Consider the following 56,815-nt stretch of genomic DNA (forward strand, 5'->3'; position numbering starts at 1 on the left):
CGCGGCGGCCACGACGGCACTCGCCGCCCCGAGCACCAGGGCCTGGGCGAGTACCTTGCGGCGCAGCTGGCGCGTCTCGGCGCCGTTGCTGGCGGCGAGGGCCAGGGTGCGCCGCTGGCGCGAGGCACTGACCGCGAAGGCCGGCGCCACGAGCAGTGTCGTGACGATGAAGAGCATGATCGCGCCGACCGCCACGAGCACCCGCAGCTGCTGCTGCTGGTAGTCGTTGAGGGACCCCAGCTCGGGCGGCAGCTCGGCGGCGGTCGGGGGGTGGCGCAGCACCTCGGCGCTGGCGACGCGCAGCCCGTAGGTGTTGAGGTGCTTGACCTCCGTGTAGGTGACGGGGGTGTCGCGCAGGACGAGCCACTGCCAGGAGTAGATGCTGTCCTGGGCGACGGGCTGCGTGGTCACCAGGTCGGGCATGCCGCCCCAGCCGTTGAAGGCCATCGCGGTGCCGACGACGGTGACGGGGTACTCCTTGCCCGCGCTGGTCAGGGTCGCGGACCCGGACGACGGCAGGCCGCGGCTGAGGCCGTACGGCGTGACCACGACCTCCCGGGCGGAGGTCGCCCAGCGCCCGCTGAGCAGGTGGGCCTTGTCGCCCCAGGCCTTCGACGTGTCGAGCACCATGAGGTCGGCGCTGACCGAACGGTCACCGATGCGGTGGCGCAGCGAGGTGGTCCCCACCCGGGTCACCTCGCCCCCGGTGAGCCGCTGGACGGCGGCGACGTTCTGCGCCGAGCCGAAGCTCGCGTCCCGGTCGAAGCCGGGGATCGCGGTGGCCTCGCGCGCACCCGTGGACATGGCCTGGTCGGGGTCCTCGGCCTGTGCGACCGTTTGGTTCTCGAGGCCGGACACCATGGCCTGGGCGGGGCCGAGGGTAAACGGAATCCGGTCGGCGCCGGTGACGCTCTCGGAGGACGCGAAGGTGGCGATGCCGACGAGCAGGCCGGTCGGGATGGCGACCATGACGAACACGAGGACGCTGCGGCCCCGGTGGCGCCGCGCGTCGCGCCAGGCCATCCGCAGAGCGACGCGCCACGAGGCGCGCCAGCGGGCGAACCGTGACCCGGTGGGCTCACCGGTGCGGAGGTGGTCGGGGGAGGTGTGCTGGCGGGGCGGGGTCAGGGTGGTCATGTCCGCGCCTCAGAGGGCCGGGTCGAGCAGGGCCTCGGCGGTCTGCGCCGAGCCGGTGCTGTCGACGACGACCCCGTCCCGCAGGAAGACCACCCGGTCGGCCCACGCCGCGTGCCGGGCCTCGTGGGTCACGAGCAGTCCCGCGGCGCCGTCGTCGCAGCGCTCGCGCAGCACCCGCAGGACCCCCTCCCCGGTGTGGGAGTCCAGGGCCCCGGTCGGCTCGTCGGCGAGCACGAGGCGTCGGTCGCCGACGAGCGCGCGGGAGATCGCGACGCGCTGCTGCTGGCCGCCGGACATCTTGTCGGGGTAGCGGTCGGCGAGCTCGGCGACGCCCACCAGGGTGAGCGCCTCCATGGCCTGCTTGCGGGCGCGACCCACCCGCTGCCCGTCGAGCTCGAGCGGGAGCGCGACGTTCTCGACCGCGGTGAGCGAGGGGATGAGGTTGAAGTCCTGGAAGACGAACCCGACCCGCCGGCGCCGCAGCTTCGCGAGCGCGTCGCCCTTGAGGGTGCCGAGCGCCTGCCCTTCGATGAGGACCTGCCCGCTGGTCGCGGAGTCGAGACCGCCGGCGAGGTTGAGCAGGGTCGACTTGCCCGACCCGCTGGGCCCCATGACCGCGACGAGCTCGCCGGCGTGGACGTCGAGGCTGACCCCGGCGAGCGCGCGGACGGCGGTGGTGTCGGTGCCGTGCACCCGGACCACGTTGTCCAGGCGCAGGATCGGGTCGGTGGTGCTGGGTGTCGTGCCGTTGGTCTTCACTGGGCCCCCCTGGGCGTCGTCGCGATGGTGTGGTGCGGTGCCGACGGACCCCCGACGGTGCCGGGCCCCTCGTCGTCGGTCGTGGGTACGGTGCGTGCCTGCCTGCGCGGGCGGCTGGCCTCGCGGACGAGGCGGGCCTCGACGTGGTCCAGCCAGCGGACCTCCGCCTCGGCGGAGTAGATGAGGTTCTCCAGGACGAGGAGCCAGGCCAGGTCGACGTTGCCGTCGCCGCCGTCGCCCGACTCGTGGTGGGTGGTGGCGCGCTGCTTGAGGCGGGTGAGGTCCTGCAGGTGGCGCAGCGTCGCCGTGCGCTGGGTCTGCACGACGCGGTGGACGTCGACCCCCTCGACCGTCACCGCGAGGGCGAGCTTGATGACGAGCTCGTCGCGGGGCGTCGTCTCGCGGTCGACCGGCGAGAGCCACCACTGGGCAACCTCGGCCCGGCCGGTGCGGGTGAGCCGGTAGGAGATGCGGCCCTCGTCGTCGGCGCCGACCTCCTCGACGAGGCCGTCGCGCTCGAGGCGGGCCAGCGTCGTGTAGACCTGCCCGACGTTGAGCGGCCACGTGCCACCGGTGCGTGCCTCGAACTCCGACCGCAGCTGCGCGCCGTACATCGGCTGCTGCGCGAGCAGCGCGAGCAGTCCCTGCCGTACCGACATGCCCCGTCCCCCTCTGCCTGACCCGGGAGGTGGCGGCCCGGCTGGTGCCGGGCCGCCAGGTCCCCCTGCGGTGTCCCCTATACCGGGTATTGCGACCCGGTGAGGGAAGGTATACCGAGTATCAGGAGGCGGCGTCAAGCATCAGACGGGCGCCGGCACGTCCACCGGCTGCGAGACCGCGGCGCGCTCCGTGGTCCGGCCGCGGCGCAGCAGCGGCTGGGCGGCGACGGACAGCAGCAGGGCCCCGGCGGCCGCCCCGACGGTGACGGCGAAGGCCGCGGTGTGGCCGTGCCCGTCGGCGAGCCGGCCGGCGAGCGCCGACCCCACGGCGTACCCGAGACCGGTGGCCGCGGCCAGCAGGGTCATCGCCGTGCCCACCTTGGCCGGCGGGGCGCTGCGCTCGCCCATGGTGAAGTTGCTGATCATGTAGGGCGCCACGACGAAGCCGAGGACGAGCACGACGAGGACCAGCGACCCGAGGGAGCCGACCGCCAGCAGCGGGAGGGAGAGCACGAGCAGGCCTGCCGCGGCGACCAGCATCCGCAGGGGGAAGCCGAAGCGCTCGGGGACGCCCGCGATGGCGAGGCCGGCGGCGACGCTGCCCACCCCGAGCACCGCGTGCACCAGCCCGGCGATGCCGGCGTGGCCCTCGGCGGTGGCCAGGACGCTCGTGCCCGTCTGCACCGAGCCGAAGAAGGCGCCGATGAGGCCCTGGGCGACCATGAGCACGCCGAGGGTCGGCGTCATGACCCGCACACGGGGCTGGCCCTCGCGGCGGGGGGTGTGGGCGAGGCGAGCGGTCGGGTGGAGCGCGAACGCGCCACCGAAGCAGACGAGCAGGACGGCCGCCACCACCAGTCCCGCGCCGGGGTCGGCGAGCAGGAGCAGCAGCCCGAGCAGGGCCGGACCGAGGACGAACGTCGCCTCGTCGGCCGCCCCCTCGTAGGAGAAGGCCGCTTCGACGAGCCGGTGCTGGCGGGCCCCCGCCCCGCGCGTGATGGGGCGCCAGCGGACCCGGGCGAGGGGACCGACCTGGGGCAGGAAGGCCCCGGTGGCGCCGGCCGCAGCGGCGAGCACCCCTCCCGAGGCGTCGCGCGCGGCCAGCCAGACCAGGGCCAGCAGCCCGATGCCGCCGAGGACCGACTGGGCCAGCACCACGGGGCGCTGCCCGACCCGGTCGGCGAGGGCGGCCGCGACCGGCGAGCAGATGGCGTTGGCCACGGCCAGCGAGCCGGCGGCCAGGCCGCCCGCGGCATACGAGCCGGTCGTGCCGGACACGAGCAGGAGCGCACCCATCTGGCTCATGGCGAGGGGCAGCCGCCCGACGAAGGCGATGACGACGTAGACGGGGCCGGCCAGGCGCAGCAGCTGGCGGTAGGAGGCGATCGGTGACACGGGGCTCAGGTCCTCGGGACGGTGCCGGGGTACGGCAGACGGGCGTGCGCCGAACCCGCCTCCGAGGCGCACAGGAACCCTGAGCATTCCGGGCGAGGGCCTCAGCTCAGGCTGCGGTCACGCGCACCGGACGACTCCATCCTACCGGCGTCCTGGAGGTGCGCCGGTCACCCCGCGAGCAGGACCGCCGCGAGTGCCACGGCGCCCGGTAGCGCCTGGACGAGCAGGATCCGGCGGCTGGCCGTGGCGGCGCCGTACAGGCCGGCCACCACCACGCAGGCCAGGAAGAACACCCGGAACGCGAACCGGTGGTCGGCCGGGCCCACGAGCCCCCACAGGAGCCCGGCGGCGAGGAACCCGTTGTACAGCCCCTGGTTGGCGGCGAGCGCCTTGGTGGACTCGGCGAACTCCTGCGTCAGCCCGAACGCCGCCCGGCCGCGTGGGGTCGCCCAGAGCACCATCTCGAGCGCGACGATGTAGACGTGGATGGCCGCCACGAGGGCGACGAGGACGACGGCGAGGGTGCTCACCCCGGAAGCGTGGCAGGCCCCGTCGGCGCTGTCAGGGAGTGAGCAGGATCTTGCCGATGTGGCCGCTCTCCTCGAGCTCGCGGTGCGCCGCGGGGGCGTCGGCGAGTGGGTGCCGGGAGTGGACGACCGGACGGACCCGACCCTCCTCCACCAGGGGCCACACGTGCTCGCGCACGGCCGCGACGATCGCGGCCTTCTCGTCCGCCGGTCGGGCCCGCAGCGAGGTCGCGATGACGGCGCCGCGCTTGCGGAGCAGGAGACCGAGGTTGAGCTCGGCCTTCGCGCCGCCCTGCAGGCCGATCACGACGAGCCGGCCGCCGGGAGCGAGGGCCTCGACGTTGCGGGCGAGGTACTTCGCGCCCATGTTGTCGAGGATGACGTCGGCACCGGCGCCGCCGGTGGCAGCCCGCACCTCCTCGACGAAGTCCTGCTCGCGGTAGTTGACCAGGATCTCGGCGCCGAGCTGCCGGCAGGCCTCGAGCTTGGCCGCCGACCCCGCCGTGACGACGACGCGGGCCCCGACCTCGCGGGCCAGCTGGATCGCCATGGTGCCGATGCCGGACGACCCGCCGTGGACGAGGACCGTTTGGCCGGGCAGCAGGTTGGCGGTCATGAAGACGTTGCTCCACACGGTGCTGACCACCTCGGGCAGCGCGGCGGCGTCCTCGAGGCTGGTGCCGTGGGGCACGGGGAGCAGCTGTCCGGCCGGCACGCACACCAGCTCGGCGTAGCCGCCACCGGACAGCAGCGCGCAGACCTGGTCGCCGACGGCCCAGCCGTGGACGCCCTCGCCCAGCGCCTCGACCGTGCCGCTGACCTCGAGGCCGGGGTACTCCGGCGCTCCGGGCGGCGGCGGGTAGTGCCCCATCCGCTGCATCACGTCGGCGCGGTTGACCCCCGCGGCGGCGACCCGGACCCGCACCTCGCCCGGGGCGGGCTCGGGGTCGGGGACGTCCGCGAGGACGAGGGCGTCGGCGTCGCCGGGCTGGGGGATCGTGATGGCCTTCATGGGTCGAGCCTATGGCGGGCGTCCTCGAGGTCCGCGGGGGTGTCGACGTCGAGGGTGCCCGGTGCCTCCAGCGGGACGACGGCCGAGCGCATCCGGTCGAGCACCCGCATGAGCGGGGTGCCCCCGGGCGGGTCGGGGACGGCTGCGCGGAGGGCCTCGAGGCGGTAGGCGGCGAGGAGCGGCTGGAGGCGTCCACCGGCGTCCCGCCCGACGACCGCGTCGAGGTCCTGCTCTGCGGCCAGGCGTGCCACGAGGGAAGGCGCCGGCGCCGCGGCGTACGGCATGTCGCCCCCGAGGGCGACGACCACCGGGTCGGTCACGTGGGGCAGGGCGGCGGCCAGGGCGGCGACGGGGCCGCCCCCGGGCGGTTCCTCGCGGCACCAGCGGACGGGCCGGGAGAGCTCCCGCGGCTCGCCGACGCAGACGACGGTCCAGGTGGGTGGCAGTGCGCGCACCAGGTGGTCGAGCACGGTCGTCGAGCCGAGCACGGCCCGGGTCTTGTCCCCACCGAAGCGGGTGCCCGCGCCGCCGCAGAGCACGACGGCGGTCACGGTGGTCACGCCGCCATTGTGGTCGCCTCAGCCGGCGGCGTCCGGCTTCCTCGCCGGGCAGGTGGTGGAGGCGACGTACTCGAAGTGCCACCACTCGTTGTCGTAGGTGCGGCAGAGGCCGTACCTCGAGCCGTGGACCTCCAGCCAGGAGGCGACCGCGGCCGGGTGCACGTCCACGGCGTACCCCTTGACGTGGGCGGAGCGCAGCGGTGTGAGGACCCACCGTCCTGCCTCCGCCCGGGAGCCGTAGCTGGTGACGGCGCGGTCGAACAGCACCTGCTGGTACTCACGGCTGCGCCAGGCCGAACGGACCTCCGGCGACAGGCCGGCTGCCCGAGCGGCGGCGAAGGCCTGCTCGAACGCCCGGGCGGCAGGGCGCTGCATGTTGGTCAGGCCGGGTACGGGGGCGCTCAGGGCGATGCTCGTCGTCGGCTCCGGGATGCGGTCGGTCACCACCGGCGCGAGGCTCGTCGCGGGTGAGGAGCCGTGGGGTCGCGCGCTCGCGCGCGGGCGGGCCGCCCCGGCGGTGGAGCGCGGTGCCGAGGCGGAGGACGGTGCGCCGGCCACGGGCTCCCGCCTTGGCGCCTGCGCCGCGCTGCCGTCGTCGGCGCGGTCGTCACCGTGCCACGCGGCGTACCCCGCTCCGCCGCCGACGAGGAGCAGCGCGACGGCGACGGTGAGGGTCCGGCGCGCCCGTTGGCGTCGCCGACGCCCCGCCGAGACGTGTGTCGTCGTCATGGTTCCCCCCTTTCCGACCACGGCATTGTGGCAGGACCGGGTGCCGGATCAGCGGACCCCGCCGATGCGTGCCGTGAGTGTGGAGGCCGCCCGCCCGACCGCTGCCACGAGCCGCTTCCTCTCGGCGTCGTCCACGCCGTCGCGCGGGAAGGTGAGGGCGACCCCCGCGACGGGGTGCCCGGTGTGGTCGAGCACCGCCCGCGCCACCGACGACAGCCCTGCGCTCACCGAGTCGTCCTCGACGGCGTAGCCGCGGGCGCGGACGGCCGTGAGCTCGCGGCGCAGTTCGCTCACGGTCGTGGGCCCGTGGCCGTCGCGCTGGACGAGGGAGTCCTTGTGGGGGAACAGCGCCCGCACCTGGGCCGGTGGCAGCTCGGCCAGCATGGCGAGCCCGCTCGCGGTCAGCGAGGCGGGCAGCCGCACACCCACGTCGGTGACGAGCAGGGGGCGGCCCGGCGCCCGCTCCTCGATGACGTAGAGGACGTCACGGCCGTGCAGCACCGCGAGGTGGGCGTTGTGCGTCGTGGAGTCGACCAGCCGTCCCAGCAGGGGCCTTGCGATGCGCTGCAACGGGGCCTGCCGCTGGTACGCCGAGCCCAGCTCGAACGCCGCGACCCCCAGGCCATAGCGGCGCTCCTCCTCGAGGTGGGTGACGAAGCCGTGGTCCCGCAGCACCGCGAGCAGGTGGTAGGTCGTCGAGCGCGGCAGCCCGAGCTCGCGGGCGATGGCGCCCGCCGGCAGGGGCTCGGTGTGGCGCGCCAGCAGGGTGAGCAGGTCGAGGGTGTGCCGCGCGGCCGGGGCGTTGGCCACGCGTCAGGCCCCCCACCGGTAGCGGCGCTCGGGGCGCCCGGCCGAGCCGTAGCGCAGCGTCACCTCGGCTTGGCCGATGCTGCAGAAGTACTCCAGGTAGCGCCGCGCGCTGACCCGGCTGAGGCCCACCTGCTCGGCCGCCTCGGACGCGGACAGGTTGCCGTCCGCTGCCCGCAGCGCCGACTCCACGAGCCGGGCCGTCTGCGGGCTCATCCCCTTCGGCAGGGCGGCGGCGGGGGCGCTCCCGCCCCGGGACAGCACGCGGTCGATGTCCTCCTGCCCGCGCACCTGCGCGGCGGCGAGCGCGTCTCGCTGCGCGGCGTACCGCTCGAGGCGTTCGCGCAGGTCCTCGAAGCCGAACGGCTTGAGCACGTAGTCGACGACGCCCTGGCGCAGGGCGCCGCGGACCGCGTCGGCCTCCTTGGCGGCGGTGATCACCATGACGTCGCAGTCGTGGCCGGCCCGGCGCAGCTCGCTGAGGACGTCGAGGCCGAACTGGTCGGGGAGATAGAGGTCGAGCAGGACGAGGTCGGGGACGAGCTCACCGGCAGCGGTGACCGCGTCCGCGCCGCTGTGGCAGGTGCCGACGACCTCGAACCCGTCGACGCGCGAGACGAACCCGGTGTGCACGCGCGCCACCATGAAGTCGTCGTCGACGACCAGGACACGGATCACCTCGAGGCCCCCGCCGTGGTCGCCACCGGGGTGATGCCGAGCTGCGCCACGAACACCGCGCCGCCCTCCGGCGACCTTGCGAGCTGGACCTCGCCACCCCGGCGCTGGCACACCAGGCGGGTGAGCGCGAGGCCGATCCCGCGGTCGCCGGCCGTGGCCGCCTTGGTCGTGAAGCCGTGGGCGAAGACCTCCTGCGCCACCTCCGGCGGCACCCCCGGGCCCGAGTCGGACACGCGGACCTCGACGCTGGAGGCGTCCTGGCGGATCGTCACCTCGACCCACTGGCCGGTGGCGGCGCCCCCCGGGCCGCTGCTCACCGCGTCGATGGCGTTGTCGACGAGGTTGCCCACGACGGTCGCGACGTCGGCCGAGTCCTCGGGGTCGAGGCGGTCGAGGGAGGTCTCGTCCGACACCCGCAGGTCGGCCCGACGCTCCGAGGCGAGCGACGCCTTGGCCATGAGCAGGGCGGCGACGGCGGGGTCGCGCACCCGGCTGTTGACGAGCAGGTCGAGGGACTGGCGGCGTTCGGTGACCGCGTCGACGTAGCGCACCACCTCGTCGTACTCGCCGAGCTGGATGAGGCCGCTGATGGTGTGCAGCTGGTTGGCGAACTCGTGGGTCTGGGCGCGCAGCAGCGACGTGGTGCTGCGGAAGGACCCGAGCTCGCGCTCGAGGTTGGCCAGGTCGGTGCGGTCGCGCAGGGTGGTGACCGTGCCCAGGTGGCGGCCGTCGCGGGTGACGCGCATGCGGTTCATGACCAGTACCCGGCCGCGGCGGATGACGACCTCGTCGCGGGGCCCGCCCTCGTCGTGGACGTCCTCGCTGCCGGGGTCGTTGCCGTGGTCAGTGCCCGGGTCACCGCCGTCCGGGCCGGTGCCGGTGAGGACGTCGAGCAGCCGTCCCTCCACGCGCAGGTCCCGCAGGCTCATGCCCGCGGCGTGTTCCGGGAGGTCGAGCAGGCGGCGGGCGACGTCGTTGACGAGGGTGATCCGCTGGTGCGGGTCGAGGGCGACGACCCCCTCGGCGATGCCGTAGAGCAGGGCCTCGCGGTGCTCGGCGAGGCCGGTGATCTCGTGCGGCTCCAGCCCCAGGGTCTGGCGCTTGATGCGCCGCGCGAGCAGCCACGAGCCGGCGACCCCCAGGGCCAGCGCGATACCGAGGTAGGTGAGCAGGTAGGAGGAGGCGCCGCGCAGGCGCTCCCAGATGGAGGGGAAGTCCTCGGTGATCATCACGGTCCCGAGGTGCTCGCCGACGTGGCCCTTGGCGAGGCTGAGGACCGGCACCTGGCTGGCCAGCACCCGGTCGCCGTCGAGCTCCATGACCCCCGACCAGCTCGCGCCGACGCCGACCGACCTCGCACCGAGCGGCAGCGGCCGGGTCTCCATCGAGGGGTCGGTGGAGACGCGGACGCTCTCGTCCTCGTCGGCGATGGTGACGGCGGTGACGCGCGACTGGGTCACCGTCTGCAGCGCGAGGGTCGCGAGGCCGGTGCGCTGCTCCGGCAGGTCGAGGTTGTAGAGGACGAGCGGGTTGGCGGCGAGCTGCTCGGCGAGCGCGGAGACCCTGCGCCCCTCGACGCGGTTGAACGTGGCCTGGGACTGGGCCAGCGAGACGGCGCCCACGCTCACGAGGACGACCGTGATGATGCCCAGCTGGAGGAAGAGCAGCTGCCCGGCCAGCGTCCGCCGGCGCAGTGCGCGCATGACCACTATGAACTCAACCTTCTCTGGTGACACAAGGGCGACGAATCGCCCGCCGGGCGAGCACGATCATCCCGCTCGACCCACTCCACGCGAAAGAGGCCTCAACGATGAGAGCTCGATTCACCGGTCTGGCTGCTGCGGCAGCCGTGGCCTCCACCTTCCTCGTCGCAGCCTGCGGCGCCACCGCCGACAAGGGCTCCGCCGGCTCGGCCGGCAACGACGGCAAGCCCGCCAGCGGCCTGCAGCTCATGGTCCCGAACTCTCCCGGCGGCGGCTACGACACCACCGCGCGGACCGCGGCCAAGGTGCTCGAGTCCTCGAAGATCACCAGCTCGGTGCAGGTCTTCAACCTCCCCGGCGCCGGTGGCACCGTCGGCCTGCAGCGCGTCGTCAACGAGAAGGGCAACGGCAAGCTGGCCATGCAGATGGGCCTCGGCGTCGTCGGCGCGGCCTACACGCAGAAGTCCAAGGCCACCCTCAACGACACCACCCCGATCGCCAAGCTGATCGAGGAGGCCGGGGCGATCGTGGTCCCGAAGGACTCGCCGTACAAGACCATCGACCAGCTCATCGCCGCGTGGAAGGCCAACCCCAAGAAGGTCGCCGTCGGCGGCGGCTCCTCCCCGGGTGGTCCCGACCACCTGCTGCCGATGCAGCTGGCCCAGGCCGTGGGCATCGACCCCAAGCAGGTCAGCTACGTGTCGTACGACGGTGGCGGCGAGCTCCTCCCCGCGCTGCTCGGCAACAAGATCGCCTTCGGTGCCAGCGGTTTCGGCGAGTTCCTCGACCAGGTCGAGGCCGGCGACGTGCGCGTCCTCGCGGTGACCAGCGAGAAGCCGATCCCTGCGCTCAAGGACGTCAAGACGCTCAAGGACCAGGGCATCGACCTGGTGTTCACCAACTGGCGCGGCATCGTCGCCCCTCCCGGCATCTCCGCCGCCGACAAGAAGGTCTGGATCGACGCCCTGACGAAGATGCACGACTCGAAGGCGTGGAAGGACGAGGAGGCCACGCGTGGCTGGACCGACGCCTTCGCGACCGGTGACGAGTTCGGGACCTTCCTCAAGGAGCAGGACACCCAGGTCGCCGAGATCCTCAAGCAGCTCGGCCTCGCATGAGCCAGCAGCACCCCGAGACCATGGAGACCGGCACGTCCGACCCGGTGGCTGCGCCCGGTGCGACCACGGGGGCGACCACCGGGGCGACCACCGGGGCGACCACCACGGCGGGCGCGACCGGCGGCACCAGGGACCGCGCGCAGTACGGCCTGTGTGCCGGGCTCGCCGCACTCGGCGCGTACGTGCTCTTCGACGCGAGCCGCCTCGGCGCCGTGTCGAGCAGCAACGACCCGCTGGGCCCCAAGCCCATGCCGATCCTGCTCGGGGTGCTGCTGCTCGTCGTCTCCGCCTTCTACGCGGTCGACATCGCCCGCGGTGGGCACGGTGAGGCCGAGGAGGGCGAGGACGTCGACCTGTCGACCAGCGTCGACTGGCGCACCATCGGCATGCTCATCGCCGCCTTCGCCGTGAACGCGCTGCTCATCGAGCCCCTCGGCTGGGTGATCAGCGGGGCCCTGCTCTTCTGGGGCTCGGCCTTCGCCCTCGGCAACCGGCACCACGTCCGCGGCCTCGCTGCCGGCGTCGCGCTGTCCCTCATCACGTTCTACGTCTTCGCCATCGGCCTCGGCGTCAACCTGCCTGCGGGCATCCTCCAGGGAATCCTCTGATGGACAACATCACCAGCCTCATCGGCGGGTTCGGCGACGTGCTGTCGCCCATGAACCTGCTCATCGCCCTGCTCGGCGTGACCGTCGGCACGGCCGTCGGCGTGCTGCCGGGCATCGGACCGGCCATGACGGTCGCCCTGCTCCTGCCGATCACCTACGGCATGGAGCCCGTCCAGGGCCTGATCCTGTTCGCCGGCATCTTCTACGGCGGCATGTACGGCGGCTCGACGACCTCGATCCTGCTCAACACCCCCGGCGAGTCCGCGTCGGTGGTGACCGCCATCGAGGGCAACAAGATGGCGAAGGCGGGACGGGCCGCCCAGGCGCTCGCGACCTCCGCCATCGGGTCGTTCATCGCCGGCACCATCGGCACGCTCGGGATCGTCTTCCTCATGCCGCAGGTCGCGAAGTTCGCGATCAGCCTCGGTGCCCCCGAGTACCTCGCGATCATCCTGCTCACGTTCACCGGCGTCACCGCCGTGCTCGGCGCCTCGCGGGTCCGCGGCCTCGCGTCCCTGCTGGTCGGCCTGACCATCGGCGTGGTCGGCATCGACTTCGTCACCGGCCAGCAGCGGCTCACCGGCGGCCTCCCGCAGCTCGCGGACGGCATCGACGTCGTCGTCGTGGCGGTCGGCATCTTCGCCGTGGGCGAGGCCCTCTGGGTCGCCGCGCACCTGCGCCGCAAGGCGGGCGAGGTCATCCCCGTGGGTCGTCCGTGGATGGGGCGCAGCGACTGGTCGCGCTCGTGGAGGCCGTGGCTGCGCGGCACCCTGCTCGGCTTCCCGTTCGGCGCGATGCCTGCAGGTGGCGCCGAGATCCCGACCCTGCTGTCGTACACCGCCGAGAAGAAGCTGTCGAAGCACCCTGAGGAGTTCGGCAAGGGCGCCATCGAGGGCGTCGCCGGTCCCGAGGCCGCCAACAACGCCTCGGCCGCCGGCACGCTCGTGCCCATGCTCGCGCTCGGCCTGCCCACCAACGCCACCGCGGCGATCATGCTCGCCGCCCTCCAGGGCTGGGGCATCGAACCCGGGCCGCTCCTGCTCACCAAGGAGCCGGCCATGGTCTGGGCGCTCATCGCGAGCCTGTTCGTCGGCAACACGATGCTGCTGCTGCTCAACCTGCCCCTCGCCCCGGCCTGGGCCAAGCTGCTGCAGATCCCGCGCCCCTACCTCTACGCGGGCATCCTGTTCTTCGCCTCCATGGGTGCGTATGCCGTGAACTCCCAGCCGTTCGACCTGTGGCTGCTGCTCGCGCTGGGGCTGCTCGGGTTCGCGATGCGGCGGTTCGGGCTCCCGGTGCTGCCGCTCATCGTGGGCGTCATCCTGGGGCCGCTCGTGGAGCGCAAGGGGCGCCAGTCGCTGCAGCTCACCGGTGGCGACATCTCCGGCCTCGTCGGGGGCCCGGTGGCCTGGGTCTGCTACGTCCTCATCGTGGTCGCCCTCGCGTGGCCCGTCGTCGGGCTGGTCCGCAGCCGACGTCTCACCACCTCGGAGGCCTGACATGACCGTTCTCGTGGGTTTCGTGCCCAACCCCCTGGGTGAGTCCGCGCTCACCGCCGCCGTCGCCGAGGCGCGCCGGCGCGGTGAGCGGCTGCTCGTGGTCAACATGTCCCGCGACGACGTCCTCGTCGACGCCCGGCGTGCCGGCGAGGAGCAGCTCGAGCGGGTGCGGCGCGACCTCGACGAGCTCGCCCTCGAGTTCGAGGTGCGCCAGATCGCCGAGGGTGGTGACGCGGCCGAGGTCATCCTCGACGTGGCCCGCGAGGAGCAGGCGTCGGTCATCGTGATCGGCCTGCGCCACCGGACCCCGGTGGGCAAGCTGCTCCTCGGCTCGGCCGCCCAGCGCATCCTGCTCGACGCGGACTGCCCCGTGCTCGCGGTCAAGGCCGTCTGAACCATGGCCTCCACCGCCGACCTCTACGACGAGCACGGGGAGGACCTGCAGTCCTGCTCGCTCCAGCTGCGCCACCACGGTGCCCATCTGGTCTTCGAGGGCGTGGTGAGCACCGTGCGGTGCCACCGCGACAACGCCCTGGTCAAGGCTGCCCTCGCCGAGCCCGGCCACGGGAAGGTGCTCGTCGTCGACGGCGGCGGCTCCCTCGAGTCGGCGCTCATGGGTGACCTCATCGCGGCCTCCGCGGTCCGGAACGGCTGGGCGGGTGTCGTCATCCACGGCGCCGTCCGGGACGTCGCCGCACTGCGCGAGCTGCCTCTCGGTGTGCTCGCGCTCGGGTCCAACCCGCGCAAGAGCGCGAAGGACGGCATCGGCGAGCGGGACGTCACGGTGTCGTTCGGCGGGGTCGACTTCGTGCCGGGCCGGCAGCTGTGGGCCGACGAGGACGGGATCCTGGTCACCTGCTCCTGACCGAAGGTCTGGGGTTGGTCAGGAACGTGGCACTTCCGCCCCATCCGTCACACTTTCGGGGCTACCCTCGGCCCGACCCGAGGAGCCTCCATGACCATCTCGCGCCCCCGCCCCGCCGCGATCGCCACCCTCACCGCAGTGCTCGCCGCGGCGGTCACCGCAGCCTCGGTCGCCCCCGCTGCGGCCGGAACCACCGCCTCACACGACCTCGAGCGCGCCGCCTCGACGACGGGGGTGCCGCGCACCACCGCCGCCTCCACGTCGCTCGCGCCCCTGGCCACGAACAGCCGTGCGGCGAGCCGCTCGACCGCCACGGCGTCCACCGGCACGACCACCGCCACGACCGCCGACCTCACCTCCAGCATCGCGACCAAGCTCGCGTCCCGGGCGAAGGACACCCGGCTCGGTACGGCGTGGAGCGGCCAGGTGGTCGACCTCGCCACCGGTCGCGCGGTGTGGTCGAGGAACACGACCACCACCCGAATCCCGGCGTCCAACGAGAAGCTGGTCACCGCGTACGTCGCCCTGAAGTCCCTGGGCGCCGGGGCGACGCTGACCACCACCGTGCTCCAGGGCAGCCGCTACAAGAGCTCGATCTACCTCAAGGGCGCGGGCGACCCGACCCTCACCTCGGCCCGGCTCAAGGCGATGGCGTCGACGACCGCCAGCGCGGCCAAGGCGCAGGGCATCACCACCGTCAAGGTCCTCGTCGACGACTCGCTGTTCCCCGCACCGGTCAACGCCACCGGGTGGAAGGCCGAGTGGGTGCCCTCGGAGGTCGCCCCCGTGCGCGCCCTGGTCGTCGACCAGGTCAACGTCATGGACACCTCCGTCAACGCCGGCTACGTGCTCGCCAACCAGCTCCGGTCCTACGGCCTCACGGTCAACGGCGTCGGCCGGGCCGTCGTGGAGAGCGGGTCGACCACCCTGGCCCGGTCGACGTCACCCAGCGTCGGGTCGATGGTCCAGGCCATGCTCAACGTGAGCCAGAACGACTACGCCGAGGCGCTGTTCCGGCTGGCCGCCCTCAAGCGGGGGTTCACCGGCGACTGGACCGGCGCCCGGGCCAACGCCATGCAGGTGCTCCAGCGCTACGGCGTCTACACCAAGGGCCTCGTCTTCTACGACGGCTCGGGGCTGTCACGCTCCGACCGCATGCCGGTGACGACCGCGCTCTACCTGGTCAAGAAGATGCGCACCCAGCCCGACGTCAACAGTGTCGTGTTCGCCTCGTCGGGCATGCCGGTGGCCGGGGTCTCCGGCACGCTGGAGAACCGCTTCACCACCGCACCGACGAGCTGTGCCCGCTCCATCGTGCGCGCCAAGACGGGCAGCCTGGACGACGTCGTCACCCTGAGCGGCATCGCCCAGGGCAAGGACGGGCGCGAACGGCTGTTCTCGCTGCTGGTCAACGCCAACACCGCGACGGACTCGGCGCGCGCCGCGGTCGACGCCCTCTCCGCCACCTCCACCGGCTGCTACTGAGCCACTCGCCGGTCGGTCGCGCCGCTCGCGACAGGTCGGTCTCGCATGCGAGACGGTATGGCGCGCGCACGGCTCCCGCGGCGTGGGTCGCTGCGCTGCAATGAGAGACATGACCGCCACCGCCTCCACCCCTGACACGTCGAGCAGCAGGTCGGCCGCGACGGTGACCGTGGGGACCGGCCCCCTGTCGTTCGAGGACGTCGTCGCCGTGGCACGGCACGATGCCCGGGTCGAGCTCTCCCCGCAGTCCCTCGCCGAGGTGCGGCGCACCCGCGCCGTGATCGACGCGCTCGCGGACGACGACCAGGCCCACTACGGCGTCTCGACCGGCTTCGGTGCCCTCGCGACCCGGCACATCCCTGTCGAGCTGAGGGCGCAGCTCCAGCGCTCGCTCGTCCGCTCGCACGCCGCGGGCTCCGGGGCCGAGGTCGAGCGCGAGGTCGTGCGCGCCCTCATGCTGCTGCGCATCTCCACGCTCGCGACCGGACGCACCGGCATCCGCGAGGAGACGCTGTCCACCTACGTCGCCATGCTCAACGCAGGCATCACCCCCGTGGTCCACGAGTACGGATCCCTGGGCTGCTCGGGCGACCTCGCGCCGCTCTCGCACTGCGCCCTGGCCCTGATGGGCGAGGGTGTCGTGCGGGACGCGGCAGGGGAGAAGATGCCCACGGCGGAGGCGTTCGGGGCCGCCGGGATCACCCCGGTCGAGCTGCGCGAGAAGGAGGGCCTGGCCCTCATCAACGGCACCGACGGCATGCTCGGCATGCTCGTGCTGGCCATCACCGACCTGCGGATGCTGCTCCGCGTCGCCGACATCACGGCCGCCATGAGCGTCGAGGGCCAGCTCGGGACCGACGACGTCTTCGCCGCCGACCTGCACGCACTGCGGCCGCAGCCGGGGCAGGCCCTCTCGGCTGCCAACCTGCGGAAGGTCATGCAGGGCAGCGGGATCCGCGACAGCCACCGCGACCCGGAGGCGTGCACCCGGGTGCAGGATGCCTACTCCCTGCGCTGCTCGCCGCAGGTGGCCGGAGGTGTCCGCGACACGGTGGAGCACGCCGCGCGCGTGGCCGGGTACGAGCTGGCCTCCGCCGTCGACAACCCGGTGGTGACGCCTGACGGGCGCGTGGAGTCCAACGGCAACTTCCACGGGGCGCCCGTCGCCTACGTCCTGGACTTCCTCGCGATCGTCGCGGCCGACCTGGCCTCGATCTCCGAGCGCCGGACCGACCGGTTCCTCGACGTCTCCCGCAACCACGGGTTGCACGCGTTCCTCGCCGACGACCCGGGAGTCGACAGCGGCCACATGATCGCGCAGTACACCCAGGCAGCGATCGTGTCCGAGATGAAGCGCCTCGCGGCCCCCGCGTCGGTGGACTCGATCCCGTCGAGCGCCATGCAGGAGGACCACGTCTCGATGGGCTGGTCCGCCGCCCGCAAGCTGCGCCGCTCGGTCGACGGGCTCACCCGGGTGCTGGCCGTCGAGCTGCTCACGGCGGCCCGCGCCCTCGAGCTGCGCGCGCCCCTGACCCCGGCGCCGGCCACGGCGGCCGTCGTCGCGGCGCTGCGAGCTGCAGGCGCCCCGGCCCCCGGGGCGGACCGGTTCCTGGCCCCCGAGATCGAGGTGGCGGTCCAGCTCGTGGCCAGCGGCGAGGCGCTCGCCGCGGCCGAAGCCGTCACCGGCCCCCTCGCCTAGCCCACCCCGTACCCCCGAAGCCCGAAGCTCGAAGGAGAAAGACATGGAAGGCGCCCGTCCCGTCCGCGCCCCGCGCGGTACGGCCCTCACCCACGCCACCCACTGGGGGGCGGAGGCACCGCTGCGGATGCTCATGAACAACCTCGACCCCGAGGTCGCCGAGCGCCCGGACGACCTCGTCGTCTACGGCGGCACCGGCCGGGCCGCGCGCGACTGGAAGTCGTTCGACGCCATGGTCCGCACGCTGTCCACCCTCAAGCAGGACGAGACCATGCTCGTGCAGAGCGGGCGCCCCGTCGGTGTCATGCGGACCCACGAGTGGGCGCCTCGGGTCCTCATCGCCAACTCCAACCTCGTGGGCGACTGGGCGACCTGGCCCGAGTTCCGGCGGCTCGAGCACCTCGGGCTGACGATGTACGGCCAGATGACTGCCGGGTCGTGGATCTACATCGGCACCCAGGGCATCGTGCAGGGCACCTACGAGACGTTCGCGGCGGTGGCGGAGAAGCGGTTCGGCGGGACCCTCGCCGGCACCCTGACCCTCACCGGCGGCTGCGGCGGCATGGGCGGTGCGCAGCCCTTGGCCGTCACCCTCAACGGCGGCGTCTGCCTCATCGTCGACGTCGACCCCGCGCGCCTGCACCGCCGGGTGGAGCACCGCTACCTCGACGAGGTCGCCGAGTCGCTCGACGAGGCCATCGAGAAGTCGCTGCAGGCCAAGGCCGACAAGCGGGCCTGGTCGATCGGTGTGGTCGGCAACGCGGCCACCGTGTTCCCCGAGCTGCTGCGCCGCGGTGTCGCCATCGACATTGTCACCGACCAGACCTCGGCTCACGACCCGCTGTCCTACCTGCCCGAGGGAATCGAGCTCGGGGACTGGCACGAGTACGCGGAGAAGAAGCCCGAGGAGTTCACCGACCGGGCCCGGGCGTCCATGGCCAAGCACGTGCAGGCCATGGTCGAGTTCCAGGACGGCGGGGCCGAGGTCTTCGACTACGGCAACAGCATCCGCGACGAGGCCCGCCAGGGTGGCTACGACCGGGCGTTCGACTTCCCCGGGTTCGTCCCCGCCTACATCCGGCCGCTGTTCTGCGAGGGGAAGGGCCCGTTCCGCTGGGCGGCGCTCTCCGGAGACCCCAAGGACATCGCCGCCACCGACCGCGCGGTGCTCGACCTCTTCCCCGACAACGACCGGCTCCACAAGTGGATCCGGGGGGCGCAGGAGCGGATCGCGTTCCAGGGCCTGCCTGCCCGCATCTGCTGGCTCGGCCAGGGTGAGCGTGACAAGGCCGGCCTGGCGTTCAACGAGCTCGTCCGCACCGGCGAGGTCAGCGCGCCCATCGTCATCGGGCGCGACCACCTCGACACCGGTTCGGTGGCCAGCCCCTACCGCGAGACCGAGAGCATGCTCGACGGTTCGGACGCCATCGCTGACTGGCCGCTGCTCAACGCCCTGGTCAACACCTCCTCCGGTGCGAGCTGGGTCTCGATCCACCACGGTGGCGGTGTCGGCATCGGCCGGTCGCTGCACGCCGGCCAGGTCTCGCTGGCCGACGGCACCGATCTCGCTGCCCAGAAGCTCGCCCGGGTGCTCACCAACGACCCGGCGATGGGCGTGATCCGCCACGTCGACGCCGGGTACGACATCGCCGAGCGCACCGCCGCCGAGCAGGGCGTCCGCATCCCGATGCGCGAGGGCTGAGGCGCCCCGACCCAACCCCGCCCGACCCAACCCCGCCCGGGCCGCCCCGCCCCGCCTCGCCCCGCGCCGCGCCAACTTTGGGTGTCGCAGCGCGCGCATCCGCGAGCGTTCCGGCCCCCAAGCTCGGGTGGGAGCGGGGCGGAGCTCGGGGTTGGGTCAGGCGGTGGGTTCGGTGACGTCGGCGACCTGGGCGTCGAGCACCCGGACGAGGTCGTCGGCCTGGAGGGTCGCCGCGACGCCGTGGGCGCCGGCCCCGATCGACAGGGGCCGGCCCGTCAGCGTCGCGTCGGCGACGACGGGCCACGCCCGCGTCGACCCGAACGGCGTGATGGTGCCGCGCTCGTACCCGGTGACGTCCTTGGCCGTCGCCGCGTCGGGCATCGACATGCGGTTGACCCCGAGCAGGGCCCGCAGCTTCGGCCAGCTGATCTCGCGTCCGCCGGGGACGAGGACGAAGAGGTAGTCGTCCTCGGCGCGCCGCACGACGAGCGTTTTGACGATGTCGCGGGGCTCGACACCTCGGGCCGCGGCGGCCTCCTCCAGTGAGCCGACCCTGCCGTGGCGGGTGATGGTGTGCGGGATGCCGCTCGCCTCCAGCGCTGCCGCGGCCCGGGCCGCACCGTCGTCGCTCATGGGACGAGGGTAGGCGTCGCGTGCCCGGTACGGCGCGGGGCCGGGGCTTGCGGTCGAGTGGCCGAGAGTTCCGTGCTGAGTACGGCACAGGGCCGGGGCTTGCGGGCGAGTGGCCGAAAGTTCCGTGCTGAGTAGGGCGCGGGGCCGGGGCTTGCGGGCGAGTGGCCGAAAGTTCCGTGCTGAGTAGGGCGCGGGGCCGGGGCTTGCGGGCGAGTGGCCGAAAGTCCGGGGCGCCCTCACCAGCCGCGGAAGGGGCTGCGGAGGCGTGGACGCGCCCTTGACACGGTTCCACGCCCCGGCCACCCTGCTCGGTGGTGACACGAGTCACCAGTCCCTCGACGAAGAGGTGCCCCGTGCCCCACCACCCCTTGCCAAGCCGTCGCAGGCAGTCCCGTACCCCGGTGCTCGCCCTCGCGGCCGTGGCGACGCTCGCGCTCGGCGGCCTCGTGGCCCCGAGCGCCCACGCCGCGGCCGCCGCGCCGACTGCCCCCGCCGCACCGGCGGCACCCACCGACCCGGCGGCACCGGCGCTCGGCCCGGCGGTCACCGTCTTCGACCCGAGCATGCCGGTGTCCAGGATCCAGGCCGAGATGGACGCGTTCGCCGCCCAGCAGGTCGACAACGAGATGGGCACCGCCCGGCACGCGTTCCTCTTCGAGCCGGGGACCTACGGCACGGCGGCCCAGCCCCTGCAGGTGAGGGTCGGCTACTACACCGAGGTCGCCGGCCTCGGAGCCTCACCGGGTGACGTGACCATCAACGGCAAGGTCGAGGTCTACAACCGCTGCCTCGGTGACGGCGGCACCAGCAACTGCATCGCCCTCGACAACTTCTGGCGGACCTTGTCCAACCTCACCCTCCACGTGGACGCCACCGGACAGGACGGCTGCCGCGCCTCGGCGAACTTCTGGGCGGTGTCGCAGGCCGTCTCGATGCGCCGGCTCGACATCAGCGGCGCCAACCTGTCGCTGATGGACTACTGCACCGCCGGACCGCAGTACGCGAGCGGCGGCTTCATCGCGGACTCACGGATCCCGTTCACCATCAACGGTTCCCAGCAGCAGTGGTTCACCCGCAACAGCGAGGTCGCCGGGTGGAGCAACGGCGTGTGGAACGCCGTCTTCTCGGGCGTCGTCGGCGCGCCCGCCGAGACGGGATACCCCGACCCGCCCTACACGACACTCGACCGCACCCCCGTGAGCCGGGAGAAGCCGTACCTCTTCGTCGACGGGCAGGGCCGGTACGCCGTGCGGGTCCCGTCCGCGCGCCGCGACAGCCGGGGGGTCTCCTGGGCCCAGGGCCTGACGCCGGGGCGCACCGTCGCACTCGACAGGTTCTTCGTGGCGAGCCCGTCGACGCCGGTGCAGGAGATCAACAACCAGCTGGCCCGCGGGCTCGACCTGCTCCTGACGCCCGGTGTCTACGACATCGACCGGAGCATCAGCATCAAGCGCCCGGGGACGGTCGTGCTCGGCCTGGGGCACGCCACCCTGACCGCGGTCGGTGGGGCAGTCCCCCTCACGGTCGCGGACGTGCCCGGGGTCGTCGTCGCCGGCGTCACCATCGACGCGGGGTCGGTCGAGTCGCCGGCCCTGCTGCGCGTCGGCACCCGCCACGGCAACAACGGTGTCCCCCACGAGGCCTCGAGCGACCCGACGACCCTCTCGGACGTCTACTTCAGGGTCGGCGGACCGCACGTCGGGCGCACCCGGACCGCCCTAGAGGTGAACAGCGACGACGTCCTCGTCGACCACACCTGGGTCTGGCGGGCCGACCACGGGGTGGAGCCCTTCACCGCCGGGGTGAGTGGCGACACCGACCGTTGGCGGACCAACACGGGGCTCAACGGCGTGGTCGTCAACGGTGACGACGTCACCGCCACGGGCCTGTTCGTCGAGCACTTCCAGCAGCACAACGTCGTCTGGAACGGGGAGCGCGGCACGACGATCTTCTTCCAGAACGAGCTGCCCTACGACCCGCCGACCCAGGCCGACTGGGACCACGACGGGGTCCGCGGCTGGGCCGCGTACAAGGTGGCCGACGGAGTGACCAGCCACCGGCTGTACGGCGGCGGGTCCTACGTCTACAACCGCAACGACCCGTCGATCCACACCGCGAACGGCTTCGATGTGCCGCAGGCGCCGGGCGTGCGTCTGCACCACCTGCTCACGGTCAACCTCGGTGGCGGCGTGCTGGACCACGTGGTCAACGGCGTGGGCGGGGCTGCCGACACGACCAAGGTCGGGGTGCCGGTCTTCGTCACGGACTACCCGGCCCCGTAAGCGCTCAGGCCGACCCCCGGACGACGAGGCGCAAGGTGTCGTCCGGGGGCGGTCCTGCCGTCCCGGAGTGGTCGAGGGCGGCCACGACGGCGGCTGCGAGGTGTCGCGCCTGGGCGTCCAGGGACTGCGCGACGGTCGTCAGCGTCGGCACCGAGAACTGCGCCGCGGTGGTGTCGTCGACTCCCACCACGGCGAGCTGGTCGGGGCAGGCGACGCCCTCTTCCCGGGCCGCGGCGAGGACCGCGAGGGCGACGTCGTCGTTGTAGGCGGCCACCCCGGTGACCGGGGCGTCCCCGTCCCGCCAGGTGCGCAGCGCCGTCCGCGCCGCCTGCGTCGTGAGCTCGACCGGGACGACGACCGGGGCCGGCAGCCCCGCCTCGGCGCACGTCGCCCGGACACCCGCGAGCCGCAGCTCGGCGAACAGCCGGACGCGGGAGTCGGTGGGGGCGGCGTAGCCGAGGACCGTGCAGCCCCTGGCGACCAGGTGGGTGGCCTGCAGCCTCCCGATGCGCTCCTGCGTCGCGGCGAAGACGTCGGGGACGTCTCCCGAGAACGGTGACTCGATGGCCCGGATCCCCGCCCGCTGCATGGCTTCCCGGTCCTCGCGCGTGAACCCCAGGACCCCCACCACGGCCAGGGGCGTGACGGTGCGCCACAGCTCGCGCAGCGGCCGGCCGGACCGGGCGTGGTGGACCAGGAGGGTGAGGCCACGCTGCGCCAGCTCACCGGCGAGGTGGTCCAGCAGGGTGTCGACGGCCGGCCCGAGCGGCCAGTCCGGGAGGACGTAGAGGACGAGGTCGCTGCGCCCGGTGCGCAGCGTGCGCGCGGCGACCGAGGGGTGGTACCCGAGCCGGTCCGCCGAGGCCCGCACGCGGGCGCGCGTCTCGTCCGAGACCCGGACCCCGGGGGTGTCGTTGAGGACGTAGCTGACCGTCGTCCGCGAGACCCCGCTGTCGCGTGCGACATCGGCGCTGGTCACGCTCTCCACCCGAACCTCCCGGCCGTGCTCGTCCTGGCCGCCAGCCTAGTGAGCGGCACCCGCCCGCCGGGCCGGGTCGGCTCCGCCCGACGGGCCGGCTCCGCCGGAGTGGGCTGGACGCCACAGGAGCTCAGCGCAGGAGCAGGTTGAGCACCACCGTCAGCGCGACCGAGAGCAGCACCGACACCAGGATCATGGCCAGGCACCCCGGGGCCCCGCCGAGGGGGCGCACGTCGACGCTTCCGATTCGCATGGACCGTGTCTACCCCAGGTGCCGGTCCCGACGCCCCGCGTCTGCCATCCGAGACGGTATGCGGGGCGAGCCGGGCACGCGCGTCACGTCCCTGGTGTGGAATGGTCTGGTTCGCCGACCGCGCCGCGGGTCGGCACCCGTGCCAGCCGAGGTCGTGGAGAGGGCGCCGTGAGCTTCGAGTCGATGTGGGCCGAGCTGGAGCCCGTCGGGCGCAGCGAGCGCTCCGGCGGCTACCGCAGGTTCGCGTGGAGCCGCGCCGACCAGGACCTGCGGGAGTGGTTCGCCGCCGAGTCCGCCCGCCGTGGCCTCGACCTCACCGAGGACCGGATGGGCAACCAGTGGGCGTGGTGGGGCGACCCCGACGAGGCGGTCCGCGCCGGCGACCCGGGGGTCGTCACCGGGTCGCACCTGGACAGCGTCCCCGACGGCGGTGCCTTCGACGGCCCGCTGGGTGTGGTGAGCGCCTTCTCGGCGGTGGACGCCCTGCAGGACAAGGGGTTCCGGCCGCAGCGTCCCATCGGCGTCGTCAACTTCGTCGACGAGGAGGGTGCCCGCTTCGGCGTGGCCTGCGCCGGCTCGCGCGTCATCACCGGGGCGATGACGGCTCGCCGGGCCCGTGGCCTCACCGACGCCGACGGGACGACGATGGCCGAGGCGCTGCGGGCCGCGGGCAGGGACCCCCACGAGATCGGCCGCGACGACGAGACCCTGGCCAGGGTCGGCGCGTTCGTCGAGCTGCACGTCGAGCAGGGCCGGGCGCTCGTCGACCTCGGCGAGCCCGTGGCGCTCGGCACCGACATCTGGCCCCACGGTCGCTGGCGGCTCGACTTCCCCGGGGAAGCCAACCACGCCGGCACCACACGGCTCGAGGACCGCCACGACGCCATGCTGGGGTTCGCGGGCGCCGTGCTCGCCGCCCGTGAGGCGGCCACCACGCACGGGTGCGTCGCGACGGTCGGGAAGGTCGCGGTGACCCCCGGCGGCGTCAACGCCATACCCAGTGCCGTGACCGGCTGGCTCGACGCCCGGGGCGCCAGTCCCCGGGCGGTGCGCAGGGCCGTCGCCGACGTCCGCTCCATGGTCGAGCAGGTCGGGGGAGTCGTCACCGAGGAGTCCTGGACCCCCTCGACGCCCTTCGACGCCTCACTCGGCGCCCGGCTGCGGACCCTGCTCGGCGACGTACCGGTCCTCGGCACGGGCGCAGGCCACGACGCCGGGATCCTCGCCAACGCGGGCGTGCCCACCGCGATGCTCTTCGTCCGCAACCCGACCGGCGTCTCGCACTCCCCCCGCGAGCACGCCGAGCTGCCCGACTGCCTCGAGGGGGTCGCCGCCCTCACCGCGGTGCTCGAGGACCTCGCGGGTGGCCGGAGCCCCCGGGCCGGGGGTCGCGCATGACTGCGTACTGGGTCGAGCACGCCTGGCTGCCCACCGGCCTCGCGACCGAGGTGCGGTTCGAGGTGGTCGACGGCCGGTTCGCCGGGGTCCGTCGCCGGGCGCGGCCGGAGCCCGGCGACGTGCGGCTGCACGGCGTCCTGCTTCCCGGCCTCGCCGACGCGCACAGCCACGCCTTCCACCGTGCGCTGCGGGGCCGTACCCATGGCGACGGGGGCAACTTCTGGACCTGGCGCGAGCAGATGTACGCCGTGACGCGGCACCTCGACCCCGACACCTACCACGCGCTCGCGCGGGCGGTCTTCGCCGAGATGGCGCTCGCGGGGATCACCGTCGTCGGCGAGTTCCACTACCTCCACCACGAGGCGGGTGGCCGCCGCTACGCAGACCCCAACGCCATGGGGCACGCGCTCGTCGAGGCTGCTCGCGAGGCGGGGGTGCGGCTGACGCTGCTCGACACCTGCTACCTCGCCGGCGGCCTGACCGGCGACGGCCACCTGCCCCTGGACGACGTGCAGGAGCGGTTCTCCGACGGCGACATCGACGCGTGGGCCTCGCGGGTCGCGGCCCTCGAGCCGGATGCGACGACACGGGTCGGCGCGGCCGTGCACTCCGTGCGCGCCATACCCCGCGACCAGCTCAAGCCGCTCGCCGAGGTGACCCGCGGGCGCCATGTCCACGCCCACGTCAGCGAGCAGCCCGGCGAGAACCTCGCCACCCAGATGTTCTACGGCGCCACCCCGACGCGCCTGCTCGCCGATGCCGGGCTGCTGGGCGAGAGGTTCACCGCGGTCCACGCCACCCACCTCACCGACGACGACACCGCCCTCCTCGGTGCGCACCGGGCCACCGCGTGCTTCTGCCCCACGACCGAGCGCGACCTCGCCGACGGGATCGGCCCGGCGAGGGCCCTGGCCGACGCCGGGGTGCGGCTGACCCTCGGCTCCGACCAGCACGCCGTGATCGACATGTTCGAGGAGGTGCGGGGTCTGGAGATGCACGAGCGCCTCGCGAGCAACGAACGGGGCCGGTTCACTGTGGACGAGCTGATGCGGGCGGCGAGCGTCGACGGCTACCGCAGCCTGGGGTGGTCCGAGGGCGGCACGATCGCGGACGGCGGACCCGCCGACTTCGTCCTCGTGCGCACCGACACGGTCAACACCGCCGGGTCGAAGGCCGGCCAGATCCTCTACAGCGCAACGCGTTCCGACGTGGACCTCGTCGTCGTCGGGGGCGAGGTCGTCGTGCGCGACGGACAGCACCGCCTCGGCGACGTGGCGGCGCTGCTGACGTCCTCGCTCGCTGCGGTGCGGGAGCACCGGTGAGCAGCACCGTCGTCACGGGCATCGGGGAGCTCGTCACCTGCGACGGCACCGGCGCCGACGGCCTCGGCGTGCAGGCCGGCGCAGCCGTCGTCGTCGAGGACGGCCTCGTCGCGTGGCTCGGGCCACAGGCCGCGGCACCAGCGGCCGACCGGCGCCTCGACGTCGGGGGCCGGGCGGTGCTGCCTGGTTTCGTCGACTCCCACGCCCACCTGGTGTTCGCCGGCGACCGTGGTGACGAGTTCGCGGCCCGCATGGCCGGGACGCCCTACGACGGCGGCGGGATCGGGGTCTCGGTGGCGGCCACCCGCGCCGCGACCGACGACGAGCTCCGCGCGCTCCTGGCCGGCCGCGTCGCCGAGATGCGGGCGCAGGGCACCACGACGGTCGAGGTCAAGAGCGGTTACGGCCTCACCGTCGAGGACGAGGTGCGAGCCCTGCGCATCGCCCGTGAGCTCACCACCGAGACGACGTTCCTCGGCGCGCACGTGGTGCCGGCGGAGTACGCCGCCGACCGCGCCGCGTACGTCGACCTCGTGACCGGCCCGATGCTCGAGGCGGTCACGCCGTACGCCCGCTGGGTCGACGTCTTCTGCGAGCCCCACTCCGCCCACGCCTTCACCGCCGATGAGGCGCGCGCCGTGCTGACGGCGGGGCGCGCGGCAGGGCTCGGGCTGCGCGTCCACGGCAACCAGCTCGGCCCCGGGCCGGGGGTGCAGCTCGCCGTCGAGCTCGGCGCGGCCAGCGTCGACCACTGCACGTTCCTGTCCGCCGCTGACGTCGACGCCCTCGCCGACGCGGCCGGCACCACGGTCGCCACGCTGCTCCCGGGCGTCGAGTTCTCGACCCGCTCGCCCTACCCGGATGCCGCGGCGCTGCTGCGCGCCGGGGTCGGCATCGCCCTCGCCACGGACTGCAACCCCGGCACCTGCTACTCGTCCTCGATGCCGTTCGTCATCGCGCTGGCCGTGCGCGAGATGGGGCTGACGCCGGGACAGGCCGTGTACGCCGCCACCGCCGGGTCGGCCCGCTCGCTGCGCCGCGACGACATCGGCAGGCTCGCCGTCGGCGCGCGTGCCGACCTCACCGTCCTCGACGCCCCCTCGCACGTGCACCTGTCCTACCGCGCCGGCGTGCCGATCGCGCGCACCCTCGAGCTCGAGGCCTGAGGGTGGCCGTCCCGACCCGCCGGCGCGGTGCCGGCCTGCTGGCCGCAGCCACGGCAACCCGCCCACGCCGTGCCGGCGTCATCACCGCGGCGACCCTGATCGCGGTCGTGGTGCTCGTCCTCGCCGATGCCCTCGTCCTCACCGGCCGGGTGCCACGGCTCGACGTCACCCCCACCGGGTCCGGCGCCGGGAGGACCTACCTGCTCGTCGCCTCCGACTCGCGCGAGCGGCTCGACGCGGCCGACCGGAGCCGCTACGCGGACGCCAACCAGCCCAGGGGTGAGCGCGCCGACCTCGTCCTGCTCCTGCGCGCGCCGGAGGACGGCCCGGCGCGCCTGTACTCCGTGCCGCGCGACCTCTACGTCGGCGAGCAGCGCAAAGTCCCGCACCGGCTCGGGCTGGCGCTGGCGGACGGGCCGCAGGCGCTGGTCGACAGCCTCTGCACCGACGTGGGGGTGGGGGTGGACCACGTGGTGGTCGCGGACTTCGACGCCCTGGTCGGCCTGATCGACACCGTCGGCGGGATCCCGGTCACCGTCGCCGAACCGACCCGCGACCGGAGGGCGCAGCTCGACCTGCGCGGGGGCACGCAGCGCCTCGACGGCCGGCAGGCCCTCGCCTGGGTGCGCTCGCGCCACCCCCAGGTGCTGCGGGGCGGGACGTGGGTGGCCGACCCCGCGGCTGACCCCACCCGCTCGACCCACGCGGCCCAGGTGCTCGGCGGGGTCAGCGCCGCCCTCGACGACCCGGTGACCGTGCAGCGGGCCCTGTGGGCTGCCGGCCCGAGCCTGCGCCGCGACCACGGCCTCGGGTTGCCGCAGCTCCTCAGCATGGCCAGGGCCCTGCGCGGCGCGGCGGCGGCAGGGGTGGTGACCGTCCCGGCGCAGCTCGAGGACACCACGGTGCCTTTCGCCTTCGTCACCGACGCCACCACGGCCGCCCTGCGCCCGCTCAGGTCACCCGGCTGCGCCACGGGTTGACTCGGCCGTTCGGTCGGACCGGATTGCGCCCAGACGCAAGAAATGTCGGATTGGCGGCGCAACGGCCCGTCGGCCCGATACTGTCACCGCGCGAGCACCGCACCTGCCCGCCCAGACACCACGAACCCACGAGGAACCCATGCCTTCTGCCCGCTTCCGCCTGTCCGCCGCGGCTGCCGTCGCCGTCCTCGGCGCCGGCCTCTTCCTGGCCGGTCCGGCCAGCGCGGCCCCCGGCACCACGATCACGCTCGACCCGTCCGACGTCGTCATGTCCGACGAGGTCCTCAACGCCTCGGGCACCTGCGCCCCGGGCAGCCTCACCGCCGTCGTCACGGTCTCCCAGAACGGCACCGAGGTCGCCCGCGAGAGCGTCGACGTCGCCAAGGTCGACCTCTCCTACTCCGCCGACCTCGACGTGTCCAAGGGCACCTTCGGCGCGGCCAACGCCACCGTCACCTGCTTCCGCTACGACGAGTCGGCGCCCCTCGGCACCGCGTCCGCCCAGTTCCTGCTGGCCTCCGACCTGCTGTTCGACGAGATCGACGTGACGGTCAACCCCTCGACCGTCGCGATCGGCTCGAAGTTCACGGTCACGGCCGCCTGCGCCCCCGGCACCACCACCGCCACGGTGATGGCCGGCGTCGGTGACAACGACAACCCGTTCCTCGACGAGACCGTCACCCCCGCGGCCGACGGCACCGTGTCCTTCACCGGCACCCTGGAGCCGGGCACCGAGAACCTCGAGCCCGGTGACGCCGGCGCGCTCGTCGTCTGCGGCGACATCGACAACCCCGACGCGCTCGGCTTCGGCGAGTTCACCATCACCGCCGCCCCCGCCTCGGCCATCCCGGCCGCCGTGCCCGGTGCCGCTCCCGCGGCAGCTCCGGCCGCTCGCCCCGAGCTGGCTGCCACCGGTTCGGACAACGGCCCGCTCGCCGGCCTCGGCGGTGCGCTGCTCCTGCTCGGTGTCGGCGCGCACGTCCTGCGCCGCCGCGCGGACCTCAAGGCCTGACCCGCTCCAGCACACGAGTGCCGCGCACCCCGGTGGGTGCGCGGCACTCGTGCGTCAGGACCGGGTACGCCCCGTCCAGGGTCGGGACCTGCTCAGGCGTCGCCCTCCTGCATGGCCTTGGGGAGGTGGCCGGAGGACTTCGCGTAGTACTGCGCCGCCTTGCGAGTCATGGCCACCTTGGCCGCGCCGGCCGCCAGCCCCGTGAGCGCGGCGAACGCGACCGCGTCCCTCCACGGCGTACGGGGGTCGCGCGGGTCGAGGGTCGCGTCCTTGCCGGCCTTCTTCCAGATGGTCGTCACCAGCTTGTTCGCGACGATCCCGGCCAGCACCGCCGACCCCGTGCCCATCACTCGCCACACCATCGGGCCCATGTCGTCCTCCAGCTCGTTCGTCCGCGTCGCAGGTCGGTCCCGAGGAACCGTCCCCTGCTCTCTCCCACCACCCTGTCACGGAGGAGTAGCGTGTGCCACGTAACGACAGGGGAGCGCGAGAGCGCTGAGAGTGCGGGCAACCGCAGACCCTCACACCTGATCCGGTTCGCACCGGCGTAGGGAGTCGAGAATCTCGAGCACCTGTCGGCCTCCGCGGGTGCGGTCGCCGACCGGTGCGACCCCCTCGAACCTCCATGGATCTCGAGAGGACCACCATGAGCACCACCAGGACCCCCGCGGTCACCACGCCCCGTCGCGGCAGCCTGCGCGCCACCGCCCCCCTCATGGGGTGGCGCACCGTCGACCTGCTCACCGTCGCCTTCCTCGGTGCCGCCCTCGGCATCGCGTACTGGGGGTGGGGCCTCGCGTACGAGGCGCCCGCCAAGGGCCTCGCCGCCGTCTTCCCGCCGTTGCAGGGCATCACCGGCGCCCCCTGGCTGGTGGCCGGGGTGGTCGGGGGCCTCGTCGTCCGCCGGCCCGGGGCGGCCCTCGCCTGCGAGGTCGTCGCCGCCGTCGTCTCGATGCTCCCCGGCACCCAGTGGGGTGCCGCGACCCTCGTCTCCGGCATCCTGCAGGGCCTCGGTGCCGAGATCGGCTTCCTGCTCCTCGGGTACGGCGCGTTCGGCCTCGGCGCTGCGCTGCTCGCCGGTGCGCTCGCGGCCCCGCTCGAGGCGCTGTACGAGTGGCAGGTCTACTGGACCGACTGGGGCATGGGCTACAAGGTCGTCTACGCGCTGATCCTCACCGCCGCCGGTGCCGTCGTCGCCGGGGGCATCGGCTGGCTGCTCACCAGGGCGCTGGCGGGGGCCGGGGCGCTCGGCGCCTTCCCCGCCGGCCAGGAGGCGCGGGAGTCGCGCGCTGTCTGAGCACCCCGGCCACGTCGAGGTCAGGGGGCTGGCCTGGCGCCCGTACGGTCGCCGCGACCCGGTCATCCCCGGCCTCGACCTGACGGTCTGCGCGGGACAGCGCGTCCTGCTCGTCGGCCCCAGCGGCTCGGGCAAGTCGACGCTGCTGCGCGCCCTCGCCGGGGTCCTGGAGGTCGCCGACTCCGGCGAGCGGTCGGGCAGCGTGCTGCTCGACGGGGCGCCCCCCGGCGAACGGGCCGGGGCCGTGGGCCTGGTGCTGCAGGAGCCGGGGGCGGGCGTCGTCTCGGCGACCATCGGCCGTGACGTGGCCTTCGGCCTCGAGAACACCGGCGTGCCGCGCGAGGCCATGCCGGCACGCGTGGCAGCGGCCCTGGCGGCCGTGGGCCTCACGATGGCGCAGGACACCCCGACCCACGCGCTCTCCGGTGGCGAGCAGCAGCGCCTGGCGCTGGCCGGCGCCCTGGCCCTCGAGCCCACCCTGCTGCTGCTCGACGAACCCACGGCGATGCTCGACCCCGCCACCACCGCCTCGGTCCGCGACGTCGTGGACGAGGTGACCGCCGCGCGGGGGCTCACGACCGTCGTCGTGGAGCACCGGCTCGGGCCGTGGGTCGAGGTCGTCGACCGCATCCTGGTGCTGGACTCGACCGGCCACCTCGTCGCCGACGGCGACCCGCACGAGGTCCTCTCGAGGCAGGGCGAGGAGCTGGCGGCGCAGGGGATCTGGGTGCCCGGCACACCTGGTCCGGAGCCGAGGCCGGTCGCGCCCGGCACCTTCGGGCCCGGTCGCCTCGGGGCCCACGTCGTCGCGCTCGACGCCGTCGCGGTGCGCGTGGAGCGGTCGACGAGGCGCCTCGACGGCTCCACCCGCACCAGTGTGGCCGTCGACGACCAGTGGCTCCAGGTCCGCGCGGGGGAGGGGCACGCGCTCGTCGGGCCCTCCGGGGCGGGCAAGTCGACCCTCATGCTGGCGCTCGCGGGCTTGCTGGAACGCCAGGCGGGCGAGGTGCGGGTCCACCCCGACCTCGCCGTCGCGGGCCGCCGGGACCCCGCCGACTGGGACACGGTCGACCTGGCCCGCACGCTGGCCTGGGTGCCGCAGTGGGCCAGCTCGACCATCGTCGCGACGAACGTCCTCGACGAGGTCATGACCACGTCCCGCGCCCTCGGGCTCGTCGAGTCCGAGGCCCTGGCCCGGTGCCGCGCCCTGCTCGACGTCCTCGGGCTCGCGCACCTGGAGCAGGCCGACCCGCGCCACCTGTCCGGGGGTGAGCAGCGTCGGCTCGCCATGGCCTCGGCCGTCGCCCACCAGCCCGCGGTGCTCCTGGCCGACGAGGCCACGGTGGGCCAGGACCGCCACACCTGGGCGGCCGTGATGGGGCTGCTCGAGGGGCTGCGCGACGCAGGGTCGGCCGTGGTCCTGACGACCCACGACGCGGGCGCCGTCGACCGCGCCGACCGGGTGACCACCGTGGGGCGCCCCGTCCAGCCGCCCGAGCCGCCGACGCCGCGCCGGCCCCTGGTCGCGCGGGCCGGCCCGCTGTCGCTGCTCGGCGCGGCCCTGCTCGGGGTGCCCGCCGGGGTGGCGTCGCCGCACTGGACCACGAGCCTGCTCGTGCTCGCCGTACAGGTCGCGCTGGCGGTGCTCGCGCTGAGCGCCCCCGCGGGGGCGGTACGCGGCGCGGGCCGTGGACCTGCACCGAGGGGGCGGGCCACCGGGGTCGCCCTGCGCCTCGTGCCGGGGCTGCTCGGCGCGGTGTCCGTCGCCTGGTCGACCTGGCTGCTCGGCAACCGTGACCTCGACGTCGTGGCCACGGCCGGGCTGCGGGTGCTGGTCATCGTGCTGCCGTCGGCGGTGCTCGTCCAGCACGTCGACGCAGACGCCCTCGGCGACCACCTCGCCCAGCGGCTGCACCTCCCGGCGCGGCCGGTGGTGGCCCTGGCCGCGGCGCTGCAGCGGGTCCACACGTTCGGCGACGTGTGGACCGAGATCTCGCGGGCACGCCGGGTCCGCGGCATCGCCGCGACCGCGCGCTCGCCGCGGTCGGTGCTCGCCGAGCTGTGGGCCCTGACCCTCGGGATGCTGGTCCGCTCGCTGCAGGCCGCGGCGGCGCTCGCCGTGGCCATGGACGCCCGTGGTTTCGCCACCGCGTCCCGCCGCACCTGGGCGCAGCCGGCGCCCTGGCGACGGGCCGACGCGGTCGTGCTGCTGCTGGCACTCGCGCCCCTCGCCGTGGCGCTGCTCGCCCCCTGACCGCTGCCCGGCCACCGGGCTCCGGGAGTGCGTCGTACGGCCCTTGTGCGCCGCCCGTCCCGGGGGCAGGGTGGCCCCATGAACCGCGTCAACGACGCCGCTGGTCCCACGTCACCCGAGGGCATTCGCAACGTCGTGCTCGTGGGGGCGTCGGGGGCGGGGAAGACTGCCCTGTTCGAGCGTCTGGTGGCGGCCCGGGTCCCGGGCCGTCGTTCGCGTGACGGCGACCCCCCGACGACCACTGCCCTGGGCGCGGCGTCGGTGCCCAGCGGCGCGGTCGTGGTCAACCTCCTCGACACCCCGGGCCACCCGGACTTCGTCGGTGAGGTCCGCGCAGGGCTGCGCGCGGCCGACGCCGCGCTGTTCGTGGTGTCGGCGGCCGACGGGGTGGACGAGGCGACCCGGCTGCTGTGGCGCGAGTGCGACGCCGTGGGGATGCCGCGGGCGGTGGCCGTGACCCGGCTGGAGGCGGCGCGTGCCGACTACGACGCGACCGTGGCCGCCTGCCGGCGCGCCTTCGGCGACACCGAACCGCTCGCGCTTCCCCTGGTCCGGGACGGCTCCGTACGCGGCCTGCTCGCCCTGCTGCGCCGGACCGTCAGGGACGCCGGGGACGGGAACGGCAGCGGCCCGGTGCCCGACCGCGAGCCCGACGCGCAGGAGGCGGAGCTCATCGACGCGAGGCGGCCGCAGTTGCTGGAGTCGGTGATCGAGCAGTCGGAGGACGAGGCGCTGCTCGACCGCTACCTGGCCGGGGAGGAGGTCGACCCCGACGCGGTCTCCGCCGACCTGCGGGCGGCGATCGCCACGGCGCGGTTCTTCCCGGTGCTGCCCACCCACACGCCCACGGGCGTGGGGGTCGAGGAGCTGCTGGAGCTGTTCGAGCACGGCTTCCCCTCGCCCGCCGACGCGCCCGTCCCCACCGTCTACACGCCCGCCGGTGGTGCGTTCGGCCCCGTGACCTGCGACCCCGACGGCCCGCTGGTCGCCGAGGTCGTGCGCACGACGACCGACCCGTTCATCGGTCGGCTCTCCCTGGTGCGGGTGTTCTCGGGCACGCTGCGCCCGGACGAGCCTGTGCACGTCTCGGGCCACCTGCAGCACTTCGCCGACCACCTCGTGGACGAGCACGCCGACCACGACTCCGACGACGAACGGGTCGGGCCGCTGTCGTCACCGCTTGCCGACGAGACCCGCCCCAAGGGCGTGGCGGTCGCCGGCGACCTCGCGCTCGTCACCAAGGTCTCCTCCGCCGAGACGTCCGACACGCTGTCGCGCCGCGACCAGCCGGCCCTGGTCGAGCCCTGGGTCCTGCCCAACCCCCTCCTGCCGGTCGCCATCCACGCCCGGTCCAAGAGCGACGAGGACAAGCTCGCCGCCGCCCTGCAGCGGCTGGCCGCCGAGGACGTCACGCTCCGCCTGGAGCACAACGCCGAGACGCGCCAGCTCGTGCTCTGGGCGATGGGTCCCGCCCACGTCGACCAGGTCATCTCCCTGCTCTCCTCCCGGCACCACGTGGCGGTCGACGTCGAGCCGGTGCGGACGTCGCTGCGCGAGACCTTCGCGCGACCGACGACGGTGCAGGGCAGGCTGGTCAAACAGTCCGGCGGGCACGGCCAGTACGCCGTGTGCCACCTCGTGGTCGAGCCGCTGGAGCGCGGGGCGGGCATCGAGTTCGTCGACAAGGTCGTCGGCGGGGCCGTGCCGCGGCAGTACATCCCGTCGGTGGAGAAGGGTGTCCGCAACCAGCTCGCGAAGGGTGTCCTCGCCGGGTACCCGGTCGTCGACGTGCGCGTGACCCTCACCGACGGCAAGGCGCACTCGGTCGACTCCTCGGACATGGCGTTCCAGACGGCGGCGGCGATGGCCCTGCGCGAGGCGGCCAACGACACCACCGTGGCGCTGCTCGAGCCGGTCGACGTCGTGCACATCGAGGTCTCCGACGACGCCGTGGGCAGCGTCCTGGCCGACCTGCGCGGCCGGCGCGGCCAGGTCCACGGCACCGAGCCCGCCGACCTGCCGGGACGCACCGTCGTCCACGCCGAGGTGCCGGCGCACGAGCTGTCGCGCTACCCCGTCGACCTGCGCTCGGTCTCCCACGGCACGGGTTCGTTCACCAGGGCCTTCGCCCGCTACGACTACATGCCGCCCGCACTCGCGCGCGAGGTCGCCGCAGCCACCGGCTGAGCCGACCCGCCGGTTATGCGGCGTCGCGCGGTGGCTATGCGTCCTTCGCCCGGGCCGTCGCCTTCTCCCTCGTCCGGGACGACCCTTGCGCGTGCGTGGCCCGGTCGGGACCACGCGCCGTACCGACGAAGGGTGTGTGCGCATGAGGTCAAAGGGAACCCTGTCCAAGCTGCTGGTCGTGGTCGGTCTGCTCGTGGGGGGACTGTTCGCGGTGCCCAGCCAGGCGAGCGCCGCCACGGTGTGCAGCAACACCGACGGCTCGTACCTGTCGCGTGACGTCAGGAACAGTGCGGGTGAGCTCATCGCCACGCTGTGGTGGCACGGCACGACCACGGGCAAGGGCTGCTACGTCCTGCGCGCGGCGAAGTGGGAGGGCACTCCCCACTACATGCTGCTGCGCATCTGCAACTACGACTACAGCCGCTGCAGCGGCGAGGACGCCGGCATCTACAGCTCCTACGCCGGCCCCATCTACTTCGACCCGGTCTGCACGAACGCCCGCGTGATCGTGCACAGCCCGTCGGGCTCGGTGGCCTTCGACAAGCGCATCGCGGCAGGTCCCTGCGAGTAGCACCCGCACCGGGGGGTGGGTGGCCGGCGCCGCCCACCCCCCGGTGTGCCGCCCCCGTCCGCGGCACCCGCCCGCGGGCCCTAGCCTTGGTCCGTGGACTGGAGCGACTACGACGCTGCCCTGTTCGACCTCGACGGTGTGCTGACCCCCACCGCCGAGGTCCACATGCGGGCCTGGGACGTCATGTTCAACGCCTACCTGCGTGACCGCGGTGACGGGCAGGAGGCCTACACCGACGCCGACTACTTCGCCTCGGTCGACGGCAAGCCGCGCTACGACGGTGTGCGCAGCTTCCTCGCCTCCCGCGGCATCACCCTGCCCGAGGGCACTCCCGAGGACGGCCCGGAGCAGGAGACCGTCTGCGGCCTCGGCAACCGCAAGAACGCCGCGTTCGGCGAGGTCCTGCGCGACGAGGGCGTCACGCCGTACCCCGCGTCGGTGGCCCTGCTCGACCGGCTCGCCGAGCTCGGCGTCGCCGTCGCCGTGGTGTCCTCCTCCCGCAACGCCCCCGCCGTCCTCGGGGCTGCCGGCCTCGCCGACCGCTTCGAGGTCGTCGTGGACGGCCAGGTCGCGGCCGCCCGCGGGCTGCCGGGCAAGCCGGCCCCGGACACCTTCCTGTACGCCGCCGAGCAGCTGGGCGTGCCGCGTGAGCGGGCCGTCGTGCTCGAGGACGCCCTGTCCGGGGTGCAGGCCGGTCGCGCCGGGCGCTTCGGCCTCGTCGTCGGGGTCGACCGTGGGGCCGGTGCCCAGGAGCTCCTCGACGGCGGTGCCGACCTGGTCGTCGCCGAGCTCGACGAGCTGGTCCGGCCGTGAGCCACGACGGCACCGGGTTCGCAGGGTCCGCCCGACGGGACCCGGTCGACCGCACGCGGTTCCCCGTCGACGAGTGGCGCTGGACCGAGACCGGCTACTCCAACGACGACCTCGGCGTCACCGAGACGGTGTTCTCCGTCGGCAACGGCTACCTCGGCATGCGCGGCAACCCCGAGGAGGGGCGCGAGACCCACGCCCACGGCACGTTCATCAACGGGTTCCACGAGACCTGGCGCATCCGGCACGCCGAGGACGCCTTCGGGTTCGCCACGACCGGCCAGACCATCGTCAACGTCCCCGACGTCAAGACGATCAAGCTCTACGTCGACGACGAGCCGCTGCTGCTGTCGGTCGCCGACCTCGAGCACTACGAGCGCTCCCTCGACCTCGCCGACGGCGTCCTGCGGCGCTCGCTGATCTGGTGCACGCCGTCGGGCAAGCGGGTCAGGGTCGAGTCGCAGCGGATGGTCTCGTTCGAGCAGCGCCACCTCGCGGTGATGACGTTCGAGGTGACCCTGCTCGACGGTGACGCCCCGGTCGCCATCTCCTCGCAGGTGCTCAACCGCCAGGACGGCCAGGACGAGTACTTCGTCAAGGCCGCGGCCATGGGCGCCGGGTTCGACCCGCGCAAGGCGAGCACGTTCAACGACCGGGTGCTGCTGCCGCAGAGCCACTGGTGCAGCGAGCGCCGCGCCATCCTCGGCTACCGCTGCGCCAGCTCCGGCATGACCGTCGCGGTGGCCGTGGACCACGAGATCCGCACCGACAACGCCTTCGAGGAGCTGGCCCACGCGGAGGAGGACCTCGCGAAGAAGGTCTACCGCGTCACCGCCCGCCAGGGTGTGCCCATCACCATCACCAAGGTCGCCGCCTACCACTCCTCGCGCGGGGTGCCCGTGCGCGAGCTGGTCGACCGCGGGCGCCGCACCCTGGACCGGGTGCGCGAGGTCGGCGTCGACGAGGTCTTCCGCGAGCAGCGCCGCTGGCTCGACCGCTTCTGGGCCGACTCCGACGTCGTCGTCGACGGGCACCCGGAGGTGCAGCAGGCGATCCGCTGGAACCTGTTCCAGCTCGCGCAGGCGGCCGGCCGGGTCGAGCAGGCCGGCATCCCCGCCAAGGGCGTCACCGGGTCCGGCTACGAGGGCCACTACTTCTGGGACACCGAGACCTACGTCCTGCCGTTCCTCAGCTACACCTCGCCGTGGATGGCCCGCGGCGCTCTGCGCTTCCGCTACCAGATGCTCCCCGCGGCCAGGCGCCGCGCCCGCGAGCTCTCCCAGTCCGGCGCCGCCTTCCCGTGGCGCACCATCAACGGCGAGGAGGCCTCGGCCTACTACGCGGCCGGCACCGCGCAGTTCCACATCAACGCCGACATCGCCTACGCCCTGTCCAAGTACGTCAGCGCCACCGGCGACGAGGACTTCATGATGCGTGAGGGCATCGACGTGCTCGTCGAGACCGCGCGCATGTGGGCCGACCTCGGCTTCTGGCTCGGCCGCCGCGAGCCGAAGTTCCACATCCACGGCGTGACGGGTCCCGACGAGTACACGACCGTCGTCAACAACAACCTCTTCACCAACGTCATGGCCCGGGACAACCTGCGGCAGGCGGCCCGCTGGTCGCGGATCCTGCAGGAGCGCCGGCCGATGGACTACGCGCGGATGGTCTCGCGGCTCGAGGTCGACGAGGAGGAGATCGAGGAGTGGGCGCGGTGCGCCCAGGGGATGCACATCCCGTACGACGAGGCCATGGGCGTGCACCCGCAGGACCAGCACTTCCTCGAGCGGGAGGTGTGGGACCTCGCGGCGACCCCGGCCGACAAGCGACCCCTGCTGCTCCACTACCACCCGCTGGTCATCTACCGCTTCCAGGTGCTCAAGCAGGCCGACGTCGTGGCGGCCCTGTTCCTCCAGGGCGACCTGTTCAGCGTCGAGGAGAAGCGCGCGGACTTCGAGTACTACGACCCGATCACGACCGGCGACTCCACCCTGTCGGCGGTGGTCCAGTCGATCATCGCCGCCGAGGTGGGCTACCAGGACCTGGCCCTGCGCTACTTCCACACCGGCCTCTACGTCGACCTGGCCGACCTGCACCGCAACGCCGCCGACGGTGTCCACATCGCCTCCTGCGGCGGGGTCTGGAACGCCACCGTCTACGGCTTCGGCGGCATGCGCGACCACAACGGCACCCTGACCTTCGACCCACGCCTCCCGGCCGCCTGGCCGCGGATGGAGTTCCGCCTGCGGGTGCGCGGCTCCCGGGTGGTCGTCGAGTTGCTCCCGGAGTCGATCTCCTTCACCGTCGTCGAGGGCGGACCCGTCGAGTTCGTCGTCCGCGGCGAGCGGGTGCAGGCCGCGCCCGGTGCGCCGGCCGTCGTCGCGCTCGAGGGCCAGGGTCCCCTCATCACCCGCGAGCTGGGCACCATGCCGTTGGTCGGCCGCGGCGACGAGCACGAGATGGTCTACACGGCAGGGGTGCCGGACCCGCACCGTCGAGCCCGCTCCAACGGCAACGCGGGCAACGGCCCGACCGACGGCTACGGCCCCCCAGCCGCCACCGTCCCCCCGGCACGCACCCCGGTCGGCCCGGGAGAGCCGCCCGTCTGACCACGTACCCCTGCACGGGAACATCGGCGGCGCCCACGAAGTTGAGCCTGATGTACTCAAGTTTGCGACCCCGGATTTGCACGCGCCGGGTGCGCGTCCTAACTTGAGTGAAGGAAACTCAACCTCGAGCACCACAGGAGCATCACCATGGCACGTGCGGTCGGCATCGACCTCGGCACCACCAACTCGGCCGTCGCCGTCCTCGAGGGCGGCGAGCCGACGATCATCGCGAACGCGGAGGGTGGGCGCACCACGCCGTCCGTCGTCGCGTTCTCCAAGGGCGGTGAGGTGCTCGTCGGCGAGATCGCCAAGCGCCAGGCCGTCACCAACGTCGACCGCACCGTCCGGTCGGTCAAGCGCCACATCGGCACCGACTGGAAGTCGCCCGAGATCGACGGCAAGGTCTACACGGCCCAGGAGATCAGCGCCCGCATCCTGCAGAAGCTCAAGCGCGACGCCGAGTCCTACCTCGGCGAGGACGTGACCGACGCCGTCATCACCGTCCCCGCGTACTTCGACGACCACGAGCGCCAGGCCACCAAGGAGGCCGGTGAGATCGCGGGCCTCAACGTCCTGCGCATCATCAACGAGCCCACCGCGGCCGCGCTCGCCTACGGCCTCGACAAGGGCAAGGAGGACGAGCTCATCCTCGTCTTCGACCTCGGTGGCGGCACGTTCGACGTGTCCCTCCTGGAGGTCGGCAAGGACCCCGAGGACGGCTTCTCCACGATCCAGGTCCGCGCGACCAGCGGTGACAACCAGCTCGGTGGCGACGACTGGGACGAGCGCATCGTCACCCACCTGCTCACCACGGTGAAGAACACCTCCGGCGTCGACCTGTCCAAGGACAAGATCGCCATGCAGCGCCTGCGCGACGCGGCGGAGCAGGCCAAGAAGGAGCTCTCCTCCTCGACCAGTACCAACATCTCGCTGCAGTACCTCTCGATGTCGGAGAACGGCCCGATCCACCTCGAGGAGACGATGAGCCGCGCGCAGTTCGAGCAGCTCACCAAGGACCTCCTCGACCGCACCAAGCAGCCGTTCCACAACGTCATCAAGGACGCCGGCATCTCGCTGTCCGACATCGACCACGTGGTCCTCGTCGGCGGCTCGACCCGCATGCCGGCCGTGAGCGCGCTGGTCAAGGAGCTCACCGGGGGCAAGGAGCCCAACAAGGGCGTCAACCCGGACGAGGTCGTGGCCGTGGGCGCGTCCCTGCAGGCCGGTGTCCTCAAGGGTGAGCGCAAGGACGTCCTGCTCATCGACGTCACGCCGCTGTCGCTCGGCATCGAGACCAAGGGTGGCCTGTTCACCAAGCTCATCGAGCGCAACACCGCCATCCCGACCAAGCGCTCCGAGGTGTTCTCCACCGCCGAGGACAACCAGCCGAGCGTCCTCATCCAGGTGTTCCAGGGTGAGCGCGAGATCGCCCAGCACAACAAGCAGCTCGGCACCTTCGAGCTCAGCGGTATCGCGCCCGCGCCCCGTGGCGTGCCGCAGGTCGAGGTCACGTTCGACATCGACGCCAACGGCATCGTCAACGTCTCCGCGAAGGACCGCGGCACCGGCCAGGAGCAGAAGATCACCATCTCCGGTGGCTCGGCCCTCGCCAAGGAGGACATCGAGCGGATGATCAAGGAGGCCGAGGCGCACGCCGAGGAGGACCGCAAGCGCCGCGAGGAGACCGAGGCCCGCAACACCGCGGAGAACCTCGTCTACTCCACGGAGAAGTTCCTCACCGACAACGCCGACAAGCTGCCCGCCGACGGCCGCGGCGACGTCGACACCGCGCTCGCGGACCTCAAGGAGGCCCTGAAGCCGGAGTCGGGTGCCACGCCCGAGGACATCTCGGCGAAGACCTCCAAGCTGTCCGAGGAGTCGCAGAAGCTGGGCACGGCCATGTACGCCGCCGCGGCCGAGTCCGACCAGGCCGCTCCCGGCGCCGGGGCGGACGGCTCGACCGGCTCGACCGGGGCGAACGCCTCCGACGACGACGTCGTGGACGCCGAGGTCGTCGAGGACGACGAGGAGAAGAAGTGACCGACCAGCACCCGACGGCTGACCAGCCCGACGGAGCCGAGGCGATGGTGGGTTCGGAGGAGTTCGAGCCCACCACCGCCGAGGCGGCGGTGCAGGAGCAGGAGGCCGTGGCGAGCCAGCAGCCCGCCGGCGAGACCGCGGCCCCCGGCGACGCGCACCCCGACACGGCCCTGGCCGCCGAGCGGCTCTCGGACCTGCAGCGGCTGCAGGCCGAGTACGTCAACTACAAGCGGCGCGTCGACCGCGACCGCGCGGTGGTGCAGGAGCGCGCTGCCCAGTCGGTCATCGAGGCCCTGCTGCCGGTGCTCGACGACATCCACGCCGCGCGCGAGCACGGTGACCTCGAGGGCGGCCCGTTCGCGTCCATCGCCGACAAGCTCGAGTCGACCCTGGGCAAGTTCGGCCTGGAGCGCTACGGCGCCGCGGGGGAGGAGTTCGACCCCAACCTGCACGAGGCGCTCATGCACACCGCCTGGCCGCAGGACGGCTCGGTCGCCCCGACCGGCTCGACGACCGTCGTGCAGGTGCTCCAGCCGGGGTACCGTGCCGGCGAGCAGGTCCTGCGGGCGGCGCGCGTCGCCGTGGCCGACCCCGAGTGACCCGAGCAGCACGCACGGCTCCACCAGCACGACGACACGCCACCCGACCCGCCACCCGACCCACCACCCCGCACCGCTGAGAGGAGGACGCCATGGCCAGCCAAGACTGGTTCGAGAAGGACTTCTACGCGATCCTCGGCGTCCCCCAGGACGCTGACGCGGCCGCGATCAAGAAGGCCTACCGCAAGCTCGCCCGCAAGCACCACCCCGACCAGAATGCCGGGGACGCCGCGTCCGAGCAGCGCTTCAAGGACATCGGCGAGGCCCACTCGGTCCTCGCCGACCCCGAGAAGCGGCGCGAGTACGACGCGGTGCGCCAGATGGCTCGCGGCGGCGCCCGCTTCACCGCGGGCGGTCCGGGCGGCGGCCCGGGGGCGGGCGGCTTCGAGGACGTGTTCTCGTCGATGTTCGGCGGCGGTGGTGGAGGTGGGCCGCGCGTCCGCTACTCCACCGGCGGCGGGGGCGGTCAGCCGAACCTCGAGGACCTGCTCGGCGGCATGTTCGGCGGGGCCGGCGCGGGCTCGCCGTACGGCGGTGGTGCGGGCTTCCGCGCCCCCACCGGCCCGCGCAAGGGCGGTGACCTCACCGCCCGCACCTCGCTGTCGTTCCGTGACGCGGTCCAGGGGGCCACGGTCACCCTCGGCACCGGCGGCGGCGACCAGATCACCACGCGGATCCCGGCCGGGGTCAGGGACGGCCAGAAGATCCGGCTGCGCGGCAAGGGCCAGCCGGGCGACCGGGGGGCCGAGCCCGGCGACCTCATCCTCACCGTCACCGTCGACAAGCACCCGGTCTTCGGGCGCGACGGCGACAACCTCACCGTCGACCTGCCGGTGACCTTCGCCGAGGCGGCGCTCGGCGCCACGGTGTCCGTGCCGACCCTCGCGGGCGACCCGGTCAAGGTGCGCATCGCCCCCGGTACCCCGAGCGGTCGCGTCCTGCGCGTCAAGGGCCGTGGGGTCCCGGTGAAGTCCGGGCCCGGCGACCTGCTCGCCAAGGTGATGGTGGTCGTGCCGCAGCGGCTCTCCGACGACGCGGTGGCGGCAGTGGAGGCGCTGAGGGCGCTGGACGAGGGCCATGACCCGCGCGCCGAGCTCTTCGCCAACGCCCGGAGGTGACCCGTGGTGGCCGAGGTCCGAGGTTTCTCGCCTGACGACGACGCGCCGGTCTTCGTCATCTCCGTCGCGGCCACGCTGGCCGGGATGCACGCGCAGACGCTGCGGCAGTACGACCGGCTGGGCATCGTCAGCCCGTCCCGCACCCGCGGTGGGGGACGGCGCTACTCCGGTCGCGACGTGGCGATGCTGCGCGAGGTGCAGCGGCTCTCACAAGAGGGTGTCAGCCTCGCCGGCATCCAGCGCATCCTCGAGCTCGAGAACCAGGTGGACGCGCTGCAGGCCCGCGTCCACGAGCTGGACCGCGAGGTCACGGCCCTGCGCGGCGCCGCAGGCCTCGGGCAGCGCGTGTTCGCCGTGGGCCCGACCGGTGACGTCATCGCGGTCCGGGCGGGGCAGCGGCCGCGCAGCGGCAGGTCCCAGGCCCTCGTCGTGTGGCGCCCCTCACCCCGCGGCTGAGCCGCTGGTCCACCCCTGCTCGCTCGCCCCGCGCGGCTCTCGTCGCGGGTCACCCGCGACGAGGCATACTCACTGCGTGAGCGAGCACCTGCTGGTCTTCCCCGACCGTGACACCGCCGACGAGGTCGCGGCTGAGCTCGTGGAGGAGGGGTTCGCGGCCCGGGTGGTCCGCGAGGCCCTCGCCGGCGAGGACGACTCCGAGGACCACGAGTGGGCCGTCCACGTAGTCGAGGAGATGGTGGCCGACGAGTCCGGCCCCGTCGAGGGCGGGCTGCGTGACCGCTTCAGCGCGCTCGCCGAGGAGCGGGGCGGCTGGTACGACCCCGAGCCCACCACCCCCGTCCTCTAGGACCGCCGCACCTCCGCCACACCTCCGCCAGGCGGCCCCGCGGCTCGGGCCCTTCGTCCCGGGAGCGGCTGCGGCCGAGGGCCCATCGTGGTCAGGTGACCGCGAAGCCAGCCCTGTCCGACCTCGCCATCGCCCGTGCCGCGCGGCTCGAGGACATCGACGTCGTCGCAGACGCCGCCGGGATCCCCCGTTCGCGGCTCGAGCACCACGGCCGGCACCTCGCCAAGGTCCACCTCGCCGCGGCCGACGACCTCGCCGACCGACCTGCGGCCAAGTACGTCGTCGTCACCGCGATCACGCCGACGCCGCTCGGTGAGGGCAAGACGACGACCGCCATCGGGCTCGCCCAGGGGCTGGCGCAGCTCGGGGCCCGGGCCACCGTCACCCTGCGGCAGCCCTCCATGGGGCCGACCTTCGGCATCAAGGGCGGAGCCGCGGGGGCCGGGCTCAGCCAGGTGCTGCCGATGGAGAAGCTCAACCTGCACCTCACCGGGGACTTCCACGCGGTCACCGCGGCCCACAACCTGCTCGCCGCCATGCTCGACAACCACCTGCACCACGGGAACGAGCTCGGCATCGACGTGCGCAGCATCTCCTGGCGCCGGGTGCTCGATGTCGACGACCGGGCGCTGCGCGGCATCGTCGAGGGTCTGGGTGCGCGCATCGACGGGGTGCCGCGACAGTCCGGCTTCGACATCACGGCGGCCTCCGAGGTCATGGTCATCCTCGCGCTGTCCACCTCGCTGAAGGACCTGCGCGAGAGGCTCGGACGGGTCGTGGTGGCGTTCACGACCGCGGGCCGCCCCGTCACCGCCGAGGACCTCAGGGCCGCCGGGGCGATGGCGGTCATCCTCAAGGACGCCCTGGAGCCCAACTTGCTGCAGACCAGCGAGAACACGCCCGTCCTCGTGCACACCGGACCCTTCGGCAACATCGCGACCGGCAACTCCTCGGTCGTGGCGGACCTCATCGGCATCCGGACCGGCGACTACCTGCTGACCGAGGCCGGCTTCGGGTCCGACATGGGCGCGGAGCGGTTCTTCAACGTCAAGTGCCGGGTGTCGGGGCTGCGTCCGGACGCCGCGGTGCTCGTCGCCACGGTGCGCTCGCTCAAGGCGCACTCGGGGCACTACGAGGTGGTGGCCGGCCGCCCGCTTCCCCCAGAGATGCTCGCCGAGCGGCCCGCAGCGGTGCAGTCCGGCGCCGCGAACCTGCGACGGCACCTCGAGATCGTGAGGTCGTTCGGCGTCTCCCCGGTCGTGGCCATCAACGCGTTCCCGGGCGACTTCCCCTCCGAGCACGCCGTCATCCGTCGCGTCGCCGAGGCGGCCGGCGCGCGGGTCGCGGTGTCCACCCACGTCAGCGACGGCGGTGCGGGGGCCAAGGCCCTCGCGGAGGCGGTGGTCGAGGCGTGCGACGACCCGCACGACTACGTCCCCACCTACGAGCTCGACGAGCCGCTGCGCCAGAAGATCGAGGCGGTGGCGACCCGCGTCTACGGTGCGGACGGCGTCGACCTCGCCCCGCAGGCCGCCAAGGACCTCGAGAGGTTCGAGCGGCTCGGCTTCGGGGGCTTCCCGGTCGTCATCGCGAAGACCCACCTGTCCCTCTCCTCCGACCCCACCCTGCGAGGCGACCCCCGCGGCTGGCGGCTGCCGGTCCGCGAGGTCCGGGTCGCCGCCGGCGCCGGCTACGTCTACGCGATCAGCGGCGAGATGCGCACCATGCCGGGCCTGCCCAGGCACCCGGCCGCGGAGTCGATCGACCTCGACGAGCACGGTGAGGTGGTCGGGCTGTCCTGACGCGCCCCTCCGGAAGGTCCCGCAACCGGTGCCTGTGCAGGTCAAGGTTGAGCGGAATACACTCAACTTTGGAGCCGTTGCCTCCAGTGAGCCCACCCCCGAGACACCGCATCCCGAACACCAGGAGCACCCAGGCATGGATCTGAAGCCCACCGCGAAGGTCGCCGAGGCCCTCGCCCTCGCCCAGCGTGCCGCGCAGTCGGCCGGCCACCCCGAGATCACCCCCGACCACCTGACGAGCGCGCTCATCCAGCTCGAGAACGCCCAGGCGGACGTCCTCCTCCAGGCCGCCGGCACCGGGGCGGCGCACGTGCTCGGCCAGGCCGACGCCCGGCTCCGGACGCTGCCCACGACGACCGGCGCGACGCAGCCCCCGACGTTCGGTCGCGAGGCCGTCGCCGTGCTCCAGCAGGCCGACACCCTCATGCGCGCCAAGGGCGACACCTACCTCGCCGGTGACCTGCTCCTGCTCGCGCTCGCGGAGACCGGTCACCTGGCCGCGGTGCAGAAGCGCGGCGCCAAGGACATGGAGGCCAAGATCGACGCCCTGCGTGGTGGGCGCAAGGTGAGCAGCGAGACCCCCGCGGAGGGCGGTGAGGCGCTGGAGAAGTACGGCACCGACCTCACCCAGGCCGCCCGCGACGGCAAGCTCGACCCCGTCATCGGCCGCGACACCGAGATCCGCCGCGTCGTGCAGGTGCTCGCGCGCCGCACCAAGAACAACCCCGTGCTCATCGGCGAGCCCGGCGTCGGCAAGACGGCCGTCGTCGAGGGACTGGCCCAGCGCATCGTCGACGGCGACGTGCCGGAGTCCCTGCGCGAGAAGCGGCTCATCAGCCTCGACCTCGCGGCCATGGTGGCCGGCGCGAAGTACCGCGGCGAGTTCGAGGAGCGGCTCAAGGCCGTCCTGGAGGAGATCAAGGCCAGCAACGGCCAGATCGTCACCTTCATCGACGAGCTGCACACGGTCGTCGGCGCCGGTGCGTCCGGCGAGGGCGCCATGGACGCCGGCAACATGCTCAAGCCGTTGCTGGCCCGCGGTGAGCTGCGGCTGGTCGGCGCGACGACCCTCGACGAGTACCGCCAGCACATCGAGAAGGACCCAGCGCTCGAGCGCCGCTTCCAGCAGGTGTTCGTCGGTGAGCCGTCGGTCGAGGACACCATCGCGATCCTGCGCGGGCTCAAGGAGCGCTACGAGGCGCACCACAAGGTGGAGATCGAGGACGCGGCGCTCGTGGCTGCGGCCAGCCTGTCCGACCGCTACATCAGCGGCCGGCAGCTGCCCGACAAGGCCATCGACCTCGTCGACGAGGCGGCCTCGCGCCTGCGCATGGAGATCGACTCGTCGCCGGTGGAGATCGACCAGCTGCGCCGTGCCGTCGACCGGCTGCGCATGGAGGAGCTGCACCTCGCCCGGGAGACCGACGAGGCCTCGGTCGAGCGGCTCGAGCGCCTGCGCAAGGACCTCGCCGACAAGTCCGAGGAGCTCGCCGCGCTCAACGCCCGCTGGGAGTCGGAGAAGTCCGGGCTCAACCGGGTCGGCGACCTCAAGTCGCAGATCGACGAGGCGCGCAGCCAGGCCGACCGGCTCCAGCGCGAGGGCGACTACGAGAAGGCGTCGCGCATCCTCTACGGCGAGATCCCGGCCCTGGAGAAGTCGCTGCGCAGCGCGCAGGAGGCCGAGGGCAGCCAGGCCGAGGACCTCATGGTCAAGGAGCGCGTGGGCGCCGACGACATCGCCGAGGTCATCTCGGCGTGGACCGGCATCCCCGCCGGCCGCCTGCTGCAGGGCGAGACCGAGAAGCTGCTGTCGATGGAGTCGATCATCGGCTCGCGCCTCATCGGCCAGACCGCTGCGGTCGAGGCGGTCAGCGACGCCGTCCGCCGCTCCCGGGCCGGGCTCTCCGACCCCGACCGCCCGACCGGGTCGTTCCTCTTCCTGGGTCCGACCGGTGTCGGCAAGACCGAGCTCGCCAAGAGCCTCGCCGACTTCCTCTTCGACGACGAGCGCGCCATGGTGCGCCTCGACATGAGCGAGTACTCCGAGCGCCACGCGGTCGCGCGGCTCATCGGGGCGCCGCCCGGGTACGTCGGGTACGAGGAGGGCGGCCAGCTCACCGAGGCGGTGCGGCGGCGCCCGTACTCCGTCGTGCTGCTCGACGAGGTGGAGAAGGCTCACCCGGAGACGTTCGACATCCTGCTGCAGGTGCTCGACGACGGCCGGCTCACCGACGGGCAGGGTCGCACGGTCGACTTCCGCAACGTCATCCTCGTGATGACGAGCAACCTCGGCAGCCAGTTCCTCATCGACCCGCTCATGGACGAGCAGGCCAAGCGGGAGGCCGTCATGGGGGTGGTGCGGGCGAGCTTCAAGCCCGAGTTCCTCAACCGCCTCGACGAGGTCGTCATCTTCGACGCGCTGACCTCCGACGAGCTCGCCCACATCGTCGAGCTGCAGGTGCGTGAGCTGGCGACGCGCCTCGTCGACCGCCGCATCACCCTCGAGGTCACCGACGCGGCCCGGGAGTGGCTGGCGATCACCGGCTACGACCCCGCGTACGGCGCCCGGCCCCTGCGCCGGCTGGTGCAGAAGGAGATCGGCGACCGGCTCGCCAAGGCGGTGCTGTCCGGGCAGGTCCGCGACGGTGAGAGCGTCGTCGTCGACCGCGATGACGACGACGACCACCTCGTCGTGCGGGCTGCCGCCTGATCGCGCAGACTGCCGGGATGAGCAACGAGCACGGGACCGACCCGGGTGAGCGCGGTCTCGACCGGCGGCCCGAGGGCGTGGACGACGCGACCGCCGAGGCCGTCGGCAAGCTGAGCGAGGCGTTCGAGACGATCGAGGAGGTGCGGGGCCGGCTCTACGGCCTGCACCGCCTCACCGGCTCGGCCGACCTCGCCCTCGGGGAGGCGTGCGACCTGCTGCGCAAGGCCGGTCATGACGACCTCGCCGACCGCCTCGAGACCGAGCTCGTCGGGCGCAACTTCATCCAGGGGCGCTGGACCTTCCAGCTCGTCGAGGAGTTCGACGACGGGTACTACGCCGACTTCCAGCGGCTCGAGAAGGTCGTGCGCGACGAGCTGATGGACGGCCGCCGGCACGTGTTCGAGGCGGAGATGAAGGCCGACCGCCGCACCGAGGGGCGGCCCGGCCACGCCGCGACGCCCGGCTGAGGGCCAGGCACGAGACGAGGGGTATGGCGCGTGGTCACCACGCGCCATACCCCCTCTCGTGCGGTGGGTCAGCGGATGGGGCGGACCACGTAGGGCATGACACCGGACTCGTTGCGGGAGAACGAGCGGATGCGGATGTCGGGGCCGCTCACCCGGTTGGCCTCGGCGATCCTGCCGTCACCGATGTAGAGGGCGACGTGGTGGATGCTCGAGGCGGTCCTGCTGGAGCTGGACCAGAACACCATGTCGCCGGCCTTGATCTGCGCGATCGGGACGCGGGGCCCGTCGGCGTACTGGCTGCGCGAGGTGCTCGAGAGGCGCAGGCCGGCGCCCTTGTGGAAGACGTACTCCATGAAGCCGGAGCAGTCGAAGCCGACGGTGTTGCGGTCGTCGATCCCGCTGGGGCTGCAGCAGATCCCCTTCGTCGGGCCGAAGGCGTTGCCGCCACCCCACGAGTACGGGTACCTGCCGAGCATGCCCTTGGCGGCGGCGATGGTGGCGGTGACCTTCGCGGACTGCGTCGGGGCCGGGGGCGGGGGCGTCGTGCCCTTGCACAGCGGGGCGACCAGCCCGTCGGACCCCGTCCTGACGAACGTGTCGCTGACGTAGCCGCCGGCCTTGAGCCTGTCCCAGACCTTCGAGGTGCCGTAGGTGCCGGTCACGGTCTGGCCGTAGGTCTGGCAGGTGATGGTAACGGTGGCGCCGTCGGCGCGGGTGCCCACCACGCTCGAGGTGGTGGTCGGGGCCGAGCGGACCTTGAGCGCGGCGCCGCTGGTGTTGACGCGGCCGGTCGCGGTGTCGGCGGCGTGGGCCGCGACCGTCGAGACCAGTGGGACGGCGACCAGGACGACGGACGCGGCGGCGGTCGCCAGCCGGCGGCGGTGGGTGCTGAGCAGCTGCATGGGAGTTCCCCCTCGTGAACGCCGGCACGGTGCCGGTTCGCGGGGAACGCTAGGAGCCGCAGGACGGACCGACCATGGGGAGCGCTCCCCTCCGCCGGGGGCTCCGGCGCGTGCCCGGCCTGCGTACCCGGTCTTGCGTACCCGGTCTTCGTACCCGGCGCGCGTACCCCGCCTGCGCGTCCGGCGGGCTGCCGGTGCCCGGCCGGTTACGGTGGCCCTGTGCGCGCCGTCCTCCGACCTGCCCTCGCCGGTGTCCTCTCGATGCTGGCCCTGGCCGGCTGCTCCGGTGGTGGCGACGGCGGTGCGACCGACGCGGCGCCCGCCCAGCAGCTGGCGACAGCCAGGAAGAACCTCGAGAAGAGCCCTGCGGTCACCTTCACCCTGGAGTCGTCCGGCCTGCCCGGCAAGGCGGTCGGGGTCTCGGCCGCGAAGGGCACCGGCGTCTTCTCGCCGCCGTCCTTCCAGGGCACCCTCAACGCCTCCATCCGGGGCATCACCGGCACGGTCCAGGTCGTCGCCGTGGAGCAGGACGTCTACATGAAGTTCTTCACCCCGTCGTTCACCAAGATCGACCCGGCGAAGTACGGCGCCCCCAACCCGGCCCAGCTGTTCAACACCTCGACCGGCATCACGAGCCTGATCACCAGGACGCAGGACCTCGCCAAGGCCGGGACCGTCCGTGACGGTGCGGATGTCCTCAACACCTTCACCGGCAAGCTCCCCGGCGCCGCCGTGGCCGACCTGCTGGTCACCGGCGACCGCAAGGGCACCTTCGACGTGACCTACGGCGTCACCCGCCCTGGCCAGGAGCTGCGCAGCGTCGTCATCAAGGGCCCGTTCTACGCCGGGTCCACGTCGACCTACACGCTCCACCTCACGAGCCTGGCGCAGCCCGTTGCGATCACCCGCCCCTAGGGCGCTGCTCGCGACGGCCTCGGTGGCCGTGGCGCTCGCAGCGGCCGACACCTACGTCGTCGTGCTGGCGCTCACCGACATGATGACCGGCGTCGGGCTGGGGATCGACGCGCTGCAGAGGGCGACGCCGATCATCTCCGGGTTCCTGCTCGGCTACGTCGCGGTGCTGCCGCTCATCGGGAGGTTGGCCGATCTCGTTGCGCGGCAACGGATCCTGGTGGCCTGCCTGGCGATCTTCGTCGTGGGTTCGGCGGTGACGGCCCTGGCCGTCGAGCTGCCCGTGCTCGTCACGGGCCGGGTGCTGCAGGGCGTCGGCGGGGGTGGGCTCGTGCCCGCGACCCTCGCCCTCGTGGCCGACCTCTGGCCGGCCGGCCGCCGCGGTGTGCCGCTCGGCGTCGTCGGCGCGGTGCAGGAGCTGGGCAGCGTGCTGGGGCCGGTGCTCGGTGCGGTGGTGCTGGCAGTCTCCGGCTGGCGGACCATCTTCTGGCTCAACGCCGTCGCGGGGGTGGTCCTGGCGGCCGCCGTGGTCGTCGCGGGTGGGCGCAGGCCGGCCCGGCCGCGACCGGTCCCGCTCGTCCTCGGGGCACTGGCTGCGGTGGTCACCGCGGTCGCCCTCGCGGCACCCGCGCGGCTCGCCACCGATGTCACCCTCGGGGTGCCGTTCGTGCCGTTCGGCTCGTCGACCTCGCGGCTGGCCACCCCGATCGGCGTCGTGGCACTGGTCCTCGTCCTCGCGTGGCTGGCGGTGAACGGCCCGCGCTGGCGGGCCGTGCTGAGCGGCGTCGACCTGCTCGGGGCGCTGCTCCTCGCGGTCGCGCTGGGCAGCGTGGTGCTCACCTTCGCCGCCAGCGACCCGGTGCGCGACGTCGTCGGCCCGCTCGGGTACGCCCTGCTCCCGTTCGGGGCGCTGGCCTTCGGGGCCTACCTGTGGCGCCACCGACAAACCGAGACGCCCCTGGTCGCGCGCGGCGTCGTGCGCGGCAGGGCGCGGTACGCCCTGGCGGTCAGCCTCTTCGTGGGTGCCGCCCTGGTCTCGGTCGTCGTCGACGTGCCCGTCCTCGCGCGGCTCACCCTGACGCACTCGCAGACGGGCGCCGCGCTGGTGCTCGTGCGGTTCCTGGTCGCCGTACCGGTCGGGGCGCTGCTCGGCGGCTGGTCCCTGCGCCGGCTCGGTGACGGGGTCGTCAGCGGGGTGGGCCTGGCGCTGTCGGCGCTGGGCCTGTCCGCGATGAGCCGCTGGGGTGCCGGCGCCCTCGACCACCCCTCGACGACGGTGGTCCTCGCCCTCGTGGGCCTGGGGATCGGCCTGGCCCTCGCCCCGGTGAACAACGCAGCGCTCGCCGCGGCCCCCGACGACGCCCACGGTGTGGCGTCGGCCCTGGTGGTCGTGGCGCGCATGGTCGGCATGGTCGTCGGGCTGGCGCTGCTGACCGCGATCGGCCTGCACCGCTACTACGCCACGGTGGCCGCGCTCCCCGACCAGTCCGACACCAAGGCCCTCGTCGCCGCCGGCGTCGTCCAGGTGCAGACCGTCTTCACGGGCGCCGCCGTCGCCGCCGTCCTCGGGGCGGTGGCCTCGGCCGGCCTCGGGCTGCGCCGGGACCACCAGGTCGTCGGCGGCGCCACCCCCCTGTGACGACCTCCTCGCTCAGGCAGGGGTGCCCAGCACCGTCCGGAACGCGTCGACGACCTCGTCGGTGGCCTCGTAGGCCAGCATGTGGCCGCGGCCGGGCAGCAGGCGCAGCTGCGCGTGGGGCACCAGCTCGGCGATGCGCTCGGAGTCGCGAGGAGGTGTGAGCCGGTCGCGGTCGCCCACCAGGACGACGGTCGGTATGCCGTCGAGGTGGCTGAGCGCCGGTGCCTCGTCGTGCTCGGCGATGGCCTGGTAGAACCGGCCCATCGTGGGCAGCGTGGTGGCGGCGACCTGCTCACGGGTGAGGACGACGTGCGCCGCGTCGGCCTCGGGACCGAACAACAGCCGGCGCTGCCCCGCGAGCGTGACGAAGCGCCCGGCCCGGATGCGGGGGAGCCGGGCCACGAGCTTCATGACCCGCCCCGTCCTGACGGGCAGGCGCTGCCCCAGGGAGTCGGCCACGGTGGACACGAGCACCACCCCGGTGACCCGGTCGGTGAACTCCCGGGGGTGCAGGCCGGCATATGCCATCACCGTCATCCCACCCATCGAGTGGCCGCCGAGCACCAGCGGGCCGTCGGGGGCGACGACGGCCAGGACCGCGGCCAGGTCGTCGCCGAGCGAACGCACCGTGGCCGGCCCACGGATGTGGCCGGACCGGCCGTGGCCCCGCTGGTCCCAGGTCACCACGCGCAGCCCCTGCTCGGTGAGCCGGTCGACCACGGGGAGCCAGGAGGCGTGGGTGAGGGTCCAGCCGTGGGCCAGCACCACGGTGGGGGACGAGCCGGGTGGCGACCCGGGCGGCGCCCCGGGCAGAGAACCGGTCGGGCCTCCCGTCGCGGTCGCTGCGGCGTACACCTGCACGCGCAGCCGGGTCCCGTCGGGCGCGGACACGGTGAGGATCGAGGGGGTCGGCACCTCAGTCGGCCAGCTCGACCACGACGGGTGCGTGGTCGGAGGCGCCCTTGCCCTTGCGCTCCTCGCGGTCGATCGCCGCGCCGAGCACCCGACCAGCGAACGCAGGGGAGCCGAGGATGAAGTCGATCCGCATGCCGCGGCGCTTCTGGAAGCTCAGGCGGGTGTAGTCCCAGTAGGTGAACGTGCCGGGCTCGGAGGTGTGCGGCCGCACGACGTCGACGAACCCGGTGTCGAGCACCGCCTGGAAGGCAGCCCGCTCCGGAGGCGAGACGTGGCTCTTGTCGAGGTAGTACTCCATCGACCAGACGTCCTCGTCCTGCGGCGCGATGTTCCAGTCGCCCATGATGGCGGCCGTCTCACCGGCCTCGACGGAGTGCTGGGCCTGCTGGCGCAGCGCCGACAGCCACTGGAGCTTGTAGGCCATGTGCGGGTCCTCGAGCTGGCGGCCGTTGGGGACGTAGACGGACGTCACCTTCACCCCGCCGCAGGTGGCGGTGAGCGCGCGGGCCTCGACCACCGGCGGGTCACCCCAGGCCGGGGCGTCCGGGAACGACGGCGTGACGTCCTCGAGCCCCACGCGCGAGACGATGGCGACGCCGTTCCAGTGGTTGAGCCCGTGGTGGGCGACCTCGTAGCCGAGCGCGGAGAGCCGGTCGAAGGGGAACTGGGCGTCGGTCGCCTTGGTCTCCTGGATCGCGAGGACGTCGACGTCCGTGCGCTGGAGCCATGCCTCGACACGGTCGATGCGGGACCTGATGGAGTTGACGTTCCACGTCGCGATGCGCACGGGGCAACCCTACGGGGACCCACCTACAGTGGGCCCATGAGCACCGCCCTCGTCACCGGCGCGACCGCCGGCATCGGCCTGTCGTTCGCCCACCAGCTCGCCGAGCGGGGCCACGACGTCGTGCTGGTGGCCCGCGACCGTGCCCGCCTGGAGAACGTGTCGGACGAGCTGCGGGCCAAGTACGCCGTGGCCACCGAGATCCTCGTCGCGGACCTGTCCGACCGGGCCGACACGGGCAAGGTGGCCGAGCGCCTCGCGGACCCCGCCCGGCCGGTGGACCTGCTCGTCAACAACGCCGGGTACTCCCTGCGCAAGCGGTTCCTCGACAACGAGGTCAGCCAGGAGGAGGCGCTCTTCGACGTGCTGTGCCGGGCCGTCCTCGTGCTCTCGCACGCCGGCGCTCGGGCCATGCGCGAGCGCGGCCACGGGGCCATCGTCAACGTCTCCTCCGTCGCCGGCTTCATCACCTCGGGCACCTACTCGGCGGAGAAGTCCTTCGTGACGGTGTTCACCGAGGGGCTGGCCGCCGAGCTGGCCGGGTCCGGCGTGACGGCGACCGCGCTCTGCCCGGGGTTCACGCACACCGAGTTCCACGAGCGGGCCGGCGTCTCGATGTCGGGGGTCCCGGAGTTCATGTGGCTCGACGCCCGCCGCCTGGTGCGCGACTGCCTCGACGACGTCGCCAAGGGCAGGGTCGTCTCGGTCCCCGGCGCGCAGTACAAGACGATCGTGGCCGCGTTGCGCGTGCTGCCGCGGGCGCTGGTCCGCTCGCGCGCCCGTACGGTGCACCGGCCCAGCCAGCGCCCCGGCCGATGCTGAGCCCACCCGCGGTGGCAGCCGAGCCCGGGCGGCGACGCCCTCGGTAGGCTGCTGAGCCGTGACCGACACCTCCGCCGCCCGCGCCCGCCTGCTCGAGATCATCAAGGACAAGGCCATCGTCCACGGCCGTGTCACCCTCTCCTCGGGCAAGGAGGCGGACTACTACGTCGACCTGCGCCGGATCACCCTCGACGGCGAGGCCGCCCCGCTCGTCGGCCAGGTCATGCGTGACCTCATCGGTGACCTCGCGTACGACGCGGTGGGTGGCCTGACGCTGGGCGCCGACCCGGTCGCCACGTCGATCCTGCACGCGAGCGCCGCTGCAGGGGAGCGCAAGGACGCCTTCGTCGTCCGCAAGGCCGGCAAGGCGCACGGGCTCCAGCAGCGCATCGAGGGCCCGTCCATCTCGGGGCGGCGGGTCGTCGTGGTCGAGGACACCTCCACCACGGGCGCCTCCCCCCTCGACGCGGCCAACGCCGCGAAGGAGGCCGGCGCGGAGGTCGTCGCCGTCGCCACCATCGCCGACCGGGCGACCGGGGCCGCGGAGAAGTTCGCCGAGGCCGGGTTCGAGTACCGGTTCGTGTACGGGCTCGAGGAGCTCGGCCTGGCCTAGGCTCAGGGCACTCACGCACACAAGGGGACTCTCATGCTCATCTGGATCGTCATCGCCGTCGTCGTCGTGCTGCTGGTCCTCGTGGCCGTCGGCATCTACAACGGCCTCATCAAGCTGCGCAACCTCGTGCAGGAGGCCTGGCGCCAGATCGACGTCGAGCTCAAGCGCCGGCACGACCTCATCGGCAACCTCGTCGAGACGGTCAAGGGCTACGCCGCCCACGAGCGCGGGACCCTCGAGGACGTCATGAAGGCCCGGTCCGCCGCCATGGCCGGGGGCCAGAGCCCGGCCCAGCAGGCGCAGAGCGAGGGCCTGCTCAGCCAGGCGCTCGGTCGCCTCATCGCGGTCGCCGAGGCCTACCCCGACCTCAAGGCCAACCAGAACTTCCTGGCCCTGCAGCAGGAGCTGACCTCGACCGAGGACCGGATCGCCTCCGCACGCCGCTACTACAACGCCAACGTCCGCGAGCTCAACACCAAGGTCGAGACCGTCCCGAGCAACGTCGTCGCCGGGATGTTCGGCATCCACCGCGAGGAGTACTTCGAGGTGCAGAGCGAGGAGCGCGACCCGGTGAAGGTCGACTTCGGCCAGCGCGACGCGACCATCCCGCCGCCGAGCGGGTACGCCGCCGGGTCCGGTCTAGACGCCACTCCGCCCGCCCCTCCCGCCGGCCAACAGCCCCCCACCCAGGCCTAGGCCCTACGCAGGCTCGCGCCTTCCGCAAAACGCCGGTTGCCCGGCATACCTCGGGTCTTCTTCCCGCGGTATGCCGGGCAACCGGCGTTTTGCGGGGCGCGCAAGGGGTCCACCGGTCGGTGGACGCCGAATCCACCGGAAGACGCTCACGCCGCCCGTGACCGCTGCGGGAGGGTGGTCCCATGGACGCACCCATCACCGTCACCGGACTGCGCAAGGCCTACGGGTCCCGTGAGGCCGTCGACGGCATCGACCTCCGGATCGAGGCGGGCGAGGTGTTCGCCCTGCTCGGCCCCAACGGCGCCGGAAAGACCACCACCGTCGAGATCCTCGAGGGGTTCCGCCGACGCGACGGCGGGGAGGTGGCGGTCCTCGGGGCCGACCCCGAGTCCGCCGACCTCGCCTGGCGCAACCGCATCGGCATCGTGCTGCAGACCTCCACGGGCCTGGACCTGCTCACCCCACGGGAGGCGGTCGCCAGCACCGCGAAGGTCTACCGCAACCCCCGGGACGTCGACGAGGTCATCGCCGCCGTCGGGCTCGCCGACAAGGCCGACGACCGGGTTGCCAGGCTGAGCGGTGGCCAGCGTCGCCGCCTCGACGTGGGCCTGGGCATCGTCGGGTCGCCGGAGCTGCTGTTCCTCGACGAGCCGACCACAGGCTTCGACCCGCAGGCACGGCGCGACTTCTGGGACCTCATCCGGTCCCTCGCCGACGGGGGCACCACGATCCTGCTCACCACGCACTACCTCGACGAGGCCGAGCAGCTCGCCGACCGGGTCGGCGTCATCGCCGCGGGACGCATGCTCGCCCTCGACACCCCCGCCAACCTCGGCGGCCGCGCGTCCTCGGAGGCCACCGTCTCCTGGGAGGAGGGCGGCACCAGGCGCAGCGAGCGGACCAGCCTGCCCACGCAGTACGTCGCCCACCTCTCCGTCCGCCTCGGCGGTGAGGTGCCGGGGCTCACGGTGACGCGGCCCTCGCTCGAGGACACCTACCTGTCGCTCATCGCGCCGCACGTCCACACCACCGCCGCGCTCGCGGAGGTGGCGTCGTGAACGCGCTCGCGATCGGCTGGGACCGGACGGTCCTCGAGCTGAAGATGTACTTCCGCGAGAAGGAGGCGGTCTTCTTCTCCTTCGCCTTCCCGATCCTCATGCTGTCGATGTTCGCGGTGATCTTCGGCGACCAGTTCGGCAAGGGTGACGCGGCCGACGCGGGCGTCAACGCCGCGCGGTTCTTCCTGCCCGGCATGGTCGCGGCCGGCGTCATGCTCACGAGCTTCCAGTCGATGGC

Annotated in this window: 53 protein-coding genes and 1 riboswitch (2 of these 54 cut by a window edge); of the genes, 35 read left to right on the top strand and 18 right to left on the bottom strand. The window is 73.3% G+C overall.

What is annotated here, in order from left to right; translation table 11 throughout:
- From ABEA42_RS09455 to ABEA42_RS09505, 11 genes are all read right to left on the bottom strand, one after another.
- Positions 1-1,137, bottom strand: partial view of an ABC transporter permease gene (locus ABEA42_RS09455; RefSeq protein ID WP_345502771.1) — the start only. Its footprint begins 1,749 nt before the window's first position; only the first 1,137 of its 2,886 coding nucleotides appear in the window; its start codon is at positions 1,135-1,137; the stop codon falls past the left edge of the window.
- A gap of 9 nt (positions 1,138-1,146) precedes the next feature.
- Positions 1,147-1,896 carry an ABC transporter ATP-binding protein gene (locus tag ABEA42_RS09460; protein ID WP_425572039.1) on the bottom strand — a complete coding sequence of 250 codons (750 nt, stop codon included), beginning with the start codon at positions 1,894-1,896 and terminating at the stop codon, positions 1,147-1,149.
- Positions 1,893-2,555 carry a PadR family transcriptional regulator gene (locus ABEA42_RS09465; protein ID WP_345502773.1) on the bottom strand — a complete coding sequence of 221 codons (663 nt, stop codon included), beginning with the start codon at positions 2,553-2,555 and terminating at the stop codon, positions 1,893-1,895. The genes ABEA42_RS09460 and ABEA42_RS09465 overlap by 4 nt, the downstream gene beginning before the upstream one ends.
- A 141-nt stretch (positions 2,556-2,696) precedes the next feature.
- A complete protein-coding gene (locus ABEA42_RS09470) occupies positions 2,697-3,950 on the bottom strand; it encodes an MFS transporter (RefSeq protein WP_345502775.1) in 1,254 nt (417 codons plus the stop codon).
- A gap of 167 nt (positions 3,951-4,117) precedes the next feature.
- A complete protein-coding gene (locus ABEA42_RS09475) occupies positions 4,118-4,480 on the bottom strand; it encodes a DUF1304 domain-containing protein (RefSeq protein WP_345502777.1) in 363 nt (120 codons plus the stop codon).
- 31 nt (positions 4,481-4,511) lie between these two features.
- Positions 4,512-5,489: an NAD(P)H-quinone oxidoreductase gene (locus tag ABEA42_RS09480; protein ID WP_345502779.1), complete on the bottom strand. Its 978-nt coding sequence runs from the start codon at positions 5,487-5,489 to the stop codon at positions 4,512-4,514.
- Positions 5,486-6,049 carry a molybdenum cofactor guanylyltransferase gene (gene mobA, locus ABEA42_RS09485; RefSeq protein WP_345502780.1) on the bottom strand — a complete coding sequence of 188 codons (564 nt, stop codon included), beginning with the start codon at positions 6,047-6,049 and terminating at the stop codon, positions 5,486-5,488. The genes ABEA42_RS09480 and mobA overlap by 4 nt, the downstream gene beginning before the upstream one ends.
- Before the next feature lie 18 nt (positions 6,050-6,067).
- The gene (locus ABEA42_RS09490) at positions 6,068-6,778 is read right to left on the bottom strand and encodes a D-alanyl-D-alanine carboxypeptidase family protein (protein WP_345502782.1); all 711 of its coding nucleotides are present in this window, start codon (positions 6,776-6,778) and stop codon (positions 6,068-6,070) included.
- A gap of 48 nt (positions 6,779-6,826) precedes the next feature.
- A complete protein-coding gene (locus tag ABEA42_RS09495; protein ID WP_345502784.1) occupies positions 6,827-7,588 on the bottom strand; it encodes an IclR family transcriptional regulator in 762 nt (253 codons plus the stop codon).
- A 3-nt stretch (positions 7,589-7,591) separates the two neighbouring features.
- Positions 7,592-8,263, bottom strand: coding sequence for a response regulator (locus ABEA42_RS09500; protein ID WP_345502786.1), 672 nt, complete (start codon positions 8,261-8,263; stop codon positions 7,592-7,594).
- Positions 8,260-9,966, bottom strand: coding sequence for a sensor histidine kinase (locus tag ABEA42_RS09505; protein WP_345502788.1), 1,707 nt, complete (start codon positions 9,964-9,966; stop codon positions 8,260-8,262). The genes ABEA42_RS09500 and ABEA42_RS09505 overlap by 4 nt, the downstream gene beginning before the upstream one ends.
- A gap of 107 nt (positions 9,967-10,073) precedes the next feature.
- Between ABEA42_RS09505 and ABEA42_RS09510 the strand changes: the two genes are divergently transcribed.
- The 8 genes from ABEA42_RS09510 to hutU all read left to right on the top strand — a co-directional run bounded on the left by ABEA42_RS09510 (position 10,074) and on the right by hutU (position 18,942).
- Positions 10,074-11,084, top strand: a complete 1,011-nt coding sequence (locus tag ABEA42_RS09510) for a Bug family tripartite tricarboxylate transporter substrate binding protein (protein WP_345502790.1) — start codon at positions 10,074-10,076, stop codon at positions 11,082-11,084.
- Positions 11,081-11,692: a tripartite tricarboxylate transporter TctB family protein gene (locus ABEA42_RS09515; protein ID WP_345502791.1), complete on the top strand. Its 612-nt coding sequence runs from the start codon at positions 11,081-11,083 to the stop codon at positions 11,690-11,692. Before ABEA42_RS09510 ends, ABEA42_RS09515 begins: the two co-directional genes overlap by 4 nt.
- Positions 11,692-13,191, top strand: a complete 1,500-nt coding sequence (locus ABEA42_RS09520; RefSeq protein ID WP_345502793.1) for a tripartite tricarboxylate transporter permease — start codon at positions 11,692-11,694, stop codon at positions 13,189-13,191. The genes ABEA42_RS09515 and ABEA42_RS09520 overlap by 1 nt, the downstream gene beginning before the upstream one ends.
- Before the next feature lies 1 nt (position 13,192).
- Complete coding sequence (locus ABEA42_RS09525; RefSeq protein ID WP_345502795.1) at positions 13,193-13,585, top strand: universal stress protein; 393 nt, start codon at positions 13,193-13,195, stop codon at positions 13,583-13,585.
- Between the two features lie 3 nt (positions 13,586-13,588).
- Positions 13,589-14,056, top strand: a complete 468-nt coding sequence (gene rraA, locus ABEA42_RS09530; protein WP_345502797.1) for a ribonuclease E activity regulator RraA — start codon at positions 13,589-13,591, stop codon at positions 14,054-14,056.
- A gap of 90 nt (positions 14,057-14,146) precedes the next feature.
- The gene (dacB, locus tag ABEA42_RS09535; protein WP_345502798.1) at positions 14,147-15,541 is read left to right on the top strand and encodes a D-alanyl-D-alanine carboxypeptidase/D-alanyl-D-alanine endopeptidase; all 1,395 of its coding nucleotides are present in this window, start codon (positions 14,147-14,149) and stop codon (positions 15,539-15,541) included.
- 109 nt (positions 15,542-15,650) lie between these two features.
- Complete coding sequence (gene hutH / locus ABEA42_RS09540; RefSeq protein ID WP_345502800.1) at positions 15,651-17,240, top strand: histidine ammonia-lyase; 1,590 nt, start codon at positions 15,651-15,653, stop codon at positions 17,238-17,240.
- A 43-nt stretch (positions 17,241-17,283) separates the two neighbouring features.
- Positions 17,284-18,942: a urocanate hydratase gene (gene hutU, locus ABEA42_RS09545; protein ID WP_345502801.1), complete on the top strand. Its 1,659-nt coding sequence runs from the start codon at positions 17,284-17,286 to the stop codon at positions 18,940-18,942.
- 156 nt (positions 18,943-19,098) lie between these two features.
- Here the strand turns inward: hutU and ABEA42_RS09550 are convergent, their stop codons facing one another.
- Entirely contained in the window at positions 19,099-19,575 is a 477-nt protein-coding gene (locus tag ABEA42_RS09550; RefSeq protein WP_345502802.1) for an aminoacyl-tRNA deacylase, read from the bottom strand.
- Positions 19,576-19,976: 401 nt separating this feature from the next.
- On the opposite strand from ABEA42_RS09550, the gene ABEA42_RS09555 reads away from it, so the two are divergent.
- Positions 19,977-21,857: an adenylyl cyclase gene (locus ABEA42_RS09555; protein ID WP_345502803.1), complete on the top strand. Its 1,881-nt coding sequence runs from the start codon at positions 19,977-19,979 to the stop codon at positions 21,855-21,857.
- A 4-nt stretch (positions 21,858-21,861) separates the two neighbouring features.
- On the opposite strand, the gene ABEA42_RS09560 is transcribed toward ABEA42_RS09555, so the two are convergent.
- Both ABEA42_RS09560 and ABEA42_RS09565 read right to left on the bottom strand, forming a co-directional pair.
- A complete protein-coding gene (locus ABEA42_RS09560) occupies positions 21,862-22,836 on the bottom strand; it encodes a LacI family DNA-binding transcriptional regulator (protein WP_345502805.1) in 975 nt (324 codons plus the stop codon).
- A 130-nt stretch (positions 22,837-22,966) separates the two neighbouring features.
- On the bottom strand, positions 22,967-23,089 hold the full coding sequence (locus ABEA42_RS09565; RefSeq protein WP_345502807.1) for a hypothetical protein: 123 nt from the start codon (positions 23,087-23,089) through the stop codon (positions 22,967-22,969).
- Between the two features lie 183 nt (positions 23,090-23,272).
- On the opposite strand from ABEA42_RS09565, the gene ABEA42_RS09570 reads away from it, so the two are divergent.
- From ABEA42_RS09570 to ABEA42_RS09590, 5 genes are all read left to right on the top strand, one after another.
- Complete coding sequence (locus tag ABEA42_RS09570) at positions 23,273-24,487, top strand: allantoate amidohydrolase (protein ID WP_345503037.1); 1,215 nt, start codon at positions 23,273-23,275, stop codon at positions 24,485-24,487.
- Positions 24,484-25,809, top strand: a complete 1,326-nt coding sequence (locus tag ABEA42_RS09575; protein ID WP_345502808.1) for a formimidoylglutamate deiminase — start codon at positions 24,484-24,486, stop codon at positions 25,807-25,809. The genes ABEA42_RS09570 and ABEA42_RS09575 overlap by 4 nt, the downstream gene beginning before the upstream one ends.
- On the top strand, positions 25,806-26,975 hold the full coding sequence (hutI, locus tag ABEA42_RS09580) for an imidazolonepropionase (RefSeq protein ID WP_345502810.1): 1,170 nt from the start codon (positions 25,806-25,808) through the stop codon (positions 26,973-26,975). The genes ABEA42_RS09575 and hutI overlap by 4 nt, the downstream gene beginning before the upstream one ends.
- Before the next feature lie 2 nt (positions 26,976-26,977).
- Positions 26,978-27,955 carry an LCP family protein gene (locus tag ABEA42_RS09585; protein WP_345502811.1) on the top strand — a complete coding sequence of 326 codons (978 nt, stop codon included), beginning with the start codon at positions 26,978-26,980 and terminating at the stop codon, positions 27,953-27,955.
- A 139-nt stretch (positions 27,956-28,094) separates the two neighbouring features.
- A complete protein-coding gene (locus tag ABEA42_RS09590; RefSeq protein ID WP_345502813.1) occupies positions 28,095-28,967 on the top strand; it encodes an LPXTG cell wall anchor domain-containing protein in 873 nt (290 codons plus the stop codon).
- A 92-nt stretch (positions 28,968-29,059) separates the two neighbouring features.
- Here ABEA42_RS09590 and ABEA42_RS09595 read toward each other — a convergent pair whose 3' ends face one another.
- Complete coding sequence (locus tag ABEA42_RS09595) at positions 29,060-29,329, bottom strand: DUF4235 domain-containing protein (RefSeq protein ID WP_345502814.1); 270 nt, start codon at positions 29,327-29,329, stop codon at positions 29,060-29,062.
- A 106-nt stretch (positions 29,330-29,435) separates the two neighbouring features.
- Positions 29,436-29,538: riboswitch (TPP riboswitch) on the top strand.
- A 75-nt stretch (positions 29,539-29,613) separates the two neighbouring features.
- On the opposite strand from ABEA42_RS09595, the gene ABEA42_RS09600 reads away from it, so the two are divergent.
- The 14 genes from ABEA42_RS09600 (at position 29,614) to ABEA42_RS09665 (ending at position 48,236) form a co-directional block, all read left to right on the top strand.
- On the top strand, positions 29,614-30,264 hold the full coding sequence (locus ABEA42_RS09600; RefSeq protein ID WP_345502816.1) for an ECF transporter S component: 651 nt from the start codon (positions 29,614-29,616) through the stop codon (positions 30,262-30,264).
- The gene (locus ABEA42_RS09605) at positions 30,152-32,518 is read left to right on the top strand and encodes an ATP-binding cassette domain-containing protein (protein WP_345502817.1); all 2,367 of its coding nucleotides are present in this window, start codon (positions 30,152-30,154) and stop codon (positions 32,516-32,518) included. Before ABEA42_RS09600 ends, ABEA42_RS09605 begins: the two co-directional genes overlap by 113 nt.
- A gap of 78 nt (positions 32,519-32,596) precedes the next feature.
- A complete protein-coding gene (locus ABEA42_RS09610; protein ID WP_345502818.1) occupies positions 32,597-34,705 on the top strand; it encodes an elongation factor G-like protein EF-G2 in 2,109 nt (702 codons plus the stop codon).
- Between the two features lie 142 nt (positions 34,706-34,847).
- Positions 34,848-35,276 (top strand): hypothetical protein, encoded by a 429-nt coding sequence (locus ABEA42_RS09615; protein WP_345502820.1) that lies wholly within the window; start codon positions 34,848-34,850, stop codon positions 35,274-35,276.
- Positions 35,277-35,369: 93 nt separating this feature from the next.
- Complete coding sequence (locus ABEA42_RS09620; protein ID WP_345502822.1) at positions 35,370-36,089, top strand: HAD family hydrolase; 720 nt, start codon at positions 35,370-35,372, stop codon at positions 36,087-36,089.
- Positions 36,086-38,695: a glycoside hydrolase family 65 protein gene (locus ABEA42_RS09625; protein ID WP_345502824.1), complete on the top strand. Its 2,610-nt coding sequence runs from the start codon at positions 36,086-36,088 to the stop codon at positions 38,693-38,695. Before ABEA42_RS09620 ends, ABEA42_RS09625 begins: the two co-directional genes overlap by 4 nt.
- A 147-nt stretch (positions 38,696-38,842) precedes the next feature.
- Positions 38,843-40,735 (top strand): molecular chaperone DnaK, encoded by a 1,893-nt coding sequence (gene dnaK, locus ABEA42_RS09630; RefSeq protein WP_345502825.1) that lies wholly within the window; start codon positions 38,843-38,845, stop codon positions 40,733-40,735.
- Positions 40,732-41,334 carry a nucleotide exchange factor GrpE gene (gene grpE, locus ABEA42_RS09635; RefSeq protein ID WP_345502827.1) on the top strand — a complete coding sequence of 201 codons (603 nt, stop codon included), beginning with the start codon at positions 40,732-40,734 and terminating at the stop codon, positions 41,332-41,334. Before dnaK ends, grpE begins: the two co-directional genes overlap by 4 nt.
- Before the next feature lie 92 nt (positions 41,335-41,426).
- Positions 41,427-42,452, top strand: a complete 1,026-nt coding sequence (locus tag ABEA42_RS09640) for a DnaJ C-terminal domain-containing protein (protein WP_345502829.1) — start codon at positions 41,427-41,429, stop codon at positions 42,450-42,452.
- Positions 42,453-42,536: 84 nt separating this feature from the next.
- On the top strand, positions 42,537-42,908 hold the full coding sequence (locus tag ABEA42_RS09645; RefSeq protein WP_425572049.1) for a heat shock protein transcriptional repressor HspR: 372 nt from the start codon (positions 42,537-42,539) through the stop codon (positions 42,906-42,908).
- 76 nt (positions 42,909-42,984) lie between these two features.
- Positions 42,985-43,257, top strand: a complete 273-nt coding sequence (locus ABEA42_RS09650; RefSeq protein WP_345502831.1) for a ribonuclease E inhibitor RraB — start codon at positions 42,985-42,987, stop codon at positions 43,255-43,257.
- A 95-nt stretch (positions 43,258-43,352) separates the two neighbouring features.
- Positions 43,353-45,059, top strand: a complete 1,707-nt coding sequence (locus tag ABEA42_RS09655; protein ID WP_345502834.1) for a formate--tetrahydrofolate ligase — start codon at positions 43,353-43,355, stop codon at positions 45,057-45,059.
- Positions 45,060-45,195: 136 nt separating this feature from the next.
- Positions 45,196-47,769, top strand: a complete 2,574-nt coding sequence (clpB, locus tag ABEA42_RS09660; protein ID WP_345502836.1) for an ATP-dependent chaperone ClpB — start codon at positions 45,196-45,198, stop codon at positions 47,767-47,769.
- A 17-nt stretch (positions 47,770-47,786) separates the two neighbouring features.
- Positions 47,787-48,236: a hypothetical protein gene (locus ABEA42_RS09665; RefSeq protein ID WP_345502838.1), complete on the top strand. Its 450-nt coding sequence runs from the start codon at positions 47,787-47,789 to the stop codon at positions 48,234-48,236.
- A gap of 68 nt (positions 48,237-48,304) precedes the next feature.
- Here ABEA42_RS09665 and ABEA42_RS09670 read toward each other — a convergent pair whose 3' ends face one another.
- Positions 48,305-49,138, bottom strand: coding sequence for a C40 family peptidase (locus tag ABEA42_RS09670; RefSeq protein WP_345502839.1), 834 nt, complete (start codon positions 49,136-49,138; stop codon positions 48,305-48,307).
- A gap of 219 nt (positions 49,139-49,357) precedes the next feature.
- Here ABEA42_RS09670 and ABEA42_RS09675 point away from each other — a divergent pair, with 219 nt between their 5' ends.
- Both ABEA42_RS09675 and ABEA42_RS09680 read left to right on the top strand, forming a co-directional pair.
- A complete protein-coding gene (locus ABEA42_RS09675; RefSeq protein WP_345502841.1) occupies positions 49,358-50,053 on the top strand; it encodes an LppX_LprAFG lipoprotein in 696 nt (231 codons plus the stop codon).
- Entirely contained in the window at positions 50,034-51,689 is a 1,656-nt protein-coding gene (locus ABEA42_RS09680) for an MFS transporter (RefSeq protein WP_345502843.1), read from the top strand. The genes ABEA42_RS09675 and ABEA42_RS09680 overlap by 20 nt, the downstream gene beginning before the upstream one ends.
- 12 nt (positions 51,690-51,701) lie before the next feature.
- Here ABEA42_RS09680 and ABEA42_RS09685 read toward each other — a convergent pair whose 3' ends face one another.
- Positions 51,702-52,604, bottom strand: a complete 903-nt coding sequence (locus ABEA42_RS09685; protein WP_345502846.1) for an alpha/beta fold hydrolase — start codon at positions 52,602-52,604, stop codon at positions 51,702-51,704.
- A 1-nt stretch (position 52,605) separates the two neighbouring features.
- Positions 52,606-53,391, bottom strand: a complete 786-nt coding sequence (locus ABEA42_RS09690) for an exodeoxyribonuclease III (protein WP_345502847.1) — start codon at positions 53,389-53,391, stop codon at positions 52,606-52,608.
- 36 nt (positions 53,392-53,427) lie between these two features.
- Here ABEA42_RS09690 and ABEA42_RS09695 point away from each other — a divergent pair, with 36 nt between their 5' ends.
- From ABEA42_RS09695 to ABEA42_RS09715, 5 genes are all read left to right on the top strand, one after another.
- Entirely contained in the window at positions 53,428-54,210 is a 783-nt protein-coding gene (locus tag ABEA42_RS09695) for an SDR family NAD(P)-dependent oxidoreductase (protein ID WP_345502849.1), read from the top strand.
- A gap of 58 nt (positions 54,211-54,268) precedes the next feature.
- Entirely contained in the window at positions 54,269-54,823 is a 555-nt protein-coding gene (gene pyrE / locus ABEA42_RS09700) for an orotate phosphoribosyltransferase (RefSeq protein ID WP_345502851.1), read from the top strand.
- A 33-nt stretch (positions 54,824-54,856) separates the two neighbouring features.
- Positions 54,857-55,519: a LemA family protein gene (locus tag ABEA42_RS09705; RefSeq protein ID WP_345502852.1), complete on the top strand. Its 663-nt coding sequence runs from the start codon at positions 54,857-54,859 to the stop codon at positions 55,517-55,519.
- A 182-nt stretch (positions 55,520-55,701) separates the two neighbouring features.
- Positions 55,702-56,577 (top strand): ABC transporter ATP-binding protein, encoded by an 876-nt coding sequence (locus ABEA42_RS09710; protein WP_345502854.1) that lies wholly within the window; start codon positions 55,702-55,704, stop codon positions 56,575-56,577.
- Positions 56,574-56,815, top strand: partial view of an ABC transporter permease gene (locus ABEA42_RS09715; RefSeq protein ID WP_345502855.1) — the start only. Its footprint extends 568 nt past the window's final position; the window shows 242 of its 810 coding nt (coding positions 1-242); it begins with the start codon at positions 56,574-56,576; its stop codon lies beyond the right edge, outside the window. Before ABEA42_RS09710 ends, ABEA42_RS09715 begins: the two co-directional genes overlap by 4 nt.

This window comes from Pedococcus ginsenosidimutans (assembly GCF_039544395.1).
GTDB classification, from domain to species: domain Bacteria; phylum Actinomycetota; class Actinomycetes; order Actinomycetales; family Dermatophilaceae; genus Pedococcus; species Pedococcus ginsenosidimutans.

Bases quoted from the DNA above. Each gene is read 5' to 3' on its own strand.
- ABEA42_RS09465 (WP_345502773.1), bottom strand. From the start codon at position 2,555: ATGTCGGTACGGCAGGGACTGCTCGCGCTGCTCGCGCAGCAGCCGATG.
- ABEA42_RS09480 (WP_345502779.1), bottom strand. From the start codon at position 5,489: ATGAAGGCCATCACGATCCCCCAGCCCGGCGACGCCGACGCCCTCGTC.
- ABEA42_RS09490 (WP_345502782.1), bottom strand. From the start codon at position 6,778: ATGACGACGACACACGTCTCGGCGGGGCGTCGGCGACGCCAACGGGCG.
- ABEA42_RS09505 (WP_345502788.1), bottom strand. From the start codon at position 9,966: ATGCGCGCACTGCGCCGGCGGACGCTGGCCGGGCAGCTGCTCTTCCTC.
- ABEA42_RS09510 (WP_345502790.1), top strand. From the start codon at position 10,074: ATGAGAGCTCGATTCACCGGTCTGGCTGCTGCGGCAGCCGTGGCCTCC.
- ABEA42_RS09515 (WP_345502791.1), top strand. From the start codon at position 11,081: ATGAGCCAGCAGCACCCCGAGACCATGGAGACCGGCACGTCCGACCCG.
- ABEA42_RS09520 (WP_345502793.1), top strand. From the start codon at position 11,692: ATGGACAACATCACCAGCCTCATCGGCGGGTTCGGCGACGTGCTGTCG.
- ABEA42_RS09525 (WP_345502795.1), top strand. From the start codon at position 13,193: ATGACCGTTCTCGTGGGTTTCGTGCCCAACCCCCTGGGTGAGTCCGCG.
- rraA (WP_345502797.1), top strand. From the start codon at position 13,589: ATGGCCTCCACCGCCGACCTCTACGACGAGCACGGGGAGGACCTGCAG.
- dacB (WP_345502798.1), top strand. From the start codon at position 14,147: ATGACCATCTCGCGCCCCCGCCCCGCCGCGATCGCCACCCTCACCGCA.
- hutH (WP_345502800.1), top strand. From the start codon at position 15,651: ATGACCGCCACCGCCTCCACCCCTGACACGTCGAGCAGCAGGTCGGCC.
- hutU (WP_345502801.1), top strand. From the start codon at position 17,284: ATGGAAGGCGCCCGTCCCGTCCGCGCCCCGCGCGGTACGGCCCTCACC.
- ABEA42_RS09550 (WP_345502802.1), bottom strand. From the start codon at position 19,575: ATGAGCGACGACGGTGCGGCCCGGGCCGCGGCAGCGCTGGAGGCGAGC.
- ABEA42_RS09565 (WP_345502807.1), bottom strand. From the start codon at position 23,089: ATGCGAATCGGAAGCGTCGACGTGCGCCCCCTCGGCGGGGCCCCGGGG.
- ABEA42_RS09570 (WP_345503037.1), top strand. From the start codon at position 23,273: ATGTGGGCCGAGCTGGAGCCCGTCGGGCGCAGCGAGCGCTCCGGCGGC.
- ABEA42_RS09575 (WP_345502808.1), top strand. From the start codon at position 24,484: ATGACTGCGTACTGGGTCGAGCACGCCTGGCTGCCCACCGGCCTCGCG.
- ABEA42_RS09590 (WP_345502813.1), top strand. From the start codon at position 28,095: ATGCCTTCTGCCCGCTTCCGCCTGTCCGCCGCGGCTGCCGTCGCCGTC.
- ABEA42_RS09595 (WP_345502814.1), bottom strand. From the start codon at position 29,329: ATGGTGTGGCGAGTGATGGGCACGGGGTCGGCGGTGCTGGCCGGGATC.
- ABEA42_RS09600 (WP_345502816.1), top strand. From the start codon at position 29,614: ATGAGCACCACCAGGACCCCCGCGGTCACCACGCCCCGTCGCGGCAGC.
- ABEA42_RS09610 (WP_345502818.1), top strand. From the start codon at position 32,597: ATGAACCGCGTCAACGACGCCGCTGGTCCCACGTCACCCGAGGGCATT.
- ABEA42_RS09615 (WP_345502820.1), top strand. From the start codon at position 34,848: ATGAGGTCAAAGGGAACCCTGTCCAAGCTGCTGGTCGTGGTCGGTCTG.
- dnaK (WP_345502825.1), top strand. From the start codon at position 38,843: ATGGCACGTGCGGTCGGCATCGACCTCGGCACCACCAACTCGGCCGTC.
- ABEA42_RS09640 (WP_345502829.1), top strand. From the start codon at position 41,427: ATGGCCAGCCAAGACTGGTTCGAGAAGGACTTCTACGCGATCCTCGGC.
- ABEA42_RS09645 (WP_425572049.1), top strand. From the start codon at position 42,537: ATGCACGCGCAGACGCTGCGGCAGTACGACCGGCTGGGCATCGTCAGC.
- clpB (WP_345502836.1), top strand. From the start codon at position 45,196: ATGGATCTGAAGCCCACCGCGAAGGTCGCCGAGGCCCTCGCCCTCGCC.
- ABEA42_RS09665 (WP_345502838.1), top strand. From the start codon at position 47,787: ATGAGCAACGAGCACGGGACCGACCCGGGTGAGCGCGGTCTCGACCGG.
- ABEA42_RS09670 (WP_345502839.1), bottom strand. From the start codon at position 49,138: ATGCAGCTGCTCAGCACCCACCGCCGCCGGCTGGCGACCGCCGCCGCG.
- ABEA42_RS09695 (WP_345502849.1), top strand. From the start codon at position 53,428: ATGAGCACCGCCCTCGTCACCGGCGCGACCGCCGGCATCGGCCTGTCG.
- ABEA42_RS09705 (WP_345502852.1), top strand. From the start codon at position 54,857: ATGCTCATCTGGATCGTCATCGCCGTCGTCGTCGTGCTGCTGGTCCTC.
- ABEA42_RS09710 (WP_345502854.1), top strand. From the start codon at position 55,702: ATGGACGCACCCATCACCGTCACCGGACTGCGCAAGGCCTACGGGTCC.